Genomic DNA, 55,283 nt, shown 5'->3' with positions numbered 1-55,283 from the left:
AGACCGTCCTCATCGAGTCCGGGTTCCAGGCGTCGGCAGCCCTCATCGCGAACATCGCCCCCGGCGTGATCGCCGTGGTCGGTGGCGTCATCGCGCTGTACAACATGGAGAAGATCAACCGCCGGACGACCCTGATCATCGGGTTCTCGCTCACGACGGTCTGCCACTTCCTGATCGGCATCGCCTCGGTCGCACTGCCCGAGGGCAACCCGGCTCGTCCGTGGGTGATCCTGTTCCTCGTCGTCGCGTTCGTCGGCTCGATGCAGACCTTCCTCAACATCGCCGTGTGGGTGGTGCTGTCGGAGATCTTCCCGACCCAGATCCGCGCGCTCGGCATGGGCATCTCGGTGTTCTGCCTCTGGATCGCCAACGCGTTCCTCGGGCTCTACTTCCCGACCATCGTCGCCGCCACCGGCATCACCGGGACGTTCTTCGGCTTCGGCATCGTCGGTCTGCTCGCGCTGCTCTTCATCTGGAAGTTCGTGCCGGAGAGCCGCGGCCGCACCCTCGAAGAGGTGGAAGAAGGCGTCACCACCGGCAACATCTTCACGGTCCCGCAGAAGGCGTCGCGCGGCTAGGTCACGCGCGTGGCGCGGTGATCGCGCGTGCAGACGGACGGGAGGCCCGGTGCCAGCTGGCACCGGGCCTCCCGTCCGTCCGCTGGTCCCGCTACGGGCGCAGGAGCACCTTGCCGACGCGGCCGGCGGTGTCCGAGGCACGCACGGCGTCGCGGACGTCCTCGAACGCGAAGGTCTCCGCGACGGGGAGCGTCAGCGAGCCGTCCAGCACGCGTGTGATGAGCTCGCCGAAGAGCTGGCCCTTCGTCTCGGCCGGCATCGTCTTGCTGACGACGCTGCCCCAGAAGCCCTTCACGGTGAGCTGGCCGAAGATGACCTTGCCGGACGGGATCTCGAGCGTGGGCGAGGCCATCGCGCCGAAGACGACGAGGGTGGCGTTCTCGCCCAGGACGCTGGCGATGTCGCCGGCGGCCTTGCCACCGACGGACTCGACACCGGCGACGATCAGGGCGCCTCCGGTGATCGCGGCGACCTGGTCCTTCCAGTCGTCCGCGTCGGTGGCGACGATGCGCTCGACGCCCTGCTCGCGCAGCTCCTCGACACCGGCGGCGCGGCGCACCAGGCCGATGACGTTGATGCCGCGGGCCGCGCCGAGCTGGGCGACCATGCGCCCGACGGCACCGTTGGCGGCGTTCTGGATGAGCCAGTCGCCCTCGTGCAGGTCGAGCGAGTGCAGCAGGCTGATGGCGCTGAACGGCATCGAGACGAGCTGTGCTGCGGCCTCGTCGGTCATGGCGTCCGGCACCGGCACGAGCCCGGCGGCGTTCGCGGTGTAGTACTCGGCCCAGACGCCGAACGCACCGCCGGCGACGCGCTGGCCGACCGTCAGGTTCGTGACGCCCTCGCCCAGGGCCTCGACGACGCCGAGCGCCTCGGTGCCCGAGGCGGCGGGCAGCTCGGGCTTGAAGCCGTAGGTGCCGCGGACGGTCCACAGGTCGTGGTTGTGGATGGGGAGAGGACCGTGCGGACGAGGACCTCGCCGGCGCCGGGCGTGGGGACCGGGCGCTCCTGGACGCCGAGGACCTCGGCGGGCTCGGCGAAGGTCTCGTGGACGACGGCGCGCATGGTGGTGGGGGTGGTGGTGCTCATGGGTCAGTCCTCCGAGACGACGATGGTGACGTCGATGTTGCCGCGGGTCGCGTTCGAGTACGGGCAGACCTGGTGGGCTGCGTCGGCGAGTGCCTGGGCCTGGTCGTGCTCCAGGCCGGGGATGACGACCTCGAGCATGACGGCGAGCTGGTAGCCGCCGTTGCCGTTCGGGCCGATCTGGACGCGGCCGCCGACGGACGAGTCGGTGATCTTCACCTTCTGGCTGCGGGCGACGCCCTGCAGGGCGGAGTGGAAGCAGGCGGCGTACCCGGCGGCGAAGAGCTGCTCGGGGTTCGCGCCGTTGCCGGAGCCACCCATCTCCTTGGGGATGGCGAGGTCGAACTCGACCGTGCCGTCGCTCGTGGCGACGTGGCCGTTGCGGCCTTCGCCGGTGGCCAGGGCCTCGGCGGTGTAGAGGGCTTCCATGGTGTTCCTTCCTTCGTGGGGTCAGTGGCGGCCTGGCCCGAGACTCGGGCTGGCCGACAGATCTCGGGCGCTGCGCGGCGAGAAGTGTCGCTCAGGCCGAGTCTCGAGCCGGTGCGTCCGTGGCCGCGGCGTGCATCGTCTCGGTCAGCCGGTGCAGGGTCGCGATGAGCTCCGTGGCGGCCTGCTCATCGGGGAGCCCCATGCCGGCGGCGATCGTCGCCGGGATGTGCGCGAGGTCGGCACGGATGGTGCGGCCGCGGTCGCCGAGCGTGATCGTCACGACGCGCTCGTCGGTGCTGCGGCGCTCGCGGCGGACGAGCTCGGACTGCTCCATGCGGCGGAGCAGGGGCGACAGGGTGCCGGAGTCGAGCTGCAGGTGGTCACCGAGGCTCGAGACGGTCTGGTCACCCTCGATCCACAGGGTCACGAGCACCAGGTACTGCGGGTAGGTCAGTCCCCACGGTTCGAGCAGCGAGCGGTACGCCTGCGTGGTCGCGCGGCTCGCTGCGTAGAGGGAGAAGCACACCATCTCGTCGGTCACGGGCATGCCACCAGGATCGCACGCAACTCGGTTGTGCACAACCCAACACGTGCTCCGGCCCGGACGGTTAGGCTGACGTGACCCACGATGACCAGCAGCGACCTCGACTCCACCACGACCCCCGGCTCCGGGACCGCGTCGTCCCACGGCAAGACGATCCTGATCGGTGAGCACGCCGTGGTCTACGGCGCACCCGCACTCGTCCTGCCGGTGCTGGACGCCCAGGTCGTCGCGACCGTGAGCCCCGTCACCGCCGGCGTCGACGAGGCCACCGGCACGGTCGTCGGGCACACCCTCGAGTCCACGGTGCACACGGGGCCGCTCGACCTCGCACCCGCGGCAGTGATGCCGACCGTCACCGCCGTCACCGCGACCCTGCGACACTTCGGCGTCACCGACCGGCACTTCCACGTCCGGGTCGACAGCGAGGTCCCGACCGCCAGGGCATGGGGTCGAGCGCAGCGGTCGCCGCCGCCGTGACGGCAGCCGTCGCGGACGCCCTCGGCGAGACCCTCGACGCCGAGACCCACCACGACCTCATCCAGGAGTGCGAGCGGGTCGCCCACGGCCGCCCGTCGGGACTCGACGCCCGCGGTGTCGTCGCCGCGGTGCCGGTCTGGTTCGAGGGCGGCCGCATCGAGCCCGTCGCCCTCGGGGCCCGCTTCACCTTCGTCGTCGCCGACACCGGTGTCCCCGGCCACACCCGGCAGGCGGTCGCGGCCGTGCGGGAACGGCACGACCAGGACCCGGTCGCCGTCGACGCGGTGATCGACCGGATCGGCGCGCTCGCACGGCGGGCACGGGGACACTCGAGGCTGGCGACGCACAGGGGCTCGGTGCCACGATGGACGCCGCGCACGACCTGCTCAGCGCACTCGACGTGTCGAGTGCCGACCTGGACCGGCTCGTCGACGCCGCACGTGCTGCGGACGCCCTCGGCGCGAAGCTGACCGGCGGCGGGCGGGGCGGGTGCGTGCTCGCACTCGCCGCGGACGACGACCACGCGGACCGCATCGCGGCCGCACTCCGCGGCGCAGGGGCCGCAGCCACCTGGACCACCACGATCGGAGCCCGCGCTTGATGACCGCCACCGCCGTCGCGCACCCCAACATCGCCCTCGTCAAGTACTGGGGCAAGGCGGACGCGCAGCTCGCGCTGCCCGCCACGGGCAGCGTCTCCATGGGCCTCGACGTGTTCCCACGACGACCACCGTCACGGTGGACGGCGGCTCCGGTGACGGCCAGGAGGCGCGTGACCGGTTCACGCTGAACGGTCACGTCGTCGAGGACGGCGCCCTGGTGCGCGTGCAGCAGTTCCTCGACCTCGTGCGGGAGCTCGCCGGCAGCGACGCCCGCGCGTCCGTCGTGTCCGAGAACACCGTGCCGACCGGCGCCGGACTCGCCTCGAGCGCGTCGGGGTTCGCGGCGCTCGCCACCGCGGCCTCGGCGGCGTACGGCCTCGACCTTTCCCCGCGCGACCTCTCCCGCCTGGCCCGACGCGGCTCGGGGTCGGCCACTCGGTCGATCCCCGGGGGCGTCGCCGTCTGGCACGCCGGCGACGACCAGGGTTCCTTCGCCGAGCCGATCCCGGCGCCGCCGATGGCCATGGTGGTCGTGACGATCGACGCCGGTCCGAAGCCCATCGGTTCGCGCGAGGCGATGCGCCGCACCATCGCGACCTCGCCGTTCTACCCGGCGTGGGTCACGTCGACCACCGAGACCGTCGGCGACATGCTCGACGCCTGCGCGGCCGGCGACTTCACGCGCATCGGCGAGATCACCGAGAGCAACGCGCTGCGCATGCACGCCACGATCGAGGGCGCCTTCCCGCCCATCCGCTACCTCAACGCGCGCAGCGTCGCCGTGTTCGACGCCGTGGGCGAACTCCGCACCGCCGGGCTCGAGGCCTACGCCACCGCCGACGCCGGCCCGAACGTGGTCGTGCTCTGCCGGCCCGAGGACCGCTCCGCCGTGGCCACCGCGCTGGCGTCCTTCGGCGACGTCATCGAGTCCGGCACCGGACCTGCCGCTCGGGTGCTCCGCTCCGAAGAGATCGGGGTCGCCGCAGCGAGCGACAGCCCCGACCAGAAGGAGTCCGTGCAGTGATCGAGTTCCGCGCCCACGGCAAGCTGTTCGTCGCCGGCGAGTACGCCGTCGTCGAGCCCGGCCAGCCGTCCGTCCTCATCGCCCTCGACCGCGCCATCACGGCACGCGTGTCCGAGGCGCACGGTGCGGGCAGCGTGCACTCGGAGGAGTACGGCCACCTGCCGCTGACGTGGACGCGCGACGAGGACGGTCTCGCCCTGGACCGCGAGCACCACCCCTACGACTACGTGATGGCGACGATCGACCTCGTCGAGAAGCTCCGCGCCGAGCGGGGGATCGCCCCGCGCTTCCACGACCTGCGGATCGAGAGCCAGCTCGACGACGCCAGCGGCCGGAAGTTCGGGCTCGGGTCCTCGGCGGCGGTCACCGTCGCGACCGTCGGTGCCCTCGACCGTTTCTACGGGATCGGCCTGACGCAGCGGCAGCGCTTCCAGGTCGCCCTGCTCGCCACCATCCGGGTGAACCCGCGGGCATCCGGCGGGGACCTCGCCGCGAGCACCTTCGGCGGTTGGCTGCGCTACAGCGCCCCGGACCGCGACCACCTCGCCTCGTTCGTCGACGAGCGCCGCGTGTCCGACATCCTCACCGACACGGACGCGTGGACGGGCTTCGACGTCCAGCGGCTGCCGGCCCCCGAGAACCTGCAGCTCCTGGTCGGCTGGACCGGCTCGCCGGCCTCGACCACGAAGCTCGTCGGTGTGGTGCGTCGGCACCGCAACGGCGGGTACCAGGCGTTCCTCGACGAGAGCCGCAGCTGCGTCGACGACCTGACCACGGGCCTCCAGACCGGCGACGCGGAGCAGACGCTCGACGCGCTCCGACGAGCCCGGGTGCTCATGCAGCGCCTCGGTGACTCGGTCGGGTCGAAGATCGAGACCGAACGCCTCGCGACCCTGTGCGACGTCGTCGAGGCGGCCGGCGGAGCGGCGAAGCCGTCCGGCGCCGGCGGCGGCGACTGCGGCATCGCACTCGTCCCCGCGGACATCGACCCCGCCGGCATCCACCGCGCCTGGGAGGCGCACGACATCAGACACCTCAGCGTCGCGGTGCGAGCACCAGAAGGAGCCCTCGATGAGTGACCTGCTCACGCCGATCCCGACCAAGTGGGTCGGACCGATCCGCATCAGCGGCAACGCGGTCCAGGGCGAGCACGAGGTCCCGCTCGCCACGTACGAGTCGCCGCTCTGGCCGTCCGTCGGCCGCGGCGCCCGGATCTCGCGCATGGTCGACGACGGCATCGTCGCGACCGTCGTCGACGAGCGCATGACCCGCTCGGTCGTCGTCCGAGCAGCCAGCGCCGCTGCGGCGCACGTCGCTGCGGGACAGATCCTGGCACGACAGGACGAGCTCGCGGCGCTGGTCGCCGGGCAGAGCCGGTTCGCGAAGCTCATCGAGGTGCACCCCGAGATCGTCGGTGACCTGCTGTTCCTGCGGTTCGCCTTCACGACCGGTGACGCCTCTGGCCACAACATGGTCACGCAGGCGGCGGACAAGCTCCTGCCCGCGATCCTGGCGTGGCAGCCGGGCCTGCGCTACGTGTCCGTGTCGGGCAACTTCTGCACCGACAAGAAGGCCAGCGCGGTGAACGGCATCCGTGGTCGTGGCCGCAACACCATCGCCGAGATCGTGATCCCCGGCGAGATCGTCGAGAAGCGCCTGCGGTCGAGCACCGAGCGCATCGTCGAACTGAACATCGCGAAGAACCTCATCGGCTCGACCATCGCCGGGGCGCTCCGCTCCGCGAACGCCCACTACGCGAACATGCTGCTCGGCTTCTACCTGGCCACCGGGCAGGACGCCGCGAACATCGTCGAGGGCTCGCAGGGCATCACGAGTGCCGAGAACCGTGACGGCGACCTGTACTTCGCCACCTCGCTGCCGCACCTGATCGTCGGCACGGTCGGCAACGGCAAGGGCGGGGACCTGCCCGTCGTCGAGGACGCCCTGGTGCGCCTCGGCTGCCGCGAGGACCGCGAGCCCGGTGCGAACGCCCGTCGGCTCGCCGCCCTGTGCGCCGCCACGGTGCTGTGCGGGGAACTCTCGCTCCTCGCCGCCCAGACGAACCCGGGGAGCTGATGGCCGCGCACGTCGCCATGGAGCGACGGGGCACGAAGCCGGCCGGAGGCGCAGCATGACGCGCATCGGTATCCACGACATCGCCATCGCGACGGGGCACCACGTGCTCGAGCTCGACGACCTGGCCGAGCGCCTCGGCGTCGACCCGGCGAAGTACCACGTCGGCATCGGCCAGGACGCCTTCAGCGTGCCCGCCCCGGACGAGGACATCGTCACGATGGGGGCCGCCGCGGCCAAGGAGGTCATCGACCGCCACGGTGTCGACGGCATCCGCACCGTGCTGTTCGCCACCGAGTCCGGCGTCGACCAGTCCAAGGCCGCCGGCGTCTTCGTGCACGGCCTGCTCGGCCTGCCGAAGAACGTCCGCGTCGTCGAGCTGAAGCAGGCCTGCTACGGCGGGATGGCCGCCGTGCAGCTCGCCCTCGGCATCATCGCCCGGGCACCGCACGAGCGCGTGCTCGTCATCGCTGCCGACGTCGCCCGCTACGACGTCGACACCGCCGCCGAGCCCACGCAGGGTGCCGGTGCGGCCGCGATCCTGATGTCCGCCGACCCCGACCTGATCGAGATCGAGCCGGCCGCGGGCGTGTTCACCGCCGACGTCGACGACTTCTGGCGCCCGAACGACCGCTCCACCGCGCTGGTCGACGGTCGTCTGTCCGTCAGCGCCTACGTCGACGCGTTCGTCGGGGCCTGGGACGACCTGGCGGACCAGGGCGGACCGGCGTACGAGGACATCGTGCGCTTCGTCCACCACCAGCCGTTCACGAAGATGGCGCTCAAGGCCCACCGGAAGCTGACGCAGCACGTGGGCGTGCCGTTCGACGAGTCGGACCTGTTCGTCGGCTTCACGTACAACAAGCAGACCGGCAACACGTACACGGCGTCGCTCTGGATCGGGCTCGCCGCGCTCCTCGACCTCGACGAGGACCTGGCGGGTGAGCGCATCGCCCTGTTCAGCTACGGCTCGGGCAGCGTCGGCGAGCTCCTCACCGGCATCGTGCAGCCGTCCTACCGTGAGCACCGTCGGGTCGGCCGCGTCCGGCAGCTGCTCTCGGCCCGCGTGCCGCTGACCGTGGACGCGTACCGCGAGCTGCACGCGACCGGCGCCGCGACGAGCGAGGACGTGGAGCGTCCGCGCGTCACGGCTGGGCCGTACCGCTTCGCCGGGGTGCGCGGCGGCGCGCGCCGCTACGAGGCGACCGCGCAGGCCTGACCCCTCCGCGCAGGCCTGACCCTCCGCGCAGGCCTGACCCTCCGCGAAAGCGACAGATCTGTGCGGAACGTTCGCAGGGATCTGTCGCTTCCGCGTGACGGACGGGAGGCCCGGTGCCAGCTGGCACCGGGCCTCCCGTCCGTCCGCTGGTCACGTGGCGGACAGGACCTCGCGTTCCAGACGCTGGTAGCTGGTCTCCATGCCGTCGGTCATGCCGGTGGCCAGGATCACGTCGCGCTGCGTCCGGTCGGGGTAGGTGATGCGCAGCGTCAGCAGGGTGACGCCGTCGGCCTCGTCGAACTGCAGGTCGTTCGTGTTCGGCGGGAACGGCGCACCGGTCATCCGCTCGGTCGACACGATCCGCCGCTCCGGTTCCACGACGAGGTTCTCGCCCTCGAACCCGAACGGCTCGCCTTCGGTGTCACCCGTGGGCGCCCACGCCTGCCGGAACGCGCCACCCGGCGTCAGGTCGTTCTCGTACACCGTCATCTCCCACCCGTCCGGTCCGAGCAACCACTGCCGGACGAGCTCGGGCTCGGTGTGCGCCCGCCACAGCAGGTGGCGTGGTGCCGCGAAGGCCCGCGTGATGCGGATGTGGGTGTCATCGACGAGCTCGGTGACGGTGCCCTTGCCCAGGGCGTATTCGCGCAGGTCGGCGAGGACGGCGTCGAGCTGTCCGAAGGCCTGCTCGTAGCCGTCGACCATGCCCATGTCCACCATGGTCTCGAGGTCGGCGGTGGACCCGAACGACGACCGGACGGTCACCCGCGACCCGGTTCCGACGGTCTCGAACGACAGGACGGTCTCGCTGGCCGGCAACGCGTCGTCGACCTCGCCGTCGGCGTCGGTGAAGAGGTCGCGGAACACGATGTGATGTGGCTCGTCGACTTCGGTGACCTGCCAGACGGCGTGGAACCGCTCGCCCTGAGGTGACGTCATCCGGTAGTCGGCGCGGCCGCCGGGCCGCAGGTCGAACGACGTGAAGGTGGCGGGGAAGCCGGGCGGACCCCAGAAGCGTTCCAGCTGACGGGGATCGGCGAAGGCGCCCCAGAGGCGCTCGACCGGGACGGGGAACTCGGCGACGAGCGTCAGCGCGAGGGCCTCGGGATCGGTGTGGACGGACGTGGTGGGCATCGTCGGCTCCTGGTCGTCGGTTCGGTCGTCGGGTTCGGTCCTGGTCCCAGGCTCCGTCCGCGCGACCTCGTGCGCAAGGGGGACGTGCAGGTAGTCTGTCCGCGGAGATCGAAAGGGGCGATGCAGTGGGCTCGAGCGCGTCGGACACCGTCAGTGCACTCGTCGCGACCCTTCCTCCGTCGCCGAGGCTCCCCGACGTCGTCGCCGGGGTCGGGCGGTTCGTCGGCAAGCCGACCCGCGTGGTCGACGTCGACGGCCCGAGCTGGGGACCGCTCACCGCGTTGGTGTCCCAGTTCGAGCACGAGAACCTCGTCCTGGTGCCGGCCGGCGCTCCCGAGCTGTACCGGATGCACTGCGTCCTGCACGAGCTCGGACACCTCGTGCACGGCGACGCCGGAGCCCCGACCACCACCTCGATCGCCGAGTTCGCCTCGGGCGGGCACGTGTGCCGCCGCGCCCTCGACGGCGACACCGGGCTGGTGAGCATCTCGGACGACGACGAGCACTTCGCCGAGCGGTTCGCGTACGAGCTCGCGACCGTGCTGCTCGCCGGCAGCGCGAGCGCGGACGAGCGGGCCTACGGCTGATGGCCGTCCTGCACGCCGCCGCCTTCTGGTGCGCGGCGCTGATCTTCCTCGCCCGCACGCCCTACGTGCTGCGGAACCCGCGTGGCCGCGCCGCCTGGGGAGCGACCGGCGTCGGTGCGCTCGGGCTGCTGACGCTCGGCAGCGTCGTGCCGCAGACCGTGCTCGACGGTGCCCTCGGGGGCACGAACCTCATCAACCTGGTGCAGAACGTGTGCGCCACGGCGGCCTTCTGGCTGATGCTCCGGGCGAGCACGTCCGACCTGCCGAAGCGGCCGGGACTGGCGAGCCCGCTCGCGCTCCTCGTGGTGGTGGTGGCCTTCGCCGTCCCGTTCTTCGCCGTGCGCGACCAGGGCGGCACCGACTTCCACTTCATCGTGCGGGAGATCCACCAGCCGGCGATGTGGCTCTACGGGTCGGTCTACATGGTCGGTGTCGGCGTGATCGCCGCCGCGACGCTCCGGTACGGCGTGCTGCGGAACCCGGTCGCGCTCGTGGTCTTCCGGGTGGGGCTCTCGCTCGTGGTCATCGCGAGCATCGACGAGCTGCTCTCCCTCACCGCCGACCACTTCGGGTGGTTCCCCGCCCCGCTGCGCGACGGACTCCGTCTGGGCTTCGACCCGCCGTTCTACCTGGGCATCGTCCTCATCGTCGTCGCGATGGCGTCCCTCACGTTCCGCCGGTGGTGGCGGGACGTGACGTGCCGTCGGCACCACCGACGACTCCGCCGCATCGCCCGGCGCCACGAGCTGCGTGCCGTCGAACGGGACGGCGACGTGCAGGCGCGGACCTACGACCTCGTCATCGCGATCCGCGACGCCGAGGTGCAGGGCCGCACCCTCGACGACGCCGAGCTCGCCCAGGTGCGCTCGGCGGAACTGACCCTGACCCGCAGTCTCGGAGGCTGATGCGATGACGATCGTCTGGTGGGTGCTCGGCGTGCTCGTCGTGCTGGCGGCGGCGTTCCTGCTCGTGGTGCGGAAGGTCGTCGGCAAGATCGTGCTGCCCGGCGGCGACCGCTGGACCCCGGTGCTCGAGACGACCGACGACTCGATCCGGCTCCCGATCACCGACGACACCGTCCGCCCGGGGAGTACGGCCTGTGGCACGACGGCACCGGGCACACCACGGTCGGACCGGTGCTCGACGTCGACGAGGCCGCCGGCACCGTGCGGCGTGCGGTGGTCCGGACGACGGGCGACGTGTCGACCCGGGTGCGGTGGAGCGGGCACGTGCACCCGGACCCGGCCGCGATGGACGTCGACTGGGCGGAGGTCGACCTGCCGACGCCCGTGGGCCCGGCGCCGGCGTGGGTCATCCGGCACGGCGGCCCCGCACCCGCGCCACTCGCGCCCGCATCCGCGCCCGCCGCCGACCCGCCGGCCGCCGCCGCCGCGCCCGCCGCGACCTGGGCCGTCCACGTGCACGGCATCCGCACCACCCGCGTGACGGCGCTCCGCACCGTGCCGGCGGCGCTCGAGGCCGGCTGGACCTCGATCGTCCCGTCGTTCCGCGGCGACGGCGAAGCGCCCTGGCAGGGCCGCGCCTCGCACCTCGGGGCCCGCGAGTGGCCCGACGTCGAGGCCGCACTCGACCACGCCGTCGCGAACGGGGCCGAACGGCTCGTCATCGTGGGGTGGTCGATGGGCGCGACGATCACCCACGAGCTGCTCGCCCGGTCGGCGCACCGCGACCGGTTCGTCGGACTGGTCCTCGTCTCGCCGGCGCTCGACTGGGCGACGACGGTGCGCTCCCAGGCCGGTCGCGCCGGGCTCCCCGGGTTCGTCGTCGGTGCCGCGCTCCGGGCGATGGCACTGCCGCTCGTGTGCCGCCTCGTCAGGCTCCGCTCACCCGTGGACGTCCGCGCGCTCTCCTGGTTGCACGCGCCGCGGAGCCTGCCGCCGACCCTGCTCATCCACTCGTCGGGGGACACCACCGTGCCCTTCGCCGTCAGTCGGGAGTTCGCCGACGCGCACCCCGACACCGTGACGTTGGCGGTCAGCGAGCCCGCCGAGCACGCCTGGGAGCGGAACGTCGACGCCGTCTGGTTCGACACCACGATCACGACCTGGGCGAGATCGCTCGACCACACCGGCACCATGGAGTAGAAGGGGCCATGGGTCAGCTCATCTACGACGGCCAGCCGCTCGACCTCCGCATCGACGACCGTGCCATGACACACCTGCAGATCGTGATCGTGAACATGCTCCGGCGTGATCACCGGTTCGCGTTCTCGTGGAAGGACGACGTCGTCCACGGCAACGGCCGGAGCACGATCTGGTTGAACCCCAACGTCGGCCTGCACTTCAAGTTCTCCGGCAGCCGGGTGCCGTCGATCAACCGCAGCTGGCTCGAGGACCTCTACGCCTCGGCCACGTCCGGCTCCGGGCTCGTCCTGACGCCGGAGCCGCCGGACACGAGCACGGCGGCCGACTCGGCGTGGTCGCGAGCGGTCGCGCCGGGGACGCCGACGACGCTTCGGGGACACCGAGCGGTAGCACGGCTGAGTGATTCCCGTCAACGGGTTCCGAAGATCCGCTGATCGTCGTAGCGTTTCTGTACCGCGGATCAGAGTCGTCCCTTCGGGCCGGCATCCAGGGAGCCGGTGACGGCAATGAACCGCGGCAGGAGGGGGACCCGAATGACCGTGACGCAGTGCGCGCCCGGCGCCGACCAACCATCGGCGATCGAGTGGCGAGCACGACGGGAGTCCCGGATCAGGAGACTCGTCGTCCAGGAAGCCGGGTCCTCGCACCCGGGTCCTTGCGTCACGCCAGTGGGCTCGTCGGTCAGGCCTCACTGACCGGCACCCTTCCACAGGACGCCCCGGCAGTCGGATTCGGGTTCCGCTCCCGGGGCGTTCTGCTGCCCGGGCGTTCTGCTGCCCGGATCGGGCGGGCGCTGCCGGCTCAGTAGACGTCGCGGACGTACCGCTTCGTGCGGCGCAGGTCGGCCAGGTACGACAACGCGTCGTCCTCGTCCCGCCCACGGCCGGTGCGGATGACGTCGAGCAGCGCGGCCTCGACGTCCTTCGCCATCCGCGAGGCGTCGCCGCACACGTACACGTGGCCGCCGTCCTCGAGCCAGGCGAACAGCTCGGCGGACTGCTCGCGCATCCGCGTCTGCACGTAGACCTTCTCGGCCTGGTCGCGTGAGAACGCCAGGTCGAGGCGGTTCAGCACGCCCTGCTCCTGCAGCTCGGTGAGCTCATCCTGGTAGACGAAGTCGGTGTCGCGGTGCTGGTCGCCGAAGAACAGCCAGTTGCGCCCCGTCGCACCCGCCGCGGCCCGCTCGTGCAGGAACCCGCGGAACAGGGCGATGCCGGTGCCCGGACCGATCATGATCATCGGCGCGGACGCGTCCGTCGGCACACCGAACGACGCGTTCGGCTGCAGGTAGACGTCGACCGTGCCGTCGGGGTCGACCCGGTCCGCCAGGAACGTCGACGCGACGCCGGCGTACATCCGGTGCGGGTCGCCGTACCGGACGGACGCGATGGTCAGGTGGATGCGGTCCGGGTGCGCCAGCGGGCTCGACGAGATCGAGTACTGGCGTGCCTGCAACGGGCGCAGGTTCGGCAGCAGCTCGTCGAGTCCGGGAGCGGCCGGTCCGGCGTCGCGCAGCAGGTCGAGGACGTCACGGCCCCACAACCAGCGGTCCAGTTCGTGCTTGTCGCCGTGCGAGACGACCGCGGCGAGTTCGCTCGCCGGGGCGCGCTGCACGAGGTCCGCGATGAGGTCCTTCGACGGCGTGCGGATCTCTCGATCGCTCCGCAGGATCCTCGGTGATCGATCGGCCGTCGAACGACTCGCCGCCGTTCGCGCCGACCTGCTCGAGCAGCTCCGCGACGAAGACCTCGTCGTTGACCGGCACGACCGCCAGGGCGTCGCCGGCGGCGTACTCGATGCCGGAGTCGCCGAGGTCGAACTCGTAGTGCCGGATCTCCTTCGCGCTGCGCGGCGAGGAGAGCAACCGGTTCTCGGCAAGCCGCGACGGGTACGGGTTGCGCTTGTTCCACTGCGACCCCGGCCGGGAGGCACGGCCCGCGCCCGCCCCGCCGGTCGCGGTGGCACCGTCGCCGGCACCACTGCCCGTGGTCGCGCCGGGTGCGCCCGTCGCGCCGGCCTCGGCAGCGAGCCGGTCGAGCACGGCGGCGCTCCAGAGTGCGGCGGCGTCCTCGAAGTCGACGTCGCAGTCCACGCGGTCGTGCACCCGGGTCGCGCCGAGCTGCTCGAAGCGGGTGTCGAGGAGCTTGCCGGCCTGGCAGAACTCGTCGTAGCTGGTGTCCCCGAGGCCGAGGACGGCGTACTGCAGCCCCTCGAGCCGCGGCACGGTGGACGCCTGGACCGCGTCCCAGAACAGGCCGGCGTTGTCGGGCATCTCGCCCTCGCCGTACGTCGAGGTGACGACGAGCACGTGGGTCATCTCGGCGAGCTGCTCCGGGGTGACGGCGTCGAGTGCAGCGGCACGGCCGCCGAGCCCGCGGGCCTTCGCCCCGGCGACGAGCTCGTCGGCCAGGAACTCCGCGTTGCCGGTCTGCGTGCCGAACAGCACGTCGATCGTCGTGGTGGGGGCGGCGCCGGACGCCTTCTTGCCGGCGGCGGCGATGCCCGCGATGAACCCGGCCAGCCAGGACTCCTGGGCGGCCGAGAACGGTGCGTCGACGGGGATCAGCGATCCGGTCGGGGGGAGCAGGCTCACGCGGACACCGCCTCGGTCGGCGCCTGGGGTGCACGGCGTGCGATGTCCTCGAGCGCCGCGGTGGCGAGCAGCTCGTCGAAGCGGGCCTCGCGGACGCGGCCGTCGTTCTTGGCGTTCTGGTGCATGATCCACCCCGTGGTGCCCGGTGCGTCCATGCTGCGGTTGTTCCGCTGCGTGAGCGCACGCTTGTAGTCGTCGAGCCGCTTGATCGCGATGAGGGTCGCGAGCTGGTCGTCCGCGAACCGGTCGAGCGTGCCGCGCAGGTACTTCACGACGCGCTGCTTCACCGAGAAGTCCTCGGTCAGGACGAGGTTCTTCACCGCTTCGGTGACGCGGGGGTCGTTCGGCCCGCACCGGGGACGCGCTCGAGGGCGACGTCCTGGGCGACGCCGAGCACCGTGTACGACGACAGCAGCGAGAACATGTCGTCGCCCTGGTCGCCGAGCGCCGGGGCACGGCCGTCGAGGACGGTGCGCTGGTCGCGGTAGTCGACCTTGAACGCGCGGAGCTTGTCCGTGGCGATCGAGGTCGCGAGCTCGTCGAGCAGCTCGGGGCGGGTGGCCGCCGCGAGGATCTCGCCGGCGTCCTGCGACAGCAGCAGCGCGCGCGGCATGCCGACGAAGACGTGCTGCCGGGTGGTCTCCCAGTCGGCGAGCAGCCGCTCGGCCAGCGCCGACCCGGTCGCCTCGAGGTGCCACTCGAGCAGCAGGCGCGCGCCGGCCTCGTGGAACGCGCCGCGCTCGGTGTCGGTGACGGGGAACACGAGGAGCGAGTCGGTGCTGGCGCGCTGGGCGACCTGACCGGACGGGTCGTACTGGTACAGGAACCCGCCGGACATGCCGTTGCCGAGGCCCTTGCCGAACGCGCCGAGGTTGAACACGGCGCCGCCCGTCATGTACTCGCACCCGAAGTCGCCGACGCCCTCGACCACGGCCGTGGCGCCGGAGTTGCGGACGGCGAAGCGGTCTCCGGCCTCGCCCTCGACGAACGTGCGGCCGCCGGTGGCCCCGAAGAGCGCGAAGTTGCCGATCAGCACGTTCCCGCCCTGGTCGGCACTGCCGCCGCCCGGTGCGCGGACGATGATCCGACCGCCGCTCTGGCTCTTGCCGACGCCGTCGTTCGCGGTGCCGGTGTGCTCGAGCACGATGCCGTCGTTGTTGAACACGCCGTACGACTGACCGGCCGAGCCCTGGGTGCGGACCGTGACCGCACCGTCGACCAGCCGGCGGCGCCCGCGGTCGTCGGTCGCCACGGCGGGCAGCCCCTGGACGTCCTCGGCGCGGAGCTCGTGGTTGAGCAGGCGCTCGACGTCGATGCCGAGCTGGCCGCCGACGGACTTGTCGCTGTTGCCGAGCAGGACCCCGTGCACGAGCACGTGCTCCTGGGCGTGGTCGACCAGCGCCGTGCGGATGCGCTCGAGCAGCGCGTCGTCGGTGTGGAAGTCCTTCTCCAGGTACTCCGGGTCCGTCACGACCTTCTCCGGCACCTGCGCGAGCAGGGCGCGGGCGTCCAGACGCCCGACGCTCGCCGGGTGGTCGAGGAGCTGCAGCAGGTCGGTGCGACCCCGTGCCTCGCGCAGCGAGCGCAGGCCGAGGCGGGCGAGGATCTGCCGCACGTCGTGGGCGATGTTGAGCAGGTACTGCGCGAGGGCACGCGGGTCGCCCTCGAACGCCTCGGCGTTCGTGGTGAGGCCGGCCGGGCACTTCACGTTGCAGTTCTTCGCCATGACGCAGCCGAGCATCATGAGCGCGGTCGTGCCGAACTCGAAGCTGTCGCCGCCGAGCAGGGCGCTCGTCACGACGTCGGACCCGGTCTGGTGCGCGCCCGAGCAGCGGAGCGTGACCTTGGAGCGCAGGCCGTTCGCGACGAGGGCCTGGTGGACCTCGGCGACGCCGATCTCCGCCGAACGCCCCGCGTACTTCAGGCTCGTGACGGCCGCGGCACCGGTGCCACCGGTGTTGCCCGCGACGTTGATGACGTCCGCGCCGGCCTTGGCGACGCCGACCGCGATGGTGCCGATGCCCTCGGAGGACACGAGCTTCACGATCACCCGGACGCGGGCGGCCTTGCAGTCGTGGATGAGCTGCGCCAGGTCCTCGATCGAGTACGTGTCGTGGTGCGGCGGCGGCGAGATGAGCTCGACGCCGGGCGTGCCGCCACGGGCCGCGGCGATGTCCACCGTGACCTTCGGCGCGGGCAGCTGACCGCCCTCGCCGGGCTTCGCGCCCTGACCGATCTTGATCTCGAGTTCCTCGAGCATGGGGTCGGCGAGGTAGCCCGCCCAGATGCCGAAGCGACCCGAGGCGAACTGCTTGATCCGCGAGCCGCGGATGGTGCCGTAGCGGGAGTGGTGCTCGCCGCCCTCACCGCTGTTCGACATGCCGCCGACCATGTTCGTGCCGTGCGCCACCGCTTCGTGCGCGGTGGCGACGAGGGCGCCGTGGCTCATCGCGCCGGACGCCAGGGTCCGGGTGATCTCGTGCGCCGGCTGGACCTCGTCGAGCTCGACGCTGTCGGGCGCGCTCTCGAGCAGGGCGAGCAGCCCGACGGCCGCGCCGGTGGCGCGGAGCGTCACCTGGGTGTCGTCGACGGAGTCGACGTCGACCTGGCCCGGGTACAGCAGCCCGAGGCCGTCTGCCAGGGCCTGGTGGCGCAGTGCACCCGTGGTGCCCGTCGACGCGAGCTGCAGGCGGAACTGCTCCGTGCCTCCCGGGAGACCGTCGGAGGACGCCGGACGCGAGCCGGACAGGCCGCGCACGGTGACGCTGGCGTTGCCGGTCGTCGAGAACCGACCCAGCTCGCGGGCGAAGTCCTCGGCCGTGTCGATGCCGGTGACGTCCGCGGGCAGGGCGAGCACGTCGCGGAGCGCAGCGGGGCGGCGCGACCGCTCGTCGTGCGTGGTCTGCAGGAACGTGACGTAGCCCGGCGTGATCCGGTGCTGGTCGATCTCGGTGTCACTGAGGCGGTCGTAGCCGGTGTTGCGGTACGCGGCGTCGGTGATGCCGAAGGAGTCGTCGAGCTGGCCGAGCGTCAGCAGGCGCAGTGCGTCCGAGTCGCCGGAGCGCTCGAAGGACGGACGCTCCTCGGTCATGCCGCCGAACCCGCGGACGCTCGCGACGCCGAACGAGTGGCCGGCACCGTCCGAGCGCTCCTTGAACAGGCTGAGCAGGGGGACCTGGCCCTCGGCCGCGACCGAGCGGGCACGCTCGTGCCAGTCGGTCGCCGCCTGGGCGATGCGGGCGAAGCCGACGCCGCCCACCGGGGCCTGCATGTGCGGGAACACCCGCGCCAGGACGTCGTCGCCGGTGTCCAGGTAGTTCGGCTCGAAGAACGCGCCACCGATGTAGCTCTCGGCGGTGCAGAGGCCGACGCGGCCCATGGTCTTCGCGAGCGCCTTCTCGGCGGCCTTGCGGAACTGCTTCAGCGCGAGGTCCGTCGCGGTGAGCTCGCCGGCGGGTGCCGGCGCGGCGGAGTACTTCTCCTCGGCACGCAGGCGCGCGCTCAAGCTGTACACAGCCGAGGCGCCGAAGCCCAGGGCCGTCGCCACGTGGTGTGACGACGGCAGCTGACCGCTCTCGGCGACGACGGACACCCGCAGGCGCAGCCCGGTCTCGATGAGCCGCTGGTTCACGGCGGCCACGGCCAGGATCACGGGCAGGGGCGCACGGGTCGACGAGACCTCGCGGTCGGTCAGCACGGCGATGCCGCCGGACGTCCCCGCGAACTGCTCCACGGCGTCGCACAGGGCGTCCACGGCGTCGCGTACGGCGTCCGCGTTCGCCTGCTCGTCGCCGAGCACCGGTACGTAGAGCATGTCGAAGCGCTCGAGCGGCACGATGTCCTGGTCGCGCAGGCGCACCATGTCCAGGTGCCCGAGGATCGGCGACTGCACGACGAGCTGCCGGCTCGTCGAACCGGTGCCGTCCGGCTTCGCGCCGAGCGCCACGCGCATGCTCATGCCGTCGGCTTCACGGATCGAGTCGAGCGGCGGGTTCGTCACCTGGGCGAAGCGCTGCGAGAAGTACTTCGCCATGCCGCCCTCGGTGTCGCTCAGGGCGTTGATGGCGTTGCCGTAGCCCATCGCCGAGATCCGCTCCGAGCCGTTCTGCAGCATCGGGTCGAGCATGAACCGGAAGCTCTCCTGGTTCAGCGAGTACGCCACGTACCGGCCGGCGAGCGACAGGTCGCCCTCGTAGCCCAGGGTGGTCGTCGTGCGCTCGTAGTCCGGAGCGGGCAGGTCGTCGAGGTCCACACGGGCAGCGTCGAGCAGCGTGCCGTAGTCGCGGCGGGCCGCGAGCATGCGCAGCACCTCGTCCGTGCGCATCCGGGTGCCGGTGCGGTGGTCGACGACGAGCATGCCGCCGGCCTCGATGCGGCCGCGGTGCACGACCTCGTCGGCGTCGAACGTGACCTGACCGGCCTCGGACGACACCATCAGGTACTCGGTGGTCTCGACGGTGCGCAGCGGACGCAGCCCCAGGCGGTCCAGGCGCGCGCCGACGACGTCACCGTCGCTGAAGATCACGGCGGCGGGGCCGTCGTTCTTCTCCTCGTAGAGCGAGAAGTACTCGAGCATGTCCCGGACGTCGGCGGTCAGCGTGCGGTCGTTCTCCCACGCCGGCGGCATGAGCGAGACCACGGCCTCGACGATCTCGAGCCCGTCGTCGAACACGCGGCTCTGCAGCGTCTGGTCGAGGCGGCTCGAGTCCGACTGCCCGGGCGGGCGCACGATGCTGCGGGTGCGGGCACGCGCCAGCGCCTCGTCCGACAGGCGGTTCTTCCGGTCGGTGTTCAGCTCACCGTTGTGCGCCATCAGCCGGAACGGCTGCGCCATCGTCGGGTGCGGCTCGGTGTTCGTCGAGAAGCGGGTGTGGAAGTACAGCGTCCGCACCGAGTGACGCGGGTCACGCAGGTCCGTGAAGTACCCGATGACCTCGCCCGAGTTCAGACGGCCCTTCAGGATCTGGGTCCGGGCGCTGAGCGACAGCGGGTACAGGGCCGCGTGCTCGGCGCGCTGCTCGGCGGCCTCGCCGTAGGACACCGACTCGATCGCGAGGAGGGCACGGTTCGCCGCCGCGTCGACCTCGGTGCGGTCCCACTGCTCGGGCGCGCGGAAGACCCACTGCACGATCGGCAGCTGGTACTGCTCGGCCTCGGGTCGGGCGACGGAGTGGTCCACCGGCACGTCGCGGACCACGAGCAGCTCGAAGCCCTCGGTCTCGATGGCGTCCGTGACGGTCTGCTGCGCACGGGCGCGCTCGGCGTCCGCCGCCGCACCTGCGCCGCTCGGCACGAAGCAGTTCGCGACGCCGAAGTGTCCGGCGCGGAGCTCCTGGCCGGTGATGGCGCTGAAGAACTCCACCGACAGGTCGATGCTCACACCGGCGCCGTCACCGACACCCTCGGCGGACTTGCCGCCGCGGTGGGGGATGGCGCACAGCGCTTCGTCACCCTTGCGGATGACGTCGTGGTGGAGCGTGCCGTCGAGTCGGGTGATGAAACCGACGCCGCAGTCGCTCGATTCGCGGGCAGGGTCGTAGAGACCGAAAGATGTGGGGTTCACGTGTGCGGGTCCAGTGGGGCGTTGCCGGCAGCGGACGGCCAGGCTGCATCGATGGAGCGCTCGCCGCGGGCAGACCGGTGTTGGCAGTCGGGCCCTGTGGGGTTGTGGTGCGGTACGGCGATGCTACGGCGCGGTATACCGCCCACGCAACACCGCGCGGTGCGGCGCACCGTGCGCGCCTGTCCGGCTGGTGCGAGGTTGCCCGCTCGGTGCGCTGTTGTTGCGCTGCACGGAGCGTGGAACCCCGCACGGGATGGGCCACAACGCACGGTGCGGCGGGCCGCGGGTGCCGAACGACCCTGCACCGAGTGGCCAGCCCGGCACGGTGTCAGGCCGCGCGCTCGCCGGTCCGTTCGTCGACGGTGATCGGCTCCGTCACCGCCGTGCTGGCGTCGGCGGCGGGGGTCGTGCCGGGGCGGATGAGCTCCGGGCGACGGCGGCCGCTGCGGAACACCCACGCCTTGAACAGCACGAACCGGACGCAGGTCGCGACCAGGTTGGCGGCCGTCAACACCAGGATCTCGGCACCGTGCGACGCTCCCGGCACGCTGCTGTGCAGCACGACCAGGGACCCCGACGTGATCGCCCACGCGATGCCGAACACGACCAGCCCCTGCACGTGGTGCCGACCCGCGCCAGCCCGCCCGCGGAGGCCGAAGGTGAAGCGCCGGTTCAGTGCGGTGTTGCCGATCGCCGTCAGCAACAGGGCGGTGAAGTCCGCCGTCTGCGCCCCGATCGCCGGACGGAACAGCGCGTACAGCACCGCGAACGCGACGGTCGACAGCACCCCGATGGCGCCGAAGCGCAGCACCTGCCCGAGGAACCCGACGTGCGGTGGCGTGAACGGACGGCGGCCGATGGTCTCGTACACGGCACTGACCGGTACCCGCCCGCTGGCGATGCCCCGCGAGACGCGCCACATGCCCTTGAGGTCCTCGGTGGCGGTCGAGGCGATCTGCACGGACGAGTTCACGTCGTCGACCCAGTCCACCGGGACTTCGTGGATGCGCAGCCCCGCGTGTTCGGCGAGGACGAGCATCTCGGTGTCGAAGAACCACGCGTCGTCCTCGCACAGCGGCAGCAGCTGGTCGGCCGCCCGTTTCGTGACCGCCTTGAACCCGCACTGCGCGTCCGAGAACGACACCCCCATCGTCGTGCGGAGCAGCAGGTTGTACGAGCGGGAGATGAACTCGCGCTTGCTGCCCCGAACCACCCGCGACGAGTCCGCCAACCGCGTGCCGATCGCCAGGTCGGAGTGCCCGGAGAGCAGCGGCGCCACGAGCGGCTCGAGTGCCGCGAGGTCCGTGGACAGGTCCTCGTCGACGTACACGAGCACCGTCGCCGAGGACGCACCCCCACGGCCTTGAGTGCCCGCCCACGACCCTTCTCGGGCAGGTGGACCGCGTGCACGCCGGGCAGCATGGCGGCCAGGTCGTCGGCGATCCGCGCGGTGTCGTCGGTCGAGGCGTTGTCGGCGATCGTGATCCGCCAGGTGTGGTGCAACGACGTCCGGCAGAACGTGTGCAGGCGTCGCACGTGGGCCGCGAGCGTGTCCTGCTCGTTGTAGCAGGGGACGACGATGTCGATGTCGAGGGTCTGGTTCGTCTCCGTCATGCCGCTCATGCTCGGCAGCGGGCACATGCGGACCGAGGCAGTGCGCTGTGCGCCCGGTAAGAACGGCGTTCGGCGACCGTTCACGTCACGGTCGAACACGACAGGTGTCGCGCGGATACGGTCGACGGACGATGACGACCGAGCGCGACGACGCACACCGATCGGCGGTGCTGCTCCCGGGGAGCGGCTCGGCCTGGCGCTCGACGAGCGGTGTCCGGAGTTCGAGGAGCTCCTGCTCACCCCTCCGCTGCACGGCATCCGACCGGACGGCCACGACTGGCTGCGACGCCGGTACGCCGAGATCGTCCCGCTCGTGCTCCCCGCCGCGCTGCGGGCCGTCGAGCGCGGTGAACCCGTCGACCGCGAGTGCCTCGCCCAGCTGCGCGCGGTGGCGGCCGCGAGCGCCGAGGACCCCGCGTCGACGTGTCGGTCGTGCTCCGCGGGGCCCTGCCGGCGATCCGGGTCTTCGCCCTCGTCATGCACACGGCCACCCGCGACCACGCCGTCACCATCGACCACGCCGGCCGGACGATGCTCGCGATGAGCCGTGCCTCGCTCGTCGCCCACGAACTCGGCTCGTGCTGGGCCGAGGCCTGGGCTCAGCAGCGACGGCGATCGGCGGGCGAGGCCGCGGCGGCGGTCACCACCGGGGAGATCGACCTCGTCGCCCGTGCGCCCGGCCTCGACGAGACCGAGGAGCAGATGCTCGCGCTCGCCGCGCAGGGGCTCTCGAACGACGAGATCGCGAAGGAGACGGCCTACAGTCGCCAGGCCGTCGCGTGGCACCTCGGACGGCTGATGAAGTCGTGGAAGGCGCCGAACCGGACGGCGCTGGTGTCGGTCGCCTTCGTGAAGGGGTGGATCCGCGCACGGCGCGAGGTCCGCGGTGCAGCACGGACCTGGCCCCCGGCGATCGAGCCCGCCGCCGAGCGTCCCGCCACGCACGACGACGCCCCTGAGACCGTGGTCCCCGGGGGCGTCGGTGCAGCGCTGGCGGATCAGCGCCGGCGGATCAGCGCCGGCGGATCAGCCGCCGTTCACGTGGATGACGTTGTCGATGCGTTCGATGTTGCCGAACGCACCCCAGTTCAGCCAGCCGCCGTCACCGTTGTTCGTGATCGAGCCGGGGCCCTTGAACCAGTAGATGACGTAGTTGCCGCCCTTGATGTCGATCGACTGCGCGTCCGCGACGTCGCCGGACACCGTGATGTCCTGGTTCTTGTTGACCACCGCGACGGTGAGGCGGTCAGGGTTGCCGGCGTTCCAGTAGCCGACGTCGAGCGCGGCCTGCACGGCGCCGCCGCGGTCGCTCTGGTCGTTCACCGCGTCCTTGATCGCGTTCACGATCGCGACCGGGTCGAGGTTCACGTTGACGTTGCCGCCGACGGAGGCCGAGGTGCTCGGTGCGGGTTCGGCGGCCTGTGCCGGTGCCGCGACGAACGCCCCGGCGATGACGGCGCCACCGAGGGCGGTGCCGGCGAGGAGCTTGACGGACTTGCGCTTGAACGAGTTCATGATCGTGTTCCCATCTCTGCGGTGGTGACCCGTTTGGGTCGTCCAGCTCGGACAGGACCCAGCCTGCGTCGCCGGGTGCCGGGTTGCACGCGTTCAGCCCGGACGTTGGACGATCGTCTGACGATCCGTCCGGCGCCGCGATGGTGTGCCACCCTCGCTGGTCGCGAGTGCGCTTCGTGAGCAGGAATGGTCGAGTGGCGCCGGAGCACGCGACCGTTTCTGCTCACGAGGCGGGCGAGGCGGACGTCACGAAGCGGGCTGCCCCGGCAGGTCCACCGTGAACGCCGTCCGACCGGGGCCGGAGGCCACCCGCACGCTCCCGCCGTGCGCGGACACCACGGCCTGCACGATCGCCAGCCCGAGGCCGCTCGTCCCCTGGCCCTGCGCACGGGTGCGCGAGGCCTCACCCTGGTGAACCGGTCGAACAGCGTCGGCAGGGCCTCCGACGGGATCGGCGGCCCGTCGTTGGCCACGACGAGGCGAGCGGCCGCACCAGCACCGGACGGCCCCACCCGCTGCAACGACACCACCACCGCGGTCCCGGTCGGGGTGTGCGTCCGGGCGTTCGCGAGCAGGTTCGTCACGACGCGACGCAGCTGCTCCGCGTCGCCGGTCACGGTCAGCGGGTGGTCGTCGACGATCTGCAGGGTCCACCGGTGCCCGGGCGCGGTGGCTCGGGCGTCCATCGTCGCCTCGACCACGATCGAGGTCAGGTCGACGGGTTCGCGCACGATCGGGGACACCGGAGCCCCGGACGCCAGGGCCGTCGCGTCGAGCCGCGCGAGCAGCAGGAGCTCCTCGACGAGGTCGCCCATCCGCACGGCCTCCCGGCCGATCCGGTCGACGTTCCGGTGGATCGCGTCGAGGTCCGACGAGCGCGCGGTCAGCTCGGCGTAGGCCCGGACGGTCGCGATCGGCGTCCGCAACTCGTGCGAGGCGTCGGCGACGAAGGTCCGCATGCCGGCCTCGGCGTCGCGGCGCACCGTGAGCGCCCGGGCGACGTGCCCGAGCAGCCGGTTCAGCGCGGTGCCGACCTGCCCGACCTCGCGGTTCGCGGTGAGGTCGGCGTCGGCGACCCGCACCGGGATGTCGGTGTCGCCGCGCTCCAGGTCGAGGTCGGTCACCCCGGAGGCGACCTCGGCGACGCGTTCGAGCGGTCGGAGGGACCGCCGCACGAGCAGTGCGAGGGCCCACGCGGCGACGACGAGGCCCAGCACCGTGACGATCCCGATGACGAGCAACAGGCGGGCGATGGCGGCGTTCAGGTCGCCGAGGGGAGTGCGGTGACGAACACGTCGCCGTCGTCCCCGACCGCCTGCGCCCGGTAGGTGCCGAGCGAGCCGAGGTCGATCGTCGCGGGGTCGGCGCCGCTGTCGACCGCGGTGAGCGTCTGCCGTTGCGCCGACGACAGCCCGTGCTGGTCGCCGTCGCTGTCGGTGTACCCGCCGAGCACGACGGTGCCGTCACGGACGATCGCGACGACGGTACCGGCGGACTGCCCGGGCGCCCCGATGAAGGCGTTGTCCGGATCCGGACGGTCCGACGACGATCCCGACGACGATCCCGACGACGACCCGGGCGGCGGGCCGGTGGGAGCGTCCGCACCGTCCCGGCCGCCGACGGTCCGGTTCGCCGCCGTCGACAGCTCCGCGTCGAGGCGGTCGACCAGGTACCCCGGAACGCGACGACGGTCACCGCTCCGACGACGACGTTCGTCGCGACGAGCAGGAGCGCGACGGCAGCCACGACCCGCCACCGCAACGACGGCACCCGTCCGGCGCGGGTCGGACGGGCCCGGATCGCCTTCGTCGATCGGCTCACGTCGTCGGCCGCAAGACGTACCCTGCCCCGCGCACCGTCTGCAGCATCGGCTCGCGTCCGGCGTCGAGCTTCTTCCGCAGGTACGACACGTACATGTCGACCAGGTTCGACGACGACCCGAAGTCCATGCCCCAGACGCCCGCGAGCAGCTGTTCCCGCGAGAGCACCCGGTTGGCGTTCCGCGCCAGGTGCCGCAGCAGCTCGTACTCGGTCGGTGTGAGCTCGATTGGTTCGCCGGCACGGCTGACGGCGCGGGCGTCCTCGTCGAGGCGGAGGTCACCGACCACCACCTCGGCGCTCCCGCCCACCGCTGCGACCCGAGCGGAGGTCCGTGCCAGGATCCGCGCCCGGACGAGCAGCTCGTCGATGCCGAAGGGCTTCGTCAGGTAGTCGTCGCCGCCGCCGGTGAGTCCGGCGAGCCGGTCCTCCGGGGCGTCGCGCGCGGTGAGGAAGAGCACACGGACGGCGTCGCGGGAGTCGCGGAGGCGCTCGAGCACCTCGAACCCGTCGATGTCCGGCAGCATCACGTCGAGGACGATGACGTCGGGCTGGAACTCCCGCGCGGCGAACAGGACGTCTCGCCCGCGGTGCACGGCTCGCACGGCCCAGCCGTCCCCCTCGAACGCCAGGGCGACGGCGTCGGCCAGGGCGTGCTCGTCGTCGACGACGAGGGCACGGACGGGGTGCCGTCGGTGCGCTGCAGCGGCTGGCCGGTCACGTCCGCGAGCCTATCCACCGCGCCCTCGTCGTCGATCACTTCGTGGTGCTCAGGTCGTAGACGGTCTGCCCGCCGACCGTGCTCGACTCGTAGTTCGCCGCGACCCACTCCTGGATCGCCGAGGCGGTGGACGACCCGCCGCCCATCCCGCCGCCACCGGAGCCGGACGAGACGTAGTACCCGATGTCCCCGTCGGCGACGTACGCCTTGAACTGGGCGAGCGTGGGTGCCGGGTCGCTCGACCAGCCACCGATCGCCATGACGGCGGTGTCGGTGTCGAGTTCGAGCTGCGCGGCCGACTGGGATCCGTTGACGGCGGCCGCCCACTTCGCGTCGGACGCCTCGAGCAGCTCCTGCAGGGCGGACGAGGTCGACGCACCTTCGCCACCGCCCCCGGTCTGGAGGCCCGTCCCCGACCCACCCTCGGAGGTCGCGTCGTCCGTGCCGTCCTGGCCACCGCCCGGTGCCGTGCCGGACGTGCCGTCCGGCATCTCCGGCGCCTCGCCGGACGCGCCCTCCGGCGGGGTCCCGCCGGGACCCTGCTGGGAGTCGGACGTGCTGTCGGAGCCGCCGTCGTCGGAGCCGGAGGTCGACCCACCCGGTCCGCCCGTGCCTCCCGGGAAGCCACCGGTGCCCCCTCCCATCCCACCGGAGCTGCTGCCCGCCGGACCGACGCTCGGGATCGAACCGGAGTGCGCGACGGTCGTCGTGGCGAGGGCGTAGGCCGTGGTGCCGGTGAGCCCGAACAAGGTGCCCGCGAGGACGCCGATCGTGACCAGCTTGCGGAGCGACGGGACGCTGCCCATCACCACGAGCGCTGCGGACAGCAAGCCGCCGGCCAGCATCACCCAGCGGAGCCAGGGCAGCCACGTCGGGTTCTCGTTGAGCAGGCACCAGCCCCAGAACGCCGTGGTGCCGACCATCGCGGCCAGGCCGATCCGGCCGGTGAAGCGCTCCCGTGCGTGCCAGAGCAGCGCGCCGCCGGTGCCGACGAGTCCGGCGATCGCCGGAGCGAGCGCGACCGTGTAGTACGGGTGGATCGTGCCGGACATGTACGAGAACACGAGTCCGGTGACCAGGAGCCAGCCGCCCCACAGGACGAGTCCGGCGCGGGCCGGGTCGGCCAGGTGACGGCGTCCGACGACGACCAGACCGACCACCAGCGCGATGAGCGCTGCGGGCAGGAGCCACGAGATCTCGAGCCCCATCTCGGACGAGAACAGCCGGTTCAGGCCCGTCGAGCCACCGAAGGAGCCACCCGCGGTACCGCCGGTCATGCCGCCGCCTCCGCCACCGTTGCCCGAGCCGCCGAAGATCCGACCGAGGCCGTTGTAGCCGAACACCAGGTCGAGGACGGTGTTGTTCGTCGAGCCGCCGATGTACGGGCGGGACTCGGCTGGCCACAGCCACACGGCGACGACCCACCAGCCGGCCGACGCCACGAGGGACCCCGCGGCGAGGAGCAGCCCGATGACGCGCCTGCCCCAGGTGGTGCGCGCGGCGAACAGGTAGACGAGGCCGAATGCGGGCAGGACGAGCAGCCCCTGCAGCATCTTCGTCAGGAACGCGAAGCCGAGGGCGACCCCGGCCAGGGCGATCCACTTCCAGCTGCCCCGCGGCAGCGCGCGCACGGTGCAGTACGCGCCGGCGGTCATGAGGAACACGAGCATCGCGTCCGGGTTGTCGAAGCGGAACATCAGGGCCGCCGCCGGGGTGGCCGCGACGACGAAGCCGGCGAGCAGGGCGCCGACGTTCGCGGTGGTGGTGCCGACGCGGGCGAGGGTGCGGCGGACCGTCCCCCACACCAGTGCGACGGACCCCACGGCCATGAGTGCCTGGGGGAGCAGCAGGCTGAAGCTCGAGAAGCCGAACAGCCGGGCCGACACCACCATCACCCAGAGCGACGCCGGGGGCTTGTCGACCGTGATGAAGTTCGACGAGTCGAGGGAGCCGAAGAAGAACGCCTCCCACGACTTCGTGCCGGCCTGCACGGCGGCGGCGTAGAAGCTGTTGGCGTACCCCGAGACGCTGAGGTCCCAGAGGTACACCACGGCGGTCAGGGCGAGGAGCGCCCAGAACGCCGGCCGGAGCCAGCGGGCGTCCTCGCGCTCGCCGAGGAACAGGCGGGCGAGCGGCTTGCGACGCCGATCCTGCGCGTCGGTGTGCGCGGCATCGCGTCGATCGGTCACGGGTACCGGGTACGTGGTCATGTCGATGAGCATCCGGGGCGTTCCCCGAACGCGGCACTGTGCCGGCTGTGCGCGGGCTAAGGAACGTCGGGCGCGGCCGGCGCGGCGCACCGTGCGCAGTGGTCCGGCCCGTGCGGGGTTGACCGCTCGGTGCGCGGTTGTAGCGCCGCACGGAGCGCGCAACCTCGCACCGAGCGAGAGGACCCGCACCGTGCGCGGGTCAGGCGTACCGCTGCGCCGCGTGCAGCGCCGCCCCCGTGTAGGACCCGCCGAACAGGAACACGTGCAGCAGCAGCGGCGCGAGCTGGTGGAGTTCGACGCGCTCCTGCCAGCCGTCGGCGAGCCGCGACTCCCGGTCGTAGGCGGCGAGCACCGTCTCGAGGCGCGGCAGCCCGAACAGTCCGAGGAGCGCCAGGTCGGTCTCGGCGTGCCCGCCGTGCGCGATCGGGTCGATGAGCACCGCGCCGGTCGGTTCGGACGCCTCCGTCGGCCAGAGCACGTTGCCGGCCCACAGGTCGCCGTGCAACCGCGCGGGCCGGTCCCCGACGAGTGCGGGCTGCGGCGACCCGAGCGTGCCGTCCTGCACCCGGTCGGCGACCCGGTCGAACACGGCCGCCTGGGAGTGGTCGAACCCGCCGGTGTCGACGATGCGCCGGACGAAGTCGCGGATCCGGTACTCGGCGAAGAACGCACCCCAGGTGGTCGGTGCGTGCGCGGCGTCGACGAACGGGGTGCGAGAACGGCCCATTCGGAGCGCGGCGCCCGTCGTCCAGCCGGCGGGCGGTGCGCCCCAGTGGTCGGCGCCGGCGGCGTGGGTGTGCGCGAGGGAGCGTCCGAAGCGCTCGGCCTGTGCGGCGGTGGGGGAGCCGTCGGAGATCAGCTCGAGGTCGAGCACGGTCGGGGTCGGCCGGTCCAGCACCCGCGCGATCCTGGTGCCGCCAGCGTCTTCGGCCTCGGCGAGCCAGCCGAGGCCGGCGGCTTCGGCTGCCGCTTCGTCCGGGGTGGTGAAGGTCTTCACGTGCGTCTCGGCCATCGGTCCATCCTGCCGAGGGTCCCCGTCGTCCGTTCAGCAGGTCGTCAGACCGCGTCGACCAGCGCCCTCGCCAGCGGGTGCCACTCGCGCGACGACGGGCCGCTCAGCACCAGGGTCCGCTCGAGTCGCCGCGCCATCGGCACCATCACGAGGTCCGGCGGCAGCATCACCCGGCCGAGCGTCGGCACGATCGAGACGCCCTCGCCCCGTTCGATCATCCCGAACATGGTGCTCATCTCCCGCACCCGGTGGGCGTACCGGAAGGGGCGTCCGTCGAGCTCGTGCAGCTTCTGGATCTGGTACTCGCACCCGCCGCCGCCCGCGACCAGGCCGTCCTCGTGCAGGTCGTCGAGCGTGAGCGCGGGCAGCTCGGCGAGTGGGTGGTCGCGTCGCACGACGGCGGCCATCTCGTCCCAGGCGACGACGACGCCCCCGGCCGGCACCGGCGCGGGGTCGACGAGCACGGCGGCGTCGACCGTGCCGCTCTCGAGCCACTCGGGCATCTCGTCGTCGTCGCCCTCGTAGACCTGCACGTCGACGTCGGGCAACGTCACCGCCCACAGCTCGCGGAGCCGCGGCAGCAGGCCCTGGCAGACGGTGGGGACGGCCGCGAGTCGAACGGTGCCGCGCGCCGTGGCGGGCCGGACCACTGCCTCCAGGGCGTCGACCGAGGCGAGCACGCTGCGGGCGTGGGCGAGCAGGCGGTCGCCCAGGGGTGTCGGGACGGCGACCGCACCGCGCCGGACGACCGGGCCGCCGACCTCGCGCTCGAACCCGGCGACCGCATGGGACACGGCGGACTGGCCGACGCCGAGCACGGAGGCCGCGGACGTGAACGACCCGGCGTCGAGCGTGGCGACGAACGCACGGAGCTGGGGACCGAGACGGCCATGCGTGCTCCTCATGACGGCATGAACCCCATGCGTTTGCCGCATGGGCGTTGATGGTTCGACACTAGGCCACATGAACGCCCTCCTCTACGGTCTCGTCGCCCTCACCTGGGGCTCGAGCTTCCTCTTCGCGAAGATCGGCCTCGACGGACTCGCACCGCAGCAGGTCGCCACCGTCCGGACCGTCCTGGGCGGCGTGACGCTCGTCGTGTTGTTGCTCGCGACCCGTCGTCGCTGGCCGCGGGAACCCCGCGTGTGGGCGCACCTGGCGGTCGTCGCGTTCTTCCTGAACGCCCTGCCGTCGTCGCTGATGGCGTGGGCCGAGCAGACCGTGCCGTCCGGGCTCGCGAGCATCTACAACGCGACGACCCCGATCATGACGCTGGCGGCGCTCGCGGTGCTCGTGCCCTCCGAGCGGCTGCGGGGCCGGCAGGTGGCCGGGATCGTGGTCGGCATCGTCGGCGTGCTGGTGCTCGTCGGTCCGTGGGACCTGCTCGGCGACCCGGCCGTCCTGGCGAGCGTCCCGGGGCAGGTGGCGTTGCTCGGCATGACCGCGTCCTACGGCATCGGCCTCGCCTACCTGCGCCGCGTTGCGGTGGGCAGCGCGTACGACCCGGTCACGATCGCGACGGTGCAGCTCACGCTGGCGTCGGGCATGCTCCTGCTGGTCGCGCCCGCCATCGCCACCGGCCCGGTACAGCTGGACGGGAGGATCGTGGCCGCGATGGTCGCGCTCGGTTGCGTCGGCACGGGGCTGGCCTACGCGTGGAACACGCGCCTGGTCCAGGCGTGGGGCGCCGGTCGGGCGTCGACGGTCACCTACCTGACGCCGGTGGTCGGCGTGGCGCTCGGCGTGCTCGTGCTCGGTGAGCGCGTGCGGTGGAACGAGCCGGTGGGCGGACTGGTCGTGCTGCTCGGCATCGCGCTGGCCTCGGGGGTGCTCGGCCGTCGGAGTCTGCGTCGCCCGGCACGCCCCGCCCGTACGCTGGCCGGGTGACCTCCGGCCAGGACCCCCACGTGGTGCGACTGCTGTTCGCCTCGTCCCACCCCGGCCCGACGGTCACGGTCACGGTGCTCGCCGCCGTCATCGCCGCGGCGGTCGGACACCCGGTGTGGCTCGTGGTCCTGGTCGCGCTGACGGTGGTCGCCGGGCAGCTGTCGATCGGCCTGGCGAACGACTGGATCGACGCCGACCGCGACCGTGCCGTCGGCCGGAGCGACAAGCCCGTCGCCCGCGGGCTCATCGCGGTCGAGACGGTCCGCACGGCGGCGTTCGTGACCGCCGGGGTCGCCGTGGTCCTCTCGCTGTTCCTCGGGCCCGTCGCCGCCGTCGCGCACCTGGTGCTCGTGGCCGCCGGGTGGGCCTACGACGCCGGGCTGAAGCGCACCGTGTGGTCGGTCGTGCCGTTCGTCGTCGCGTTCGGGCTGCTGCCGGTGGTCGCGGTGGCCGCCGGTCCCGGAGCGCTGTGGCCGGCGTGGTGGGCGATCGCCACCGGCGCGGTGTTCGGCGTCGCGATCCACTGCACGAACGTCCTGCCCGACCTGGTGGACGACGCCGCCACCGGGGTCCGTGGGTTCCCGCACCGCCTCGGGCTCGGGGAGCCGGGATCGTCGCGTTCGGGTCGCTCGTCGTCGCGGCCGGCCTTGTGCTCGGCGGACAGGTGCTCGGTGACGACCCGGTCCGCGGCGTCGGGGTCGTACTGGCCGTGGTCGGAGCGGTCGTCGTGCTGGCGCTCGCCGTGGTGGGGGTCCGGCTGGTGCTGGCGGGACGGGCGTCGCGGACCCTGTTCCGGCTCGTCATCGCGTCGTCCCTGGTGCTCGTCGTCGAGCTCGGGTTCGCCGGGGCGCGACTCGTCGCCTGACGCACTTCCGTGCGGGCACCGCGCGGCTCGCCTGACGCGCTTCCGCGGCGCCGACGCGAGCCGTCAGGCCCAGCGCATGGCGTAGAGCCGGGCCAGGCCGTGCGCGGTCGGCAGCGACAGGACCGTCCGGAGCAGCGCCTCCCGTCCGATGGTGGAGACGGCACCCAGCGGACGACCGAGCCCCATGTTCGCCTCGGCCTGCCGGGCTGCACGGCGGGCGGCAGCCTGGCGGCGGGCGGCGTAGCCGGGCCACGGTCCCGCCACGCCGGTCCGGACCGCGCCGGCGAGCAACGGCGCGAGCTCGGCCGCGTCGAGCCAGCCGAGGTTCATGCCCTGCCCGCCGATCGGGCTGATCTCGTGGGCGGCGTCGCCGACGAGCACGACCCGGCCGACGCCGACGCGGTCGGCCGCGCGGCGCCGCACCCGGAAACCGCTGAGCATCGTGCACGAGGCCGGTTCCGGGACGACGCCCGTGCGTGCGGTGACGATCGCGGCCAGTCGTGCCGCCGTCTCCGGGTCGGGGTCGCGCCGCTCGGGGCGAACGCCAGCGAGTCGGGCACGAGGGCGACGTACCGGCGCCGACCGTGCGGCAGGGGAAGGACTCGACGACGCCGCCGGATCCGACGTCCACCAGGGCGGCGGTCCGGGCGTCGGCGCCTTCGGGGTCGGCGAAGTCGCCCATCACGTAGCGGTCCGGGTAGTCGCGTCCGGTGGTGCCGATGCCGAGCAGGTCACGGACGACGCTCCTCGCGCCGTCGGCCCCGACCACGAAGGCGGCACGCACGGCGACCACATCGCCGTCCGGGCCGGTGCCGACCGCGTCGACGTGGTCACGGTGCCGGGACAGTGCGGTCACCGTCGTCCCGGTGCGCAGCGCTGCCCGGTCGACAGCGGCCAGCCGGTCCCGCAGCAGGGACTCGGTGCGGTGCTGGTCGAGCGTCGCGACGTACGGGTGGGTGTCCGAGGCACGGTCGAAGGTCAGCGTGCCGAGCGTCCGCCCCGGCTCCGCGCGACGCCGGTGCGCACGAGGGTCGCCTCGGCGAGCACCGGGACGTCGAGCCCGATCTCGGCGAAGGCGTCGAGCGACGGCGGGTGGATGCCGATGGCGCGGGAGCCCTCTGGTGGACCCGGGCGACGCTCCCACACCCGCACGGCGACGCCCCGGGCAGCCAGCAGCGCGGCGAGGAACAGGCCGACGGGACCACCGCCGACGACGAGGACGTCGGTGCGCTCCGTGGTCACGGGCCCGAGCCTACGGTCGGGCGGTCGAGGTGCGTCCAGCTGTGCTGCTCGTGCGCAGACGGTGCCGGAGACGTTCGACCGGGACCTCGACCGCGTAGGCGGCGCCGATCGACACGAGCAGCACCGCGCCGACCAGCCCGACCGTGCCCCACGCGCCGATCGCGAACGTGCCGAGCAGCGCGATGACGAGCGGGTGCCACAGGTAGGCCGAGTACGACACCCGTCGTCCGAACCACGCCACCGGGGTCCAGCTCAGCGCGGTGGCGACGGGCGAGCGCACCGACACCAGGCCACCGATGAGCACCGCCGCGATCACCCCGGTGACCGGCAGGACGACACCGAAGGTCCAGGCGTGCTGCGTCCAGTCGTCGTCGATCCAGAGCAGCACACCCGCCAGGAGCCCGAGCCCGGTCCAGGTCGCGACGTGTCCGGCGATCCCGGCTGCCCGGACGCGCACCCGTTCGTCGTCGAGCAGCAGCGCGAGCGCGCACCCGATCGCGAGCGGCACGACGCCGAGCACCGGCGAGAAGTACACGTCGGGGGTGGCACCGCCGCTGGGGGTCCGGTAGCTCGCCCACGACGCCGCCGACGCTCCGACGACCAGGACGCCGAGGCCCGTCAGCAGCCAACGCCGTCGGGCCCGCAGCGCCGCGAGCAGCACGAGCACCGGTGGCCAGACCAGGTAGAACTGCTCCTCCATGGACAGGCTCCACGTGTGCGCGAACACACCCTGCGTGGTGTCCCAGAACGCGCGGAAGAGGTTGCCGGTGTAGGTCAGGGCGATGACCCCGGCCTCGCCGGCCGAGAACGACGCGCCCTTGTAGTCACCGACCCAGTTCCACAGCAGCAGACCCACCGCGACGAACACGAGCAGCGCGGGATAGAGCCGGAGCAGGCGCTTGAGCCAGAACGACCCCAGCCGGACACGACCGGTGCGTCGGCGCTCGCCGAGCAGCAGCGTGGTGATCAGGAAACCGGACAGCACGAAGAACACCGTCACGCCGATGAAGCCGCCCTCGAACTGCGGGACGTGCAGGTGGTACAGGACGACGGCGAGGATCGCGAGGGTGCGGAGTCCGTCGAGGGCGGGTGCACGGTGGGTGAGCGGGGGCGGTGGCGTCCGGCCCGTCGGGTCGCCGTCGGTCCGGCCCCGCGTGGTCGTCGCGTGGCCGGGCGTGGTCGTCGCGTGGCCGGGCGCGGTCGTCGCGTGGACCCGCTCGGGCGAGAGCACGTCGGTCGTCACGGGCACCTCCTGCGCGATCGGGAGGCCACGGCAGCGGGACGCGTCGTGACCGGATCGTCACATGATGCGCGCGGCAGGTAGAGCCGTCTCAACGCCCGGGGTGCACCAGCGTCGCCAGGGCGTCGAGCCGTTCGTGCACGATCGCAGCGAACGGGCGGTCCTCACCCGGAGCGATCCACTGGGCGAAGGACAGGTGGAACACCGTCACGGCGGTCTCGGCGGCCATCGTCGCCGCCGGTTCGGGGACGCCGCGCTCGCGCATGACCTCGCCCAGGCGTGCCTTCAGGGTGGCGAGCTTGCCGAGCTCCCGTTCGCCGAGCGCTGCGTTCGCGTCGATGATCGTCTGCCGGGCCCGCGACCACGACCGGCGGTCCTCGGGGAAGAACCCGGCGGCGGCGTCGAGGGCGCGACCGACCAGGTCGAACGGCGCCGCATCGGCCGGGGCGGCCGTGATCGGGTCGACGAACATCGCGAGGAAGTCGTCCTGGCCGGCGAACAGGACCTCGCGCTTGTCCGCGAAGTGCCGGAAGAAGGTGCGCTCGGTGACCTCGGCCTCGGCGGCGATCCGCGCGACCGTGGTGCCGTCGTAGCCCTCGGACGCGAAGAGCTGCAGCGCGACCGCCTGCAGTCGTTCACGCGTTCCGGGTTGCCATCGAGCCATGCGCAGAGTCTACTGATCCGGACGCCTTGATGACAGCGGCTGACATCGAGTGCTACGGTGATGTCAGTTCATGACATCACCGCCGTGGACGCCTGCGAAAGGACCACTCATGCACGTGTTCGTCACCGGGGCCTCCGGCTGGATCGGCTCCCACACCGTCGACGACCTGCTCGCCGCCGGACACACCGTCTCCGGGCTCGCCCGGTCCGACGCCTCGGCCGCAGCGCTCGAGGCGAAGGGCGTCACCGTCGTCCGGGGCGACCTCGACGACCTCGACGCCATCCGCCGCGGAGCCGCCGAGGCCGAGGGCGTCCTGCACCTCGCCAACAAGCACGACTGGGCGAACGCCGCCGCCACGAACGCCAGCGAGCGGGCCGCCGTCGAGACCATCGGTGCAGCGCTCGTCGGCACCGACCGCCCGTTCGTCCTCGCGTCGGGCGTCGCCGGGCTCGCCCAGGGCCGCCCCTCGACCGAAGCGGACGCCAACCCGTTCGTCGGCCCGGAGAGCATGCGCGGCGGCAGCGAGAACCGCGGCTTCGACTTCGTCGACCAGGGGGTGCGCACGATCGCGGCCCGGTTCAGCCCCACCACGCACGGCACCGGTGACCACGGCTTCATCGCCGCGATCGTCGGGGCAGCCCGGCAGCGCGGCGTCTCGGGCTACGTCGGCGACGGCACCAACAGCTGGTCCGCCGTGCACGTCACCGATGCCGCCCGGCTCGTCCGCCTCGGGCTCGAGCAGGCCCCGGCCGGCACGCGGCTGCACGCCGTCGCCGAGACCGCGATCCCGACCCGCGCGATCGCCGAGGCCATCGGCGAGGTCCTCGGGCTGCCGGTGACCTCGATCGACCCGGCGGACGCGGACGCGCACTTCGGGTTCATCGGCCGGTTCTTCGGCATGGAGATGTCCGCCACGTCCGAGGCCACCCAGGAGCTCCTCGGGTGGGAGCCCACCGGGCCGGGGCTGCTCGAGGACATCGCCGCCGGCGCCTACTCCGGCGTGCGGGTCGCGTAGGCGGCGCGGAGCACTCGCGGATGGTGAGCAGAAATGGTCGGGTCCCGTCTCCGGACCCGACCATTCCTGCTCACGAAGCGAACGCCGCGAACCCCCGCGTTACTCGGACTTCTGCATCTGCCACGGCTCCGGCTCGCGGTCGCCGTTCGGGCGCACGGGCCGGACGTCGCCGACGATCGGGATCGCGCGCTTCCGCATGAACCACAGGTAGCGGACGAAGAAGTGCGACAGCGTCGACAGCCGGTTGCCGTTGCCGAGCAGCGACGCGATGTGCACCGCCACCCACGCCAGCCACGCGACCGGCCCGACGAGCGTGATGCCACCCCGCAGCTGCGCGACGGCGGCGTTCGTGCCGATGGTCGCCATCGTGCCCTTGTCGAAGTACTTGAAGTGCTCGGTGGGCTTGCCCTCGAGCAGACGCTTGATCTGCTTCGCGACGTGCCGTCCACCCTGCAGCGCCGGCTGGGCCAGCTGCGCGAGGGCCTCGGACTGCGCCGCGATGTCGCCGGCCGAGAAGATCCGCTCGGCGCCGTTGACGCGCAGGTCGTCGCCGACCTGGATGCGTCCGCCGCTGGTCTGCGGCAGGCCCCAGCCCGAGACCTCCTTGTGGGCGGCGACGCCGGTGGCCCAGATGACCTGCGAGGCGGGGATGAACTCGCCGTCAGCCGTCATCACGCCGTCGGTCTTGACCTCGGAGACGCCGGTGTTCAGCCGGAGGACGACGCCGCGCTTCCGCAGGACCTTGGCCGCGTACCGGCGCAGACGCGGGGCGAACGGCTTGAGCAGTTCGCCACTGCGGTGCACGAGGGTGATCGTGATGGCACCCTTGTCCAGCTCGGGGTACGCCCCTCGAGTGCCTGGTCGCGGAGCTCCGCGAGCGCGCCGGCCATCTCGACGCCGGTCGCGCCGCCGCCGACGATGACGATCTTGATCTCGTCGGGGCCCTGGTTCGCGGCAGCCTCTTCCAGCCGGGTGAACAGCTCGTCGCGGATGCGCAGGGCCTGCGAGCGGGAGTACATCGAGTACGCGTACTCGTAGGCGCCCGGGGTGCCGAAGTAGCTCGTGTTCACGCCGTTCGCGAGCACCAGGTAGTCGTAGTGCAGGTGCTCACCGTCGGACATCTCGGCGATGCGTTCGTCGGTCCGGATGCCGGTGAGCAGGCCGTGCCGGAACTCGGCGTTGTCCTGCTTGGCGCGCAGGCTGCGCAGGAAGTACGTCACGTCGCCGGCGTTCAGCCCGCCCGTCGCCACCTGGTACATGAGGGGCTGGAACATGTTGTAGACGTGCCGGTCGACGAGCGTCACCCGGACGGGAGCGTCCGCCAGCTCGCGCATGGCAGCGACACCGGCGAATCCACCGCCGACGATGACGACGTGCGGGCGGGTGTCCTGGGGCATGCTGATCCGGCTTTCTTCGGTTCGTGAGGTGGTCACCCACGAGGGTACGCGCGCTGTGGACCGCTCCCGTCCACTGCCGACCGGGAGGCCCGGGTCGGCTCCGTCAGGCGTCGAGCCGTGCGTAGGTGCTCACGACGTTCCCCTTGCTCGTCACGGTGCTGTCGACCAGCCGCAGGCGCGTGGCCGGGTCGGTCGGCTCGAAGAGCTTCCGGCCGGAGCCGGCGATCGCCGGGTGCACCATCAGCTGGAGCTCGTCCAGGAGCCCCGCGAACAGCAGGTGCCGGACGACGCTCACGCTGCCGCACACCGCGATGTCGGCGCCGTCGCGTTCCTTGAGCTCGCGGACGAAGGCGTCGAGGTCACCCGGGATCCTGGTGGTGTTCTGCCACGCCAGGTCGTCGCCGAGCGTCGTGGAGGCCACGTACTTCTCGATCGGGTTGATCCACTGCCCGAAGCCGTCGTCAGGGTGCGCCGGCCACCACTCGGACCACTCGAGGTATCTGTTCCTGCCGAGCAGGACGGTGTCGGTGCGGGCCATGAACGCGCCCATCCCGGCCCCGAGCTCGTCGTCGAAGCTGTCGTACTGGAACTCGTACGGGTCCTGCACGACGCCGTCGACCGACGTGAACAGCCCTGCGGTGACCTTGCGCATGGCCGGAGCGTACTGCGGATCAGCTGCCGGTGCCGCTCTCGCTGCTGCTGCCGTCCGTGCCGCTGCCGGATCCGTACCCGGGGAGCTGCCCGGTGCCGTTGCCCGGGAACTGGTTCGTGCCGCCGTTGGTCCCGCCGTTCGTGCCGGGAACCTGCGTGGTCGACTGGGACTGGTCCCCACCGATCGCATGCCCGATGGCGAAGCCGATGCCGCCGCCGACGAGCAGCGCCGCGAGCCCGACGATCGCAGCCAGGACGGGCCAGAACCACGGCGGCTTCGGTGCGCTCTTCCGGCTCGTCGGGGCCGAGGCGCCGTACCACGGGGTGGCGCCGTTCGGGTCGCCGGCGTTCCAGGAGCCGACGTCGGACCGGTAGGGCTGCTGGGCGTACTGGTTCGGTGCGGGTGCGGGTGCCGGCGCGTCGAGGGTGGCGGTCGAGGTCGGCGTCGGGGCCGAACCCCAGCCGGCCGGTGCCGCTGCCGAGCGCGTGCGGGCGGCGTCGCCCGGTTCGTGGCCGTTCGGGGGAGTGGTGTCGCTCATGGAAGGCAGTGCACACCCCCTGTCTATGGGTGCCCGATGACGACGCTGACCCGGTGCTGCGAACCGCCGCGTAGCCTCGGCTCGTGCGCGCCAAGGTGGAGACTATCCGGATCGACGGCCGGCCGGTGCGCCTGCACACCGCGGCACCCGCCGGACGGCTGCAGAGGACCTGCTGCCCACGCTCGTGCTGGTCCACGGCATCGGGATGTCCCATCGCTCGTTCGCCCGCTCGCAGCGCGCCCTCGCCGCGACCCACCGCACGGTCAGCGTCGACCTGCCCGGCTTCGGCGGACTGCCAGCGGCCGGCCGGTCGCTGTCGATGGCCGAGCTCGGCGACCTGGTCGTGCGCGCCGTCCGGGCGCGGGGAGCCGACGACCTCGTGCTCGTCGGACAGTCGATGGGCGCGCAGGTCGTGGTCGAAGCCGCCCGGCAGCACCCCGCGTCCGTCGGCTCCGTCGTGCTCGTCAGCCCCGTCATCCCGGTGGAGCGTCGCTCGCTGCCCCTGGTGGCGTCGGATCTGTTCCGCGACGGGGCGGGCGAGGGGTTCCGGATGAACGGCGTGCTCGTCACCGACTACCTGCGGAGCCTGCGGCAGTACCTCCGCGAGCTGCGCCCGATGCTCCGGTACCGGATGGAGGACACCGTCGCCGAGGTCCGGCACCCCGTCCTCGTGGTCCGTGGCACCGACGATCCGATCGTGCGCCGCGACTGGGCCGTCCGCGTCGCCGCGAACGCTCCGCGGGGATCGTTCGTCGAACTGCCCGGGCCGCACCACGTGCAGGAGCGACAGCCCGTCGCGTTCGCCCGGCTCGTCGGCGAGTTCCGACGCTCCCAGGAACTGGAGGGCCTCCGATGACCGAGCCGACCACGTCGGTGACCGGACCGAAGCGCGCGGGCCGACCCGTGCCTCCCGGCATCCCGCTGGTGCGACGCGTGAGGTGGGCCGCACTCGACTGGTGGTACGCGATCTCGTGGCAGGTGCGGAGCCTCGGGCCCACCACCGCTGACGACTACCGGACCGGCGACGGCCAGCCCGTCGTCGTGATCCCGGGTGTCTACGAGACCTGGCACTTCATGCGGCCACTCATGGACGCCCTGCACGACCGCGGGCACCCGGTGCACGTGCTGCCGGTGCTGCGGCACAACCTGCGGCCGGTGCCGGAGTCGGCGCGCGACGTGTTCGCGTACCTCGAGGAGCACGACCTGCGGAACGTGCTCGTGCTCGCGCACAGCAAGGGCGGGCTCATCGGGAAGTACGCGATGACCCAGCTCGACGACCACGGCCGCATCGACCGCATGGTCGCCGTGTCGACGCCGTTCGCCGGGTCGGGCTACGCGCGGCTCGCTCCGGTGCGGCACCTACGGGTGTTCCGGGCGGCCGACCCCGTGCTCGCCGGACTGGCGCGGGAGCTCGACGCGAACGCCCGCATCACCTCGGTCTACGGGGTGTTCGACACGCTCATCCCCGAGGGCAGTGGACTGTCCGGGGCGACGAACGTGCGGCTGCCGGTGGGTGGGCACTTCCGGATCCTCGGTGACGCCCGCACGCGCGACGCGGTCCTGGCGGCCGCCGACCCGGCCTGAGGCGCGGTCCCGCGCCCGTCCCGTCCCCGTCCCGCCCCCGTCCCCGTCCCCGTCCCCGTCCTCGAGGTTCCGAAATCTCGGCATGTCGGCGCTCGGATCGCCGCGGTTCGGAACCTCGGCGGCGATCACCCGGCGTGTTGTGGAACCTCGGGACGCGGCCAGCCTGCCTCAGGCCCCGGGCAGGAACAGGCAGAACGGGTGCCCGTCCGGGTCGAGCAGCACCCGGACGTCGTCTTGCGGTTGGAACGCGGCCTGTGTGGCACCGAGCTCCTCGGCGCGGGCGACGGCTGCCGGCAGGTCCTCCACCTGGAAGTCGAGGTGCAGCTGCATGCCGGGGGCGTCGGCGGTGCCGGGCCAGGTCGGTGCGACGTACTCGGGCTCGTACTGCACGGACAGGCCGGGCCCTCGGCGGGGCGGATGCGGGCCCAGGTCGGGTCGTCCTCGTACACGGTCCACCCGGTCAGGGCGCCGTAGAACCGGGCGAGGGCGATCGGCTCGGGGGACTGCAGGACGGTCGCGGCGAGCGTCGGCATCGAGGCGTCTTCGCTGGTCATGCCGCGGAGCGTACGCCGATCAGCGATCAGCGATCAGCGATCAGCGACCAGCGACCAGCGTCAGCGGTCGGCGACGCTCGCGCGCTCGACGATGCGGTGCGGCACCACCACGGTCTCGGGCGGCAGGCTCCGGTCCTCGATCCGTCGCGTCAGCAGGTCGAGTGCTGCCGTCGCGAACGCCCGCCGGTCGAACGACACCGTGCTGAGCGCGGGGATCGCGTACGCCGCACCGTCGATGTCGTCGAACCCGATGACGCTGACGTCCTCGGGGACGCGGACACCTCGGGCGGCCAGGACGTGCAGCACGCCGAAGGCGATCGAGTCCGTGAACGCGAACACGGCGTCGGGCAGGGGGTGCTCGTCGAGCCAGGCCGCGAACGCCGTCGCCGCCGAACTCGTCGTCCAGGACGGCAGCGGCACCCGCAGTGCGGGGTCCGGTTCGATCCCGGCGGTGGCGAGGGCGGCGAGGTACCCGCGCTCCCGCAGCTCGCTGGTGGCAGTGGGCTCGGACGCCCGGGCGGCACCGACGACCGCGATCCGGCGGTGGCCCCGGGAAACCAGGTAGGCGGTGACCTGCTCGGCGGCGGCCCGGCTGTCGACGTGCACCTGGTCGACGTGCTCGGGTTCGACCTCACCGATCACGACGGTCGGCGGCAGCCCCTCGGTCGAGGCCAGGACGCTCGCGCTGAGCGACACCGGGTTGAGCACGAGGCCGTCGACGAGGTGGGCGCGGGCTCGTGAGACGAGTTCGCGCTCGCGAGCCGGGTCGTTGCCGGTCTGGTCGAGCTGGACGACCCATCCGCGCTCGCGGGCGAGTTCGACGAACCACTGCGCGAGTTCGGCGGAGTAGGCGCTGCCCATCTCGGGAAGGGTCAGGGCGATCGCGCCGGAGCGGCCGTTCCGCAGGCCGCGGGCGGACAGGTTCGGCACGTAGTCGAGTTCGGCGACGGCCCGCTCGACGCGCTCGCGGGTCTCCGGGCGCACCACCACGCCGCCGTTGATGACGTTGGAGACGGTCTTCGGCGACACCCCGGCGAGGGTGGCCACGTCCCGCACGGTTGCGCGCATCGGGACGAGCGTAGCGCGGCAGGTCGCCGGTGGAGTCGTCGTGCGGGGCTGTGGGTGTGCGCTCACTGGAGCGTTACAACGATGGAAACGTTTGGCAACGGATTGCCACGTTGTAACTCCGCACGCCAGGGTCGCTGCAGGAATCCAACGGAGGAGGCCACCGAGTGACGAAGCTCGACGTCCGCGCGACGACCACCGCGCACACCGCACCACCACCCGACCCCGGGCTCCGCCGACGGAGCACGTGGCAGCGGATCCGCCGCGACCGGGTGCTGCTGCTGATGGGCCTGCCGGGAGTCGCCCTGCTGCTCGGGTTCCACTACCTGCCGCTGCTCGGCAACCTCATCGCGTTCCAGGAGTACCTGCCGTTCGTCCCGCTCGGCCGCAGCCCCTGGGTCGGGTTCGAGAACTTCTCGGTGGTGTTCGACGGCAACGGTGAGTTCCTCGGCGCGCTCCGGAACACGCTCGTGATCACCCTCGTGCAGGTCGTGTTCGTGTTCCCCGCGCCGATCATCCTGGCGCTCATGCTCAACTCGCTGCTGTCCGAGCGGATCAAGGGCGTCGTGCAGTCGATCCTGTACCTGCCGCACTTCCTGTCGTGGGTGATCGTCGTCGCGGTGTTCCAGCAGATCCTCGGCGGCTCCGGGCTGGTGAACAACGCGATCCGTGCCGCCGGCGGCGACGCGATCGACTTCCTCGGCAACCCCGACGGGTTCATCGCCCTGCTCACCAGCCAGGTGATCTGGAAGGACACCGGCTGGGCGACGATCCTGTTCCTCGCCGTCCTCAGCTCGATCGACGCCAGCCTGTACGAGGCGGCGAAGATGGACGGTGCCTCGCGCTGGCGCCAGCTGTGGCACGTCACCCTGCCCGGCATGCGCGGCATCATCATCCTGCTGCTCATCCTGCGGCTCGGCGACTCGCTCACCGTGGGCTTCGAGCAGATCATCCTGCAGCAGCAGGCCGTGGGTCGTGCCGCCAGCGAGGTCCTCGACACCTACGTCTACAACAACGGCGTGCTCGGTGGGCAGTGGGGTGTCGCCGCGGCCGTCGGACTCGTCAAGGGCGTCGTGGGCGTGCTGCTCGTGCTCGGCGCCAACAAGCTCGCGCACGTCTTCGGCGAAGCGGGCGTCTACCAGAAGGAGTCGCGATGACCGCCACGCACACCGTGACCGTCCCACGGGCGAAGAAGCGCAGACGCGGTGGTCCGGACGCGGCGCCGCTGCCCGGACGGCTGCTCACCGGAGCGGTCCTGCTCGTGATCTGCCTCGTCGTGATCCTGCCGTTCGTCGGCATTGTGTCGACGAGCCTCGCACCCACCAGCCAGGTGAACGACGCCGGCGGGTTCGTGATGTGGCCGAAGGGCTTCGACCTCAGCGCCTACGAGAGCATCTTCGCCGGCGGTGTCGTCACCCGAGCCCTGGTCGTGAGCATCGGCATCACCACCGTCGGGACGCTCATCAGCCTGTTCGTGAGCGCGATGCTCGCCTACGCCCTCAGCCGTCCGGGCTCCTACGGGTCGGGCGCCGTGCTCGGCCTCGTGCTCGTCAGCCTGCTGTTCGCGCCAGGCCTCATCCCGAACTACCTCGTCGTGAAGCAGTTCGGGCTGCTCGACTCGTACTGGGCGCTCATCCTGCCCACCGCCCTGAGCGCCTTCAACGTCATCGTGATGCGGTCGTTCTTCATGGCGATCCCGCAGGAGCTCCTCGAGTCGGCACGCATCGACGGCGCCGGGGACTTCGCGGTGTTCTGGCGGATCGTGCTGCCGCTGTCGAAGGCCGTCCTCGCCGTCATCGGCCTGTTCTACGCCGTCGGCTACTGGAACGCGTTCTTCAACGCGCTGCTCTACATCAACGACACCGCGAAGTGGCCCCTGCAGCTGGTGCTCCGCACCTACGTGATCAACAACGCGCAGCTCGGCGGCGCCGACCTCGGGGCATCGGCCGATGCCCTCCCACCGCAGGCCTCGATCCAGATGGCGATCCTCGTCGTCTCGATCGTGCCGATCCTCATCGTCTACCCGTTCCTGCAGCGGCACTTCGCCAAGGGTGTCCTGACCGGTGCGGTGAAGGGCTGACCAGCGTGACGAACAACGGAATCACCCGCCGCGCGCTCATCGCGGGCGGTCTCGGGGTCGCAGCCACGGGCCTCCTGGCCAGCTGCTCCACCGTGACCCGCTCGACCGACGTCAAAGCGATCAACCAGGCGGTCACGCTGCCGGACTACGTGCCGTGGGCCGGCGGGCCGGCGCCGGCGTTCCCGAAGACGAGTGCGCTCATGCCGAGCGCGTTCCGGAAGATCCCGGCGACGCTCGTGCCCACCGACGGCAAGCCGGGCGACGGCTCGACCGTGCACGGTAGCGTCCCGACGAACTCGCCCGTGCCGCCCTCCAAGGGCAGCAACCCGTACTGGCAGGGGCTCGACCAGCGGATGGGGATCGACCTCGACCTGACCATCACGCCGAACGCCGACTTCGGCAACAAGTTCGCCACGCAGGTCGCGGGCGACACCCTCGGCGACGTGTTCACGGTGTTCGGGTCGTTCCCGTACCTGCCGCAGTTCCTCGAAGCGAAGGCCGCAGACCTCAGTCCGCACCTGTCCGGCAGCGGCGTCCGCGACTACCCGTACCTCGCCAACCTGCCGACCGCGTCGTGGCGCGGCACCGTCTTCTCCGGCGGCATCTACGGCGTCCCCGTCCCGCGCGGACCGCTGACGTCGCAGGCCCTGTACCGCCGGCAGGACCGGTTCGAAGCCCTCGGCGTCGACCCCGCGTTCTCGAGCGTCGACGAGTTCGTGCAGGTCTGCCGCGACGTCTCGGACCCGCACAGCAACCGGTGGGCCCTGGCCTCGGTGCCGACGAACATCCTCGGTCCGATGCTCGGGCTGCCGAACCAGTGGCAGGTCGAGGGTGGCCGGTTCACCCACATGTACGAGCAGGACGAGTACCAGGACCTGCTCGAGGTGTCGCGGAAGCTCATCGCCGAGGACCTCGTCCACCCGGACAGCATCACCGCCTACAACGGCAAGGTCTGGTTCGTGCAGGGCTCCGCGCTCATGCTCTCCGACACGTACAGCGCCATCCCCGGACTGCTGCAGCAGGCCACCCCGGGCAGCGGTTTCGAGCTGACCATCGCCCCCTTCGTCGGACCGTCCGGAGCGGAGCCGAAGCCGTGGCTCGGCGACCCGAACAACGCGATCGCGGCCGTCGCTGCCGGTGGTGAGGACCGCGTGAAGATGCTCCTCGAGGTCCTGGAACTGGTGCGCGTCGCCCTTCGGTACCGAGGCCTGGATGTACCGCAAGTTCGGCATCGAGGGCCGCGACTTCGAGTACCGCGACGGATCGCCGGTCCTCACGAAGACCGGCAACAGCGAGACCGCGCTCGGCGAGTTCCCGTTGCAGTACTTCACCGAGTGCCCGTTGCCGCTGTACTACTCGGGCAACCCGGCGATGACGGACACCGTGTACGAGTCGCTGTCGTCGTGGGTCGACCGCGGGCTGCCGAACCCCGCCTACGGCCTGTACTCGCCGACGAACTCGACGACCGGGCCGGCCCTCGGTACCTTCGCGACGAACGCGATCAACGACGTGCTGCTCGGGCGGGCGAAGGTGTCGTCGTGGAAGGGGACCGTGCGGGAGTGGCGTCGCCGGGGCGGTGACGCGATCCGCCGCGAGAACCAGCAGGCGTTGGCGGCGCGGTCGTCCTGACGCGCTGGTCGTGTTCTGCCGCGCGAGACGCCGTCGTCGTGCCGAGACGCCTCCACATCACCGAGAACGCCGCGCCGTTTCGCGGCGTCTCGCGCACACGACGGCGTCGTGCGCGGCCCTGGACTCGCGGCGAGCGGACGGGAGGCACGTGGCGGGTCCGCCACGGGCCTCCCGTCCGTCAGCGCGGGTCGGACCGTCACGCCAGCCACGACGGGTCCGCGAACAGGTCCTCGAGCTCCTGGACCAACCGGGAGGTGTGGAAACCGTCGGCCGCCGCGTGGTTGATCTGCAGCGCCATCGGCATCACGGTGCGGTCACCCTCCGCCCGGTACCGGCCGAGCGTGACGATCGGCAACAGGTGGTCGTACCCGTCGCGGACGTGCAGCGCGAACCCCGTGAACGACGTGCGGGGGAAGGTGGAGACGTCGAACACGTTCCTGGGCCGGTCGTCCTGCGGGAACATTCGGACGTCGTCCCGGTACCGATCCATCGTCTCGACCGCGGCGGCGTGGAACCGCCCGAAGTCCTCGTCGTAGGGCACGACCAACGCCGAGAAGGTCTCCGTGTCCGGGTGGAACACCGTGAACATCGGGTGCACGACGTCCCAGACGCCGGGGAGCCGTCGTCGAGCAGCTGCATCCGGAACTCGGCGTGACGGTTGACGACGGTCGCGATCGCCCAGATCTGGGACGCGTAGGTCTTCGCCGCGCTCGTGCGGACCGCCGCGACGAACGCCGTGACGTCGACGTCGACGGTCACCTCGTAGGAGCACTGCACACGCTGGCGGTAGTGCTCGAAGTGCTCGCGGCGGGGCCAGGTGTCCAGGTCGATCGGTCGGAGCTCCGTCATGGCACCAGTCTGGTCGCGAGTGCGGCGTCGAGTGCTGCCCGCTCGCCGTCGATCGTCAGCTCGACCTCGTCGAGCGCCCGTCGCTTCCACAGGAGGAGCAGCACGTCCTCCGCCCGACCGGTGACGATGACGGCGGCGTCGCCACCGTCCGTGCCGTCGAGCGAGGCCTCGCCGGGTGCGTCGGAGAACGCGAACGCGACGGTCCGCGCCAGCGCCGCGATGCGGCCGAGCCGCACCTGACGCGGGTACAGGTCACCGACGACCTCACGAACGCCGTCGGTCGCCAGCTCGACCGGGAGGCCCGGCTCGACTCCCAGCGCCCGCTGCGCGTCCCACAGGTGGATCGCGGTCTCGTGCGCCTGGCGACGTGCCCAGGTCGCGGCCGTGTCCGGCGGGTAGATCGCCGAGCACGGGGTGTCCGAGGAGCGTGCCCGGAGCGCCGCGACGAGTTCGCCGGCTCCCGTGCGGAAGCGGTCCGCGAGGTCGTCGTGCGCGAGCGGTGCGGGCTCCGAACCGGTCAGCTGCCCGAGCGCCCACCGGTGCACGTCGGTCAGATGGACACCGAGGTCCTCGACGGACCAACCAGGGCACGACGGCACCGGTGCCGCGCGGTCGCCGGACCGCAGGACGTCGTCGAACCGTTGCGCTGCTCCGGCGAGGGCGGTGAGGTGGGTGTCGTACGTCGACATGGAGCCAGCATGGTCACGAGGTGCTCCCTAGGGTGGAGCCATGCCGACGCTCGAACGGGTTCCTGCCCTGACCGCCCCGGAACTGCTGGCCGCACCGGTCGCGGCAGCGCTCGCCGCGTTGCCCGCCGATGTCGCCGCACGGATCGAGGCAGCTCCGATCGACCCTGACCTGGCGGACACCGCCGCGTTCTCGGAGGCGTACGGCTTCCCGCTCGACGGCGGGGCGAACTGCATCGTCGTCGCGGGCAAGCGCGGCGAGGACGTCCGGTTCGCCGCGTGCGTCGTGCTCGCCCACACCCGCCTCGACGTGAACCGTGTCGTCCGGAAGCTGCTCGACGTGCGGAAGGCGAGCTTCGCGCCGATGGACCAGGCTGTGGAGCTGACGGGCATGGAGTACGGCGGGATCACCCCGATCGGGCTGCCCTCCGCTTGGCCGGTGTACGTCGATTCCCGCGTGCCCGATGCACCGGACGCGGTGATCGGGGCAGGCCGCCGCGGCGCGAAGGTGTTCCTGCCCGGCTCCGTCCTCGGAGCGCTGCCGGGTGTGCAGGTCGTCGAGGGCCTGGCGACCGAGGGGCTCGCGACCGAAGGCTGATCAGTCGTTCGGGCGGATGAGGCAGAACGGGTGGCCCGCCGGGTCGAGGTACACGCGGAACGTCGGGGTCGCCGAGCCCGTCGCGGTCGCACCGATCGCCAGGACCGCGGCCTCGCCGTCGTCGAGGTCCTCGACCTTCACGTCGAGGTGGCTCTGCTGCGGGACGAGCTGGCCGGGCCACTCGGGTGCGCGGTAGTCCTCGACCTGCTGGAACGCCAGGAGCGGCCGCTGGTCGGTGAAGGGGAGCGCGACCTCCGCCCAGTCCTCGTCGAAGCCGACGATCTCGCCGCCGAGCAGCTCCGCGTAGAAGCGCGCCAGGCCGCGAGGGTCTGCGCAGTCCAGGACGACCATGTCGAGTGTGCCGATCATGGCCGTCACGGTAGACCGATCAGCGCGCCGCGGTCAGGGCCTTCGTGATCCGCTGCAACGACACCGTCTCGGCGGTGCCGAGTTCCTGCGCGAACAGGCTGAGGCGGAACTCCTCGAGCATCCACCTCGCGTGCACGAGCTCGGGGTGCGAACCGACTGCCGGAGGGAAAGCCCCGCCAGCGTCGACGTAGCGGTCGGTGGCGACGGTGACCTCGCGCATCCACGTGGCATCGCGCCCGGGGTTCTGCAGCAGCTTCTGCACGCGTGCCTCGATGCCCTGCAGGTAGACCCGGATGCGCCGGAGCCGGTCGGTCCCGGCGACGGAGACGAACCCCGGGGAGACGAGACGCTCCATCTGCTGGCGCATGTCCGTCAGCGCACCGAGCAGGGACATCGAGTTCGCCTGCTTGAGTGCTCGTTCGGCGGACCGTTGGGCGAGGAGCACGGCAGCGAGCTCGGACACGGCCGTGAACATCGTGTCGACGACCGTCGCCGACACCGCATCACGGACCGCTTCGAACGCGGCCTTCGTGAACACGAGCCCGTCCGGGTGAGCGCGACGGATCACCGCGTCGACGACGGCCGCGAGCACGTCGTCGAAGAGTGCGTTCGTGGAGGCGTACGGGCTCGCCGCGAGTGCGAGCTTCTCCTGCGCGGTCAGGTGCGACTGGATGTACGACACCGGCGACGGCACCGCGAGCATCACCAGGCGACGGACCCCGGCGGGCATGCGCACCTGCCGGTCGGACGGCGTCGCGAGCAACTGCACGCCGACGGTCGCCTTCGGACCGGAGCCCTCTTCCACCAGGGACGGGTACGCGCGGATGACGCCACCGGCCTGCTTGGTGTCGAGGGTCTGCGGCAGGTCCTGGGCCGGCCAGGTCGTCAGGCCGGACTGCTCCACCCCGGCACCGCCACCAGCGGCGGCGACGCGAGCCGCGCCTCCTGGCTGTCCCGCAGCCCGCACCGTGGCGGAGGCGACACTCTGCTGCGTGCGGTCCTTGAGCTTCGTCTGCAGGACCGACAGGTCCTTGCCGGCCTCGACGCGCCGACCACGTTCGTCGACGACTGCCCAGGTCGGCAGCAGGTGCGATGGCACGCGGGCCAGGTCGAAGTCGGACTCCGACACCGGCACGTAGGTCATGCGCTGGATCGCCTTGGCCAGGGTCGCGCGGAACGACTCGGTCGGCTCGGTCGGGGCGTCGTCCGGCAGTTCGGCGACGATCTTCTCGGCCCAGTCGGCTGCGGGTACGACGTTCTTGCGGATCTGCTTCGGCAGCGACTTGATGAGGGCGGTCACGAGCTCCTTGCGCAGGCCGCGGACCTGCCAGTCGAAGCCCTCTTCGCGCATGCGGGGGAGCAGCGCGAGCGGCACCTGCACGCTGACGCCGTCGTCCTGCGCGCCCGGCTCGAAGCGGTACTGGATCGCGAGTCGCTGGTCGCCGCTCCGCCACTGGGTCGGGTACTCGACGTCGTCCTCCGCCGCCTTGGCAGCGGATTCGTCCAGGAGGTCCGCCCGGCGCATCGTGAGCAGGTCCGGTTGGTCGCGGCGCGTCGTCCGCCACCACCCCTCGAAGTCACGGGTCGTCGCGATGTCGGCGGGGATGCGGGCGTCGTAGAACTCGTAGACGTTCTCGTCGTCGAGCAGGATGTCGCGCCGACGCGTGCGCTCCTCGAGCTGTTCGAGTTCCTTGCGGAGCTTCCGGTTGGCACGGTCGAACGCCTGCTGCGACTCCCACTCGTTCTCGACCAGGGCGTGGCGGATGAAGAGCTCGCGCGAGTGCTCCGGGTCGATCCGGGCGTACTGCACCCGGCGCCGCTGCACGATCGGGACGCCGAACAGGGTCACCCGCTCGTAGGCGACGACCGCGCCCTGCTTCTTCTCCCAGTGCGGTTCGCCGTAGGTGCGCTTCAGCAGGTCACCGGCGAGGGGCTCGACCCACGCGGGGTCGATCCGGCCGACGGTCCGTGCGAACAGCCGACTGGTCTCGACGAGTTCGGCCGCCATCACCGCATCGGGCTGCTTCTTCGCGAGCACACTGCCCGGGAACACCACGAACCGGGTGTTCCGCGAGCCGAGGTAGTCACGCTTCTCGCGGTCGCGCAGCCCGATCTGGCTGAGCAGACCGGCGAGCAGGGACCGGTGCACCGCGTCGCCGTCGTCGGAGCGGGACTGCCCGACCCGGACGTCGACCTGCTTCGCGGCGCGGGAGAGCTGGCGGTAGAGGTCCTGCCACTCGCGGATGCGCAGGTAGTTGAGGAACTCGGCCTTGCAGAGCCGGCGGAACGCGCTCGACGACAGCTCGTCCTGCTTGTCCTCGATGTAGTTCCACAGCGCGAGCAGGGTGAGGAAGTCGCTCGTCGGGTCAGCGAAGCGGGCATGCATCTGGTCGGCGTGGGCGCGCTTCTCGAGCGGGCGTTCGCGGGGGTCCTGGATGCTCAGGGCGCTGACGACCGCGACGACCTCGCGACCGACGCCCTGCCGCCCGGCCTCGAGCACCATCCGGCCGAGCCGCGGGTCGATCGGCAGCCGGGTGAGCTGTCGTCCGGACTTGGTGATCCGGCCGTCCTTGTCGACGGCGCGGAGTTCGCGCAGCAGGTCGAGGCCGTCCTTCACCCCACGGGAGTCCGGCGGCTGCAGGAACGGGAACGACTCGATGTCACCGAACCCGAGCGAGATCATCTGCAGGATCACCGCGGCGAGGTTCGTCCGCAGGATCTCGGGGTCGGTGAACTCGTCGCGGCGCTCGAAGTCGTCTTCGGAGTAGAGCCGGATCGCGATGCCGGCACTCGTGCGGCCCGCTCGACCCGAACGCTGGTTCGCGCTGGCCTGCGAGATCGCCTCGATCGGCAGCCGCTGCACCTTGGCGCGCGGGGAGTACCGCGAGATGCGGGCGGTCCCGGTGTCGATGACGTACTTGATGCCGGGCACCGTCAGCGAGGTCTCGGCGACGTTCGTGGCGAGCACGACGCGTCGGCGGATCCCCGGCGTGGTGCGTCGGTCGAACACTCGGTGCTGGTCGGCGGCGGAGAGCCGGCCGTACAGGGGCAGGACCTCGGTGCCCTGGTAGCGCTTGCCCTCGATCGCGTCCTGCGCGTCGCGGATCTCGTTCTCGCCGGACAGGAACACGAGCACGTCGCCGGGTTCTTCGCGCGCGAGTTCGTCGAGTGCGTCGGTGATCCCCTGCAGGGTGTCGCGGTCGTCGGCGCCGTTCGCCCCGCCACGGTCGGCCGTCCGCGAGTCGGTCTCGTCGTCCTCGTCGGTGTCGTCGGCGTCCTCGGACACGAGCGGGCGGTACCGGATCTCGACGGGGTAGGTCCGTCCGGAGACCTCGATGATCGGGGCGTCGCCGAAGTGCTTCGAGAAGGACTCGGGGTCGATCGTCGCACTCGTGATGATGAGCTTGAGGTCGGGTCGCCGGACCAGGAGTCGCTTGAGGTAGCCGAGCAGGAAGTCGATCGTGAGCGACCGCTCGTGCGCCTCGTCGATGATGATCGTGTCGTACCGCTTCAGGTCGCGGTCGAAGTGGATCTCGTTCAGCAGGATGCCGTCGGTCATCAGCTTGATGCGGGTGTTCGACGACACCTTGTCGGTGAACCGGACCTGGTAGCCGACGAGGTCGCCGAGGTCGCTGCCGAGTTCTTCGGACACGCGCTCGGCGATGGTGCGAGCGGCGATCCGACGGGGCTGGGTGTGTCCGATGTGCTCACGCCCCAGCTCGAGGCAGATCTTCGGCAGCTGGGTGGTCTTGCCCGAGCCGGTGGCCCCCGCGACGATGACGACCTGGTTGTCACGGATGGCAGCCGCGATGTCGTCCCGCCGCTGCGAGACCGGCAGTTCGGGCGGGTACGTGATGACTGGCGGCGTGGGAGACATGAGCATTCCAGGATACCGTCACGCCGCCGGTGCTGCGAGCCCGGCGGCCAGGTCTCCTGCGGACCGAGCGGGCAGGGCGCACACGCGGTCGTGGCAGACGTACGCAGCCGGGTCGAGCGCGTCCCGTGCCTCGAACAGATCGAACCCCGCAGTCGCCCACTCCGCAGCCTGCGTCGGGGTCACGCGAGCGATGACCGTGCCGGGTCGGCGCGCGGCGCGGACGGCATCGCGGAGTGGGTCGTGCGGGTCCGACGTCACGACCACGACCTCGCGCGAGGGCCGTTGCAGGCCGAGTGCGACACCGAGGGCGTCGGCGTGCCCGAGCGGTCGCTCGGTACCCGTCGTCGCGCGGCCGGCCACCAACCGCGCGGCCGCCGTCCGGTACGCGGAGTCGCCGGTCAACGCCGCGAGGCCGGCGGCCGCTGCGGCCAAGGCCACCGTGCCGGAGCGCATCGCGGTCTGCGGCTGTTCCCCGGTCGCCGTGCCCGCTCCGGCGAGCACGGCGTCGACGTCGAACCGGTTCGCCAGCCCGTCGTCGACCAGGGAACGAGCCGTGACGGCGTAGGTGACCTCGCCGGTCACCAGGGCGAGCTCGAGCAGACCCTCGGCCAGCAGCCCGACGTCCTCGATGGTCGCCGGTGCCGCCGACGGCCCGCGGGGTGTGCTCGTGCGGACCACGACGTGCCCGTCACGCACGTGCGATCGCAACAGTGCATCGGCCGCAGACCGGGCGAGGCCGACCATCTCGGGGTCGTCGTGGCGGTCACCGGCGATCGCGAGCCCGCGGATCGCCAGGCCGTTCCACCCGGTCAGGACCTGGTCGTCGAGTGGTGGCGGCTCGAGGAGCGCGCGCTCCGACAGCGGCCGCCGGTACCACTCGCCCTCCACCCGCTGGCCGTCGATCGTGGACTCGCTGTCCTGCGCGGCGACGAACGCTCCGTCGTCCTGCCGCAGGGTGTCGCGCAGGAAGTCCGCGATGCCGCGCGCCTGTTCGGCGCCGGCGACCGCGAGGAGTCCGGCGTTGTCGTAGAGCATCCGCTCGTAGTGCGGCACGCTCCAGTCGCGCTTGGTCGCGTACCGGAAGACACCGCCGTCGGCATCGGTCAGCTCGGAGGCCCGGATCGCGTGGAGCGACTGGTCCAGCAGGCCGTCGGCCTCGGCGTCGCCGTCGCGTGCTGCGTCGGCGAGGAACTCCAGCAGCGGCGTGCTCGGGAACTTCGGAGCACCGCCGAAACCCCCGTAGGTGGTGTCCTCCGCCTGCGACAGCTGACCGGTGACGGCCCGGATGTCATCGACGGACGGAGGTGGGCCCCTCTGGCCGGTTCCGGTGCGTCGCGGAGCCTGCGGAGCGACGTGCCGGCCGAGCCAGTGGGGACGGGTCGGCTCCGTCAGCGCCCTCGGCCGCGCGGGCGGTCACGTCCGCCTCGGCCCCCTGCCGGATCGCCGTCGCGATGGCCGCGGCGTTCGCGTCGACCTCGTGCCGCCGGTCGGTCCACGCGTCGAGCACCGCCGCCAGGATCTGCCGGAACGCGGGCACCTGACCGACGGGGTCGGCGGGAAGTAGGTGCCGGCGAAGAACACGTGGCCCTCGGGCGTCAGGAACGTCGTCAGGGGCCACCCGAGCTGCTGCGTGAACGCGCTCGCGGCGGCCATCAGGCTGGCGTCGACGTCGGGACGTTCTTCGCGGTCGACCTTGACCGCGACGAAGTCCTGGCGGAGCAGCGAACCGATCTCCGGGTCGGCGAAGCTCTCACGCGCCATGACGTGGCACCAGTGGCACGTGGCGTAGCCGACCGACACCAGGACCGGGACGCCGCGCTCGCGTGCCTCGGCGAAGGCTTCGGGACCCCACTCGCGCCAGTCCACGGGGTTGTCGGCGTGCAGCCGGAGGTACGGGCTGACCGCGGTGCCGAGTCGGTTGTCGTTCATGGCTCCAGCGTGCCCCGTGGCGACTGAGCGGGCCAGCGACGGACGCGATCTGTGGACGGATCGCGGAGTTCACAGGCCGCAGCGGGACGGTCAGCCGAGGAGCCACCCCGTCAGCGCGCCGATACGCTGTGCGACCTGGGTGGGGGTGAGACCGTCCGTGTCCACCCGGGTGACCGTGTCCCCGGAAGCCGAGTCGAGCCTCCCGGCCGTCCGCGTGCTGTGCGCGAGCTGCGCCTGCGGGACCTCGCCACCTGCCCGTCGCGCGAGGCGCTCGGCGGTGGGACCGTCTGCCGCTCGCAGCAGGACCGTCGTGACCACGGGGTCGTCGCCCATGGCGGCCGCCAGACGCTCGTGTTCGAGCACGGAGACGGTGTTCGTGTAGACCAACCGATGGTGGCCGAGCTCGCGGTAGGACGTCCACAGGGCGGCGAGGTTCCGTTCCGCGAGCCGCGCCTCGGGGTGCTCGACGTGCGGTGCCGGGTGCGCCAGGTCGAGCAGGTCACCCTCGATCACCGCGTGGCGGACGTCCGCAGCGACGAGCAGGTCGTGCAGTGCCTCGGCAGCGGTGGACTTGCCGACACCGGACCGCCCGCCGATGAACAGGACCTCGGAGCGGGGCGTGCTCGGCGCCGTCACCCGAGGCCCAGCGACAGGAGCGCGAGGGCTGCGTCCTCGGGGCCGTAGTCGAACATGCGCTCCCAGAACGGGTCCTCGGCCCACGGCACGTCGCCGTCCGCCGGTGTGGACTGCGCGGTCTCCACCAACCAGTCGAGTTCGGGCAGGACCGCGGTCGCGAAGGTCGGCGGCTGCCACCCGAGCGCGCGCGCCGCCGTGGTGTCGAGGACGAACGGTGACGGCGACGACCACGGGGTCGTGCCGACGAAGGCAGGGGCGTCGGCGTCGAGCAGGACCTCGTCGAACCGGTGGTCGAGGTGCCCGGCGATGGTCCGCACGATCTCGAGCGCCGTCGGAGCGGTGTCGTCGGCGACGTTGAGGATGCGCCGGTCGGGAGCGTCCGCGACCAGTCGGACGAGCGAGCCGATGCCGCTCGCCGCCGTCGTGTGGTCCACACCGCGGCCGTGGTCCGCGAGCAGGATGCGTTCGCGGCCGTCGAGCACCCGGCGGACCACGAACCACTCGCGCGGTCGACCGATGCCGACGCCGTAGACCTTCGACGGGCGCAGCACCGTGACCGGGGCGCCGTGGTCGAGCAGCACCTGCTCGGACGCCACCTTCGCCGCGCCGTAGCCGTCACGGCTCGTCGGGTCGCCGTCGCCCGCGGTGACGGTCGGTTGGATCTCGGTGACCGCGGCGCCGAAGACCGGCTTGTCCGTCGAGTTCGCGTGCCGGCCCTGCTCGTCGACGTAGACCGCACGCGAGGAGACGAAGACGGCGGACCCGACGTCGTCGAGGAACGGCAGGAGTTGCGTCGCGTCGTCGCGGGTCAGCCCCACGGTGTCGACGAGCAGGTCCGCGCCGGGGCGGAGGAGGTCGCGCAGGGTGCTCGTGTCGCGGCGGCCACCCGCGGTGAAGGTCGCGCCGCGGGCGGTGAGGGATTCGGCTGCCGGGCCACCGCGGCGGGCCAGCACGTCGACCTGCCAGTCGTCGCCGCCCCGCCCGGAGACGTCGAGGAGCTCACGCGCGACGGCCGAACCGATCC

General features: G+C 72.0%; 53 protein-coding genes and 9 pseudogenes (2 of these 62 cut by a window edge). 23 read left to right on the top strand and 39 right to left on the bottom strand.

Features of this window, described 5'->3' with window-relative positions; genetic code table 11:
- Positions 1–578 carry the final stretch of a sugar porter family MFS transporter gene (locus tag ACZZ0J_RS08720; protein ID WP_463438160.1) on the top strand. The gene continues 835 nt to the left of window position 1, outside the view, so 578 of the gene's 1,413 nt are visible here — the last part of the coding sequence; the start codon falls outside the window, past its left edge; its stop codon occupies positions 576–578.
- A gap of 91 nt (positions 579–669) precedes the next feature.
- On the opposite strand, the pseudogene ACZZ0J_RS08715 reads toward ACZZ0J_RS08720, so the two are convergent.
- The 3 genes and pseudogenes from ACZZ0J_RS08715 to ACZZ0J_RS08705 all read right to left on the bottom strand — a co-directional run bounded on the left by ACZZ0J_RS08715 (position 670) and on the right by ACZZ0J_RS08705 (position 2,640).
- Positions 670–1,643: pseudogene (locus ACZZ0J_RS08715) on the bottom strand (zinc-binding dehydrogenase).
- Positions 1,644–1,670: 27 nt separating this feature from the next.
- On the bottom strand, positions 1,671–2,093 hold the full coding sequence (locus tag ACZZ0J_RS08710; protein WP_017885422.1) for an organic hydroperoxide resistance protein: 423 nt from the start codon (positions 2,091–2,093) through the stop codon (positions 1,671–1,673).
- Positions 2,094–2,184: 91 nt separating this feature from the next.
- Positions 2,185–2,640 (bottom strand): MarR family winged helix-turn-helix transcriptional regulator, encoded by a 456-nt coding sequence (locus ACZZ0J_RS08705; protein ID WP_463436260.1) that lies wholly within the window; start codon positions 2,638–2,640, stop codon positions 2,185–2,187.
- An 81-nt stretch (positions 2,641–2,721) separates the two neighbouring features.
- Here ACZZ0J_RS08705 and ACZZ0J_RS08700 point away from each other — a divergent pair, with 81 nt between their 5' ends.
- The 7 genes and pseudogenes from ACZZ0J_RS08700 to ACZZ0J_RS08670 all read left to right on the top strand — a co-directional run bounded on the left by ACZZ0J_RS08700 (position 2,722) and on the right by ACZZ0J_RS08670 (position 8,031).
- Positions 2,722–3,114, top strand: a complete 393-nt coding sequence (locus ACZZ0J_RS08700; RefSeq protein WP_463436259.1) for a hypothetical protein — start codon at positions 2,722–2,724, stop codon at positions 3,112–3,114.
- Positions 3,081–3,584, top strand: a complete 504-nt coding sequence (locus ACZZ0J_RS08695; protein ID WP_463436258.1) for a mevalonate kinase family protein — start codon at positions 3,081–3,083, stop codon at positions 3,582–3,584. The genes ACZZ0J_RS08700 and ACZZ0J_RS08695 overlap by 34 nt, the downstream gene beginning before the upstream one ends.
- Positions 3,479–3,715, top strand: coding sequence for a hypothetical protein (locus tag ACZZ0J_RS08690; protein ID WP_205463056.1), 237 nt, complete (start codon positions 3,479–3,481; stop codon positions 3,713–3,715). The genes ACZZ0J_RS08695 and ACZZ0J_RS08690 overlap by 106 nt, the downstream gene beginning before the upstream one ends.
- Positions 3,715–4,739, top strand: a pseudogene (mvaD, locus tag ACZZ0J_RS08685) (diphosphomevalonate decarboxylase). The gene ACZZ0J_RS08690 and the pseudogene mvaD overlap by 1 nt, the downstream one beginning before the upstream one ends.
- Positions 4,736–5,818 (top strand): phosphomevalonate kinase, encoded by a 1,083-nt coding sequence (locus ACZZ0J_RS08680; protein WP_463436257.1) that lies wholly within the window; start codon positions 4,736–4,738, stop codon positions 5,816–5,818. Before mvaD ends, ACZZ0J_RS08680 begins: the two are co-directional and overlap by 4 nt.
- Positions 5,811–6,815 (top strand): hydroxymethylglutaryl-CoA reductase, encoded by a 1,005-nt coding sequence (locus ACZZ0J_RS08675; protein ID WP_463436256.1) that lies wholly within the window; start codon positions 5,811–5,813, stop codon positions 6,813–6,815. The genes ACZZ0J_RS08680 and ACZZ0J_RS08675 overlap by 8 nt, the downstream gene beginning before the upstream one ends.
- A 55-nt stretch (positions 6,816–6,870) precedes the next feature.
- Positions 6,871–8,031 (top strand): hydroxymethylglutaryl-CoA synthase, encoded by a 1,161-nt coding sequence (locus ACZZ0J_RS08670; RefSeq protein WP_463436255.1) that lies wholly within the window; start codon positions 6,871–6,873, stop codon positions 8,029–8,031.
- Between the two features lie 150 nt (positions 8,032–8,181).
- Here ACZZ0J_RS08670 and ACZZ0J_RS08665 read toward each other — a convergent pair whose 3' ends face one another.
- A complete protein-coding gene (locus ACZZ0J_RS08665; protein ID WP_463436254.1) occupies positions 8,182–9,165 on the bottom strand; it encodes an SRPBCC family protein in 984 nt (327 codons plus the stop codon).
- A 125-nt stretch (positions 9,166–9,290) separates the two neighbouring features.
- On the opposite strand from ACZZ0J_RS08665, the gene ACZZ0J_RS08660 reads away from it, so the two are divergent.
- From ACZZ0J_RS08660 to ACZZ0J_RS08645, 4 genes are all read left to right on the top strand, one after another.
- A complete protein-coding gene (locus ACZZ0J_RS08660; RefSeq protein WP_123291784.1) occupies positions 9,291–9,752 on the top strand; it encodes a hypothetical protein in 462 nt (153 codons plus the stop codon).
- Positions 9,752–10,657: a hypothetical protein gene (locus ACZZ0J_RS08655; protein ID WP_463436253.1), complete on the top strand. Its 906-nt coding sequence runs from the start codon at positions 9,752–9,754 to the stop codon at positions 10,655–10,657. Before ACZZ0J_RS08660 ends, ACZZ0J_RS08655 begins: the two co-directional genes overlap by 1 nt.
- 231 nt (positions 10,658–10,888) lie before the next feature.
- Complete coding sequence (locus ACZZ0J_RS08650; RefSeq protein ID WP_463436252.1) at positions 10,889–11,857, top strand: alpha/beta hydrolase family protein; 969 nt, start codon at positions 10,889–10,891, stop codon at positions 11,855–11,857.
- Positions 11,858–11,865: 8 nt separating this feature from the next.
- Positions 11,866–12,291 (top strand): DUF7882 family protein, encoded by a 426-nt coding sequence (locus ACZZ0J_RS08645; protein WP_463436251.1) that lies wholly within the window; start codon positions 11,866–11,868, stop codon positions 12,289–12,291.
- Positions 12,292–12,658: 367 nt separating this feature from the next.
- Here ACZZ0J_RS08645 and ACZZ0J_RS08640 read toward each other — a convergent pair whose 3' ends face one another.
- From ACZZ0J_RS08640 to ACZZ0J_RS08615, 6 genes and pseudogenes are all read right to left on the bottom strand, one after another.
- Positions 12,659–13,471, bottom strand: a complete 813-nt coding sequence (locus ACZZ0J_RS08640; protein WP_463436250.1) for a flavodoxin domain-containing protein — start codon at positions 13,469–13,471, stop codon at positions 12,659–12,661.
- Complete coding sequence (locus ACZZ0J_RS08635; RefSeq protein WP_463436249.1) at positions 13,386–14,450, bottom strand: flavodoxin domain-containing protein; 1,065 nt, start codon at positions 14,448–14,450, stop codon at positions 13,386–13,388. The genes ACZZ0J_RS08640 and ACZZ0J_RS08635 overlap by 86 nt, the downstream gene beginning before the upstream one ends.
- Positions 14,447–14,770 carry a hypothetical protein gene (locus tag ACZZ0J_RS08630; RefSeq protein ID WP_463436248.1) on the bottom strand — a complete coding sequence of 108 codons (324 nt, stop codon included), beginning with the start codon at positions 14,768–14,770 and terminating at the stop codon, positions 14,447–14,449. The genes ACZZ0J_RS08635 and ACZZ0J_RS08630 overlap by 4 nt, the downstream gene beginning before the upstream one ends.
- Positions 14,767–20,013, bottom strand: a complete 5,247-nt coding sequence (locus tag ACZZ0J_RS08625) for a glutamate synthase-related protein (protein WP_463436247.1) — start codon at positions 20,011–20,013, stop codon at positions 14,767–14,769. The genes ACZZ0J_RS08630 and ACZZ0J_RS08625 overlap by 4 nt, the downstream gene beginning before the upstream one ends.
- 328 nt (positions 20,014–20,341) lie before the next feature.
- The gene (locus ACZZ0J_RS08620; protein ID WP_463436246.1) at positions 20,342–21,343 is read right to left on the bottom strand and encodes a GtrA family protein; all 1,002 of its coding nucleotides are present in this window, start codon (positions 21,341–21,343) and stop codon (positions 20,342–20,344) included.
- A 92-nt stretch (positions 21,344–21,435) separates the two neighbouring features.
- Positions 21,436–21,627: pseudogene (locus ACZZ0J_RS08615) on the bottom strand (glycosyltransferase); the annotation flags it as partial.
- Between ACZZ0J_RS08615 and ACZZ0J_RS08610 the strand changes: the two are divergent.
- Both ACZZ0J_RS08610 and ACZZ0J_RS08605 read left to right on the top strand, forming a co-directional pair.
- Positions 21,599–22,171 (top strand): hypothetical protein, encoded by a 573-nt coding sequence (locus ACZZ0J_RS08610; RefSeq protein ID WP_463436245.1) that lies wholly within the window; start codon positions 21,599–21,601, stop codon positions 22,169–22,171. The pseudogene ACZZ0J_RS08615 and the gene ACZZ0J_RS08610 overlap by 29 nt on opposite strands.
- Positions 22,105–22,413 (top strand): annotated as a pseudogene (locus ACZZ0J_RS08605) (hypothetical protein); the annotation flags it as partial. The gene ACZZ0J_RS08610 and the pseudogene ACZZ0J_RS08605, both read left to right, overlap by 67 nt.
- On the opposite strand, the gene ACZZ0J_RS08600 reads toward ACZZ0J_RS08605, so the two are convergent.
- The 9 genes and pseudogenes from ACZZ0J_RS08600 to ACZZ0J_RS08560 form a co-directional block, all read right to left on the bottom strand.
- Positions 22,386–22,568 (bottom strand): hypothetical protein, encoded by a 183-nt coding sequence (locus ACZZ0J_RS08600; protein WP_463436244.1) that lies wholly within the window; start codon positions 22,566–22,568, stop codon positions 22,386–22,388. The pseudogene ACZZ0J_RS08605 and the gene ACZZ0J_RS08600 overlap by 28 nt on opposite strands.
- Before the next feature lie 85 nt (positions 22,569–22,653).
- Positions 22,654–23,142 (bottom strand): hypothetical protein, encoded by a 489-nt coding sequence (locus ACZZ0J_RS08595; RefSeq protein WP_111084734.1) that lies wholly within the window; start codon positions 23,140–23,142, stop codon positions 22,654–22,656.
- Positions 23,143–23,388: 246 nt separating this feature from the next.
- Positions 23,389–23,511 (bottom strand): annotated as a pseudogene (locus ACZZ0J_RS08590) (ATP-binding protein); the annotation flags it as partial.
- A gap of 74 nt (positions 23,512–23,585) precedes the next feature.
- Positions 23,586–24,101: pseudogene (locus tag ACZZ0J_RS08585) on the bottom strand (sensor histidine kinase); the annotation flags it as partial.
- Positions 24,102–24,403: 302 nt separating this feature from the next.
- Positions 24,404–24,898 carry a hypothetical protein gene (locus tag ACZZ0J_RS08580; RefSeq protein ID WP_463436243.1) on the bottom strand — a complete coding sequence of 165 codons (495 nt, stop codon included), beginning with the start codon at positions 24,896–24,898 and terminating at the stop codon, positions 24,404–24,406.
- 61 nt (positions 24,899–24,959) lie between these two features.
- On the bottom strand, positions 24,960–25,592 hold the full coding sequence (locus ACZZ0J_RS08575; RefSeq protein WP_463438159.1) for a response regulator transcription factor: 633 nt from the start codon (positions 25,590–25,592) through the stop codon (positions 24,960–24,962).
- Positions 25,593–25,716: 124 nt separating this feature from the next.
- The gene (locus ACZZ0J_RS08570) at positions 25,717–27,891 is read right to left on the bottom strand and encodes an ArnT family glycosyltransferase (RefSeq protein WP_463436242.1); all 2,175 of its coding nucleotides are present in this window, start codon (positions 27,889–27,891) and stop codon (positions 25,717–25,719) included.
- Between the two features lie 199 nt (positions 27,892–28,090).
- The gene (locus tag ACZZ0J_RS08565) at positions 28,091–28,903 is read right to left on the bottom strand and encodes a fructosamine kinase family protein (protein ID WP_463436241.1); all 813 of its coding nucleotides are present in this window, start codon (positions 28,901–28,903) and stop codon (positions 28,091–28,093) included.
- A 44-nt stretch (positions 28,904–28,947) separates the two neighbouring features.
- Entirely contained in the window at positions 28,948–29,808 is an 861-nt protein-coding gene (locus ACZZ0J_RS08560) for a LysR family transcriptional regulator (protein ID WP_463436240.1), read from the bottom strand.
- A 58-nt stretch (positions 29,809–29,866) separates the two neighbouring features.
- On the opposite strand from ACZZ0J_RS08560, the gene ACZZ0J_RS08555 reads away from it, so the two are divergent.
- Both ACZZ0J_RS08555 and ACZZ0J_RS08550 read left to right on the top strand, forming a co-directional pair.
- A complete protein-coding gene (locus tag ACZZ0J_RS08555) occupies positions 29,867–30,790 on the top strand; it encodes a DMT family transporter (protein WP_111084731.1) in 924 nt (307 codons plus the stop codon).
- Positions 30,787–31,740 (top strand): UbiA family prenyltransferase, encoded by a 954-nt coding sequence (locus tag ACZZ0J_RS08550; RefSeq protein WP_463436239.1) that lies wholly within the window; start codon positions 30,787–30,789, stop codon positions 31,738–31,740. The genes ACZZ0J_RS08555 and ACZZ0J_RS08550 overlap by 4 nt, the downstream gene beginning before the upstream one ends.
- Here the strand turns inward: ACZZ0J_RS08550 and ACZZ0J_RS08545 are convergent.
- The 5 genes and pseudogenes from ACZZ0J_RS08545 to ACZZ0J_RS08525 form a co-directional block, all read right to left on the bottom strand.
- Positions 31,719–32,180: pseudogene (locus ACZZ0J_RS08545) on the bottom strand (FAD-dependent monooxygenase); the annotation flags it as partial. The gene ACZZ0J_RS08550 and the pseudogene ACZZ0J_RS08545 sit on opposite strands and share 22 nt — an antisense overlap.
- 235 nt (positions 32,181–32,415) lie before the next feature.
- Positions 32,416–32,565, bottom strand: a pseudogene (locus ACZZ0J_RS08540) (hypothetical protein); the annotation flags it as partial.
- 68 nt (positions 32,566–32,633) lie between these two features.
- Positions 32,634–32,897: an FAD-dependent oxidoreductase gene (locus ACZZ0J_RS08535; protein WP_463436238.1), complete on the bottom strand. Its 264-nt coding sequence runs from the start codon at positions 32,895–32,897 to the stop codon at positions 32,634–32,636.
- 10 nt (positions 32,898–32,907) lie between these two features.
- The gene (locus ACZZ0J_RS08530) at positions 32,908–34,140 is read right to left on the bottom strand and encodes an acyltransferase family protein (RefSeq protein ID WP_463436237.1); all 1,233 of its coding nucleotides are present in this window, start codon (positions 34,138–34,140) and stop codon (positions 32,908–32,910) included.
- Between the two features lie 88 nt (positions 34,141–34,228).
- Positions 34,229–34,801 carry a TetR/AcrR family transcriptional regulator gene (locus tag ACZZ0J_RS08525; RefSeq protein WP_123673739.1) on the bottom strand — a complete coding sequence of 191 codons (573 nt, stop codon included), beginning with the start codon at positions 34,799–34,801 and terminating at the stop codon, positions 34,229–34,231.
- Between the two features lie 109 nt (positions 34,802–34,910).
- Here ACZZ0J_RS08525 and ACZZ0J_RS08520 point away from each other — a divergent pair, with 109 nt between their 5' ends.
- Positions 34,911–35,816 (top strand): SDR family oxidoreductase, encoded by a 906-nt coding sequence (locus tag ACZZ0J_RS08520; protein WP_463436236.1) that lies wholly within the window; start codon positions 34,911–34,913, stop codon positions 35,814–35,816.
- Between the two features lie 99 nt (positions 35,817–35,915).
- On the opposite strand, the gene ACZZ0J_RS08515 is transcribed toward ACZZ0J_RS08520, so the two are convergent.
- The 4 genes from ACZZ0J_RS08515 to ACZZ0J_RS08500 all read right to left on the bottom strand — a co-directional run bounded on the left by ACZZ0J_RS08515 (position 35,916) and on the right by ACZZ0J_RS08500 (position 38,403).
- Entirely contained in the window at positions 35,916–36,620 is a 705-nt protein-coding gene (locus tag ACZZ0J_RS08515; protein ID WP_463436235.1) for an NAD(P)/FAD-dependent oxidoreductase, read from the bottom strand.
- A complete protein-coding gene (locus tag ACZZ0J_RS08510; protein WP_463436234.1) occupies positions 36,524–37,213 on the bottom strand; it encodes an NAD(P)/FAD-dependent oxidoreductase in 690 nt (229 codons plus the stop codon). The genes ACZZ0J_RS08515 and ACZZ0J_RS08510 overlap by 97 nt, the downstream gene beginning before the upstream one ends.
- A gap of 103 nt (positions 37,214–37,316) precedes the next feature.
- The gene (locus ACZZ0J_RS08505) at positions 37,317–37,865 is read right to left on the bottom strand and encodes a dihydrofolate reductase family protein (RefSeq protein ID WP_463436233.1); all 549 of its coding nucleotides are present in this window, start codon (positions 37,863–37,865) and stop codon (positions 37,317–37,319) included.
- 19 nt (positions 37,866–37,884) lie between these two features.
- Positions 37,885–38,403 carry a hypothetical protein gene (locus ACZZ0J_RS08500; RefSeq protein WP_463436232.1) on the bottom strand — a complete coding sequence of 173 codons (519 nt, stop codon included), beginning with the start codon at positions 38,401–38,403 and terminating at the stop codon, positions 37,885–37,887.
- A 184-nt stretch (positions 38,404–38,587) separates the two neighbouring features.
- Between ACZZ0J_RS08500 and ACZZ0J_RS08495 the strand changes: the two genes are divergently transcribed.
- Positions 38,588–39,259: an alpha/beta fold hydrolase gene (locus ACZZ0J_RS08495; RefSeq protein ID WP_463436231.1), complete on the top strand. Its 672-nt coding sequence runs from the start codon at positions 38,588–38,590 to the stop codon at positions 39,257–39,259.
- Positions 39,256–39,987: an esterase/lipase family protein gene (locus ACZZ0J_RS08490; protein WP_228509694.1), complete on the top strand. Its 732-nt coding sequence runs from the start codon at positions 39,256–39,258 to the stop codon at positions 39,985–39,987. The genes ACZZ0J_RS08495 and ACZZ0J_RS08490 overlap by 4 nt, the downstream gene beginning before the upstream one ends.
- A gap of 168 nt (positions 39,988–40,155) precedes the next feature.
- Here the strand turns inward: ACZZ0J_RS08490 and ACZZ0J_RS08485 are convergent, their stop codons facing one another.
- Both ACZZ0J_RS08485 and ACZZ0J_RS08480 read right to left on the bottom strand, forming a co-directional pair.
- A complete protein-coding gene (locus tag ACZZ0J_RS08485; protein ID WP_463436230.1) occupies positions 40,156–40,443 on the bottom strand; it encodes a VOC family protein in 288 nt (95 codons plus the stop codon).
- A gap of 158 nt (positions 40,444–40,601) precedes the next feature.
- Positions 40,602–41,609 carry a LacI family DNA-binding transcriptional regulator gene (locus ACZZ0J_RS08480; protein ID WP_194650685.1) on the bottom strand — a complete coding sequence of 336 codons (1,008 nt, stop codon included), beginning with the start codon at positions 41,607–41,609 and terminating at the stop codon, positions 40,602–40,604.
- Positions 41,610–41,773: 164 nt separating this feature from the next.
- Here ACZZ0J_RS08480 and ACZZ0J_RS08475 point away from each other — a divergent pair, with 164 nt between their 5' ends.
- Genes ACZZ0J_RS08475 through ACZZ0J_RS08465 form a run of 3 tightly spaced genes read left to right on the top strand, consistent with a single transcriptional unit; the run spans position 41,774 to position 45,266 of the window.
- A complete protein-coding gene (locus tag ACZZ0J_RS08475; protein WP_235036018.1) occupies positions 41,774–42,763 on the top strand; it encodes an ABC transporter permease in 990 nt (329 codons plus the stop codon).
- The gene (locus tag ACZZ0J_RS08470) at positions 42,760–43,686 is read left to right on the top strand and encodes a carbohydrate ABC transporter permease (RefSeq protein WP_123338546.1); all 927 of its coding nucleotides are present in this window, start codon (positions 42,760–42,762) and stop codon (positions 43,684–43,686) included. The genes ACZZ0J_RS08475 and ACZZ0J_RS08470 overlap by 4 nt, the downstream gene beginning before the upstream one ends.
- A gap of 5 nt (positions 43,687–43,691) precedes the next feature.
- Positions 43,692–45,266 carry an ABC transporter substrate-binding protein gene (locus ACZZ0J_RS08465; protein WP_463436229.1) on the top strand — a complete coding sequence of 525 codons (1,575 nt, stop codon included), beginning with the start codon at positions 43,692–43,694 and terminating at the stop codon, positions 45,264–45,266.
- A gap of 245 nt (positions 45,267–45,511) precedes the next feature.
- Here the strand turns inward: ACZZ0J_RS08465 and ACZZ0J_RS08460 are convergent, their stop codons facing one another.
- From ACZZ0J_RS08460 to ACZZ0J_RS08450, 3 genes and pseudogenes are all read right to left on the bottom strand, one after another.
- Entirely contained in the window at positions 45,512–45,904 is a 393-nt protein-coding gene (locus ACZZ0J_RS08460; protein WP_463436228.1) for a CatA-like O-acetyltransferase, read from the bottom strand.
- 95 nt (positions 45,905–45,999) lie between these two features.
- A pseudogene (locus ACZZ0J_RS08455) lies at positions 46,000–46,164 on the bottom strand (CatA-like O-acetyltransferase); the annotation flags it as partial.
- On the bottom strand, positions 46,161–46,853 hold the full coding sequence (locus tag ACZZ0J_RS08450; RefSeq protein ID WP_194673224.1) for a maleylpyruvate isomerase family mycothiol-dependent enzyme: 693 nt from the start codon (positions 46,851–46,853) through the stop codon (positions 46,161–46,163). The gene ACZZ0J_RS08450 and the pseudogene ACZZ0J_RS08455, both read right to left, overlap by 4 nt.
- A 40-nt stretch (positions 46,854–46,893) precedes the next feature.
- On the opposite strand from ACZZ0J_RS08450, the gene ACZZ0J_RS08445 reads away from it, so the two are divergent.
- Entirely contained in the window at positions 46,894–47,448 is a 555-nt protein-coding gene (locus ACZZ0J_RS08445) for a YbaK/EbsC family protein (protein ID WP_194646920.1), read from the top strand.
- On the opposite strand, the gene ACZZ0J_RS08440 is transcribed toward ACZZ0J_RS08445, so the two are convergent.
- From ACZZ0J_RS08440 to ACZZ0J_RS08415, 6 genes are all read right to left on the bottom strand, one after another.
- Positions 47,449–47,817, bottom strand: coding sequence for a VOC family protein (locus ACZZ0J_RS08440; protein WP_123292292.1), 369 nt, complete (start codon positions 47,815–47,817; stop codon positions 47,449–47,451).
- 19 nt (positions 47,818–47,836) lie between these two features.
- Positions 47,837–51,694 (bottom strand): ATP-dependent RNA helicase HrpA, encoded by a 3,858-nt coding sequence (gene hrpA, locus ACZZ0J_RS08435; protein WP_463436227.1) that lies wholly within the window; start codon positions 51,692–51,694, stop codon positions 47,837–47,839.
- Positions 51,695–51,712: 18 nt separating this feature from the next.
- Positions 51,713–52,747, bottom strand: a complete 1,035-nt coding sequence (locus tag ACZZ0J_RS08430) for a YyaL domain-containing protein (protein WP_463436226.1) — start codon at positions 52,745–52,747, stop codon at positions 51,713–51,715.
- Between the two features lie 360 nt (positions 52,748–53,107).
- Entirely contained in the window at positions 53,108–53,623 is a 516-nt protein-coding gene (locus ACZZ0J_RS08425; protein WP_463436225.1) for a DUF255 domain-containing protein, read from the bottom strand.
- Between the two features lie 90 nt (positions 53,624–53,713).
- Positions 53,714–54,259: an AAA family ATPase gene (locus ACZZ0J_RS08420; protein ID WP_463436224.1), complete on the bottom strand. Its 546-nt coding sequence runs from the start codon at positions 54,257–54,259 to the stop codon at positions 53,714–53,716.
- Positions 54,256–55,283: the 3' portion of an NAD-dependent epimerase/dehydratase family protein gene (locus tag ACZZ0J_RS08415; protein WP_463436223.1), read on the bottom strand. Its footprint extends 40 nt past the window's final position; only the last 1,028 of its 1,068 coding nucleotides appear in the window; the start codon falls outside the window, past its right edge; it ends in the stop codon at positions 54,256–54,258. Before ACZZ0J_RS08415 ends, ACZZ0J_RS08420 begins: the two co-directional genes overlap by 4 nt.

This window comes from Curtobacterium sp. AC272, assembly GCF_979258155.1.
This window is presented reverse-complemented; position numbering and strand designations above follow the sequence as displayed.

Excerpts from the sequence above, each read along its gene's own strand:
- ACZZ0J_RS08645 (WP_463436251.1), top strand. The coding sequence starts at position 11,866 with ATGGGTCAGCTCATCTACGACGGCCAGCCGCTCGACCTCCGCATCGAC.
- ACZZ0J_RS08560 (WP_463436240.1), bottom strand. The coding sequence starts at position 29,808 with ATGAGGAGCACGCATGGCCGTCTCGGTCCCCAGCTCCGTGCGTTCGTC.
- ACZZ0J_RS08565 (WP_463436241.1), bottom strand. The coding sequence starts at position 28,903 with ATGGCCGAGACGCACGTGAAGACCTTCACCACCCCGGACGAAGCGGCA.
- ACZZ0J_RS08710 (WP_017885422.1), bottom strand. The coding sequence starts at position 2,093 with ATGGAAGCCCTCTACACCGCCGAGGCCCTGGCCACCGGCGAAGGCCGC.
- ACZZ0J_RS08595 (WP_111084734.1), bottom strand. The coding sequence starts at position 23,142 with ATGAACTCGTTCAAGCGCAAGTCCGTCAAGCTCCTCGCCGGCACCGCC.
- ACZZ0J_RS08425 (WP_463436225.1), bottom strand. The coding sequence starts at position 53,623 with ATGAACGACAACCGACTCGGCACCGCGGTCAGCCCGTACCTCCGGCTG.
- hrpA (WP_463436227.1), bottom strand. The coding sequence starts at position 51,694 with ATGTCTCCCACGCCGCCAGTCATCACGTACCCGCCCGAACTGCCGGTC.
- ACZZ0J_RS08610 (WP_463436245.1), top strand. The coding sequence starts at position 21,599 with ATGTCGAGGGTCTGGTTCGTCTCCGTCATGCCGCTCATGCTCGGCAGC.
- ACZZ0J_RS08670 (WP_463436255.1), top strand. The coding sequence starts at position 6,871 with ATGACGCGCATCGGTATCCACGACATCGCCATCGCGACGGGGCACCAC.
- ACZZ0J_RS08505 (WP_463436233.1), bottom strand. The coding sequence starts at position 37,865 with ATGCGCAAGGTCACCGCAGGGCTGTTCACGTCGGTCGACGGCGTCGTG.
- ACZZ0J_RS08470 (WP_123338546.1), top strand. The coding sequence starts at position 42,760 with ATGACCGCCACGCACACCGTGACCGTCCCACGGGCGAAGAAGCGCAGA.
- ACZZ0J_RS08480 (WP_194650685.1), bottom strand. The coding sequence starts at position 41,609 with ATGCGCGCAACCGTGCGGGACGTGGCCACCCTCGCCGGGGTGTCGCCG.
- ACZZ0J_RS08500 (WP_463436232.1), bottom strand. The coding sequence starts at position 38,403 with ATGAGCGACACCACTCCCCCGAACGGCCACGAACCGGGCGACGCCGCC.
- ACZZ0J_RS08655 (WP_463436253.1), top strand. The coding sequence starts at position 9,752 with ATGGCCGTCCTGCACGCCGCCGCCTTCTGGTGCGCGGCGCTGATCTTC.
- ACZZ0J_RS08690 (WP_205463056.1), top strand. The coding sequence starts at position 3,479 with ATGGACGCCGCGCACGACCTGCTCAGCGCACTCGACGTGTCGAGTGCC.
- ACZZ0J_RS08700 (WP_463436259.1), top strand. The coding sequence starts at position 2,722 with ATGACCAGCAGCGACCTCGACTCCACCACGACCCCCGGCTCCGGGACC.
- ACZZ0J_RS08695 (WP_463436258.1), top strand. The coding sequence starts at position 3,081 with ATGGGGTCGAGCGCAGCGGTCGCCGCCGCCGTGACGGCAGCCGTCGCG.
- ACZZ0J_RS08440 (WP_123292292.1), bottom strand. The coding sequence starts at position 47,817 with ATGATCGGCACACTCGACATGGTCGTCCTGGACTGCGCAGACCCTCGC.
- ACZZ0J_RS08520 (WP_463436236.1), top strand. The coding sequence starts at position 34,911 with ATGCACGTGTTCGTCACCGGGGCCTCCGGCTGGATCGGCTCCCACACC.
- ACZZ0J_RS08460 (WP_463436228.1), bottom strand. The coding sequence starts at position 45,904 with ATGTTCACGGTGTTCCACCCGGACACGGAGACCTTCTCGGCGTTGGTC.
- ACZZ0J_RS08675 (WP_463436256.1), top strand. The coding sequence starts at position 5,811 with ATGAGTGACCTGCTCACGCCGATCCCGACCAAGTGGGTCGGACCGATC.
- ACZZ0J_RS08490 (WP_228509694.1), top strand. The coding sequence starts at position 39,256 with ATGACCGAGCCGACCACGTCGGTGACCGGACCGAAGCGCGCGGGCCGA.
- ACZZ0J_RS08570 (WP_463436242.1), bottom strand. The coding sequence starts at position 27,891 with ATGACCACGTACCCGGTACCCGTGACCGATCGACGCGATGCCGCGCAC.
- ACZZ0J_RS08665 (WP_463436254.1), bottom strand. The coding sequence starts at position 9,165 with ATGCCCACCACGTCCGTCCACACCGATCCCGAGGCCCTCGCGCTGACG.
- ACZZ0J_RS08525 (WP_123673739.1), bottom strand. The coding sequence starts at position 34,801 with ATGGCTCGATGGCAACCCGGAACGCGTGAACGACTGCAGGCGGTCGCG.
- ACZZ0J_RS08705 (WP_463436260.1), bottom strand. The coding sequence starts at position 2,640 with ATGCCCGTGACCGACGAGATGGTGTGCTTCTCCCTCTACGCAGCGAGC.
- ACZZ0J_RS08450 (WP_194673224.1), bottom strand. The coding sequence starts at position 46,853 with ATGTCGACGTACGACACCCACCTCACCGCCCTCGCCGGAGCAGCGCAA.
- ACZZ0J_RS08555 (WP_111084731.1), top strand. The coding sequence starts at position 29,867 with ATGAACGCCCTCCTCTACGGTCTCGTCGCCCTCACCTGGGGCTCGAGC.
- ACZZ0J_RS08510 (WP_463436234.1), bottom strand. The coding sequence starts at position 37,213 with ATGCCCCAGGACACCCGCCCGCACGTCGTCATCGTCGGCGGTGGATTC.
- ACZZ0J_RS08445 (WP_194646920.1), top strand. The coding sequence starts at position 46,894 with ATGCCGACGCTCGAACGGGTTCCTGCCCTGACCGCCCCGGAACTGCTG.